Origin of the sequence: Butyrivibrio sp. NC3005, from assembly GCF_000424545.1 — a bacterium.
Classification (GTDB): Bacteria; Bacillota; Clostridia; order Lachnospirales; family Lachnospiraceae; genus Butyrivibrio.
This window is the reverse complement of the sequence record NZ_KE384208.1, coordinates 1-47,809: the sequence shown is the minus strand read 5'-3', so window position 1 is coordinate 47,809 and position 47,809 is coordinate 1. Positions and strand designations below refer to the sequence as shown.

Sequence of the window (47,809 nt, the reverse complement as noted above, 5' to 3'; positions counted from 1 at the left end):
TACCAGACCAAAATTTGTCGTTAAGAGAAATTTTGTCCTGCGAAGCAGGATTCTTGCTGATGATTATCCTAAATCTCAGCAAGAAGTCATGACTTTTTGTTACCTACTTATACATTACCCAATCTTGAATCCCTGTAGCTGTTCATTAATGGAAACTGCCGATTCAGAAACAGAGTTTGCAACTTCTTCCACATCTTGGCTTTCTACAGCAATATCGCCTGCACTCTGAGTAAGATTGTCAACTGTTGCTGTTACCTCCTGTGAACTAGCAGACTGTTCTTCTGAAATTGCTGCAACGTTTGACGCAATATCATTCACGTCTCCCATCATTCCTATCATGCTACGCATCGTATCTGCGGTTCCATTCAAATCCTTTAAGATAAGATTAAAACTTTCACCAGCTTTAGTAACGGCCTCACTACTTTGGGAAATTGTACTCATATTCATCTGAGATTTATTCGCAAGCTGTTTAATAAGACCTGTTATTTCAGCAATAATATCGCCTATTTCCTTTGCTGCTTCCTGACTGTTTTGAGCAAGTTTACCAATTTCATCTGCAACAACTGCAAAACCTTTACCGGCTTCTCCTGCTCTAGCCGCTTCAATTGATGCATTAAGAGAAAGGAGATTTGTCTGTTGTGCTATTGAATCTATCATTGATACTATATCAGTAATCTTATCAGCTGATTCGCCAACTGTTGTAACTACTTCATTCATCTGACCCATAGACTCGGTAATCTTTGTCATATTGTCTTGTACAGCTGACATATCATGCTGTCCTACATCTGCCTGATCTACAAGAGTTAGCATCGTTGTATTAGCAGAGTTTCCTTTTTCTGTTAAATCTGCCACTGCATTTGCAAGCTCAGTAGCATTTTGCGCAAGTTCTCCTACTGCTTTTGATATTCCAGACATTGTTTCCTGAATCTGTCCCATGGATACTGATTGATCATTTGCTTCTTCTGACATTTTACTAGATGCATCTTTTGATATTTTAGAATCCTCTGACAGCTTCGAAGCTTTTTCAATAATAGAGGAAATTATTCCATTCATTCTAGTTATATAATTAGTCATTTCCTTACTGATAAGTCCAATTTCATCTCCATTATCATTTGGCATTTTAGTTGTGAAATCTCCTTCAGAAATTTTCACAATGCCTTCTGCCAATAATTTTACCGGCTTCGTGATTATTGAATTTATAGCAAAAAGTATAATAAGAGAGATTATAACAATGATACCAATCATAGCCACTATAGCGATGGTCATAAACTTATTTGCTTCACCAAGAACATCTTCTCTTGCCACATATGACATAAGTGACCACTCTGTACCCTGAACATCATATTTGCTGACATAAAAAACTTTTTTCAAATCTTTATTATAAATTTCTGCCACTTTATTATCGCTATTTTGAGCATATTTTCCAACTTCAGTTATAAAATCATTGCTACTTTCAGATATAAGTTTACCATTAAGAGCTGTATCTTCATAAGAAATTACATAATCTTTTGATATGATAAGAGACTTTCCTGTCGTCATTGGTGTTAATCCATTAACCGCTTTAAGAAGATCATCCAAATAAACATCAACGCCCATTACTGCTTTGCTTCCATCAAATAAATCTACACATCTGCAAAATGTAATACACAATCCGCCTGTAGTCGAATCTATATAAGGATCTGTCGGAACAAAAGTCTGATGCTGTATTCCAGTCTTATACCATCCTCTTTCAGTCGGCTTATAACTTGCATCTTTAGTTCTTCCATCCGCATAAACATAAGAATCATCTTCAAAGCCAATGTAAATACCAGAGTTATCAACAGATTTATACTCAAGAGAAGGCTTAATATATTTGAATATCGCTTCATGGTTTTCAAACTGAACCTGCTCCAAGGTGTCTGCATATTCACCAAACTTAGCTGTAAGCATCCTAAAACCTGTTCCAAGCTCATTAGCATTAGCTCTTGTCTCAGCTTCAAGATCCATAGTAGAAACATTTGAAATAGTGTCACTGGCCTTAATTGTCAAAAAAACAATGATACTAGCGATTCCTATCGTTATTACTGGCAATACAATTTTAAGCAAAGTCTTTCCTATACTCTTTTTTAAATTGATGCTGGTACCTTTCTTCTCTTCTTTAGCCATGGTAACTCCTTTTTTAAGAAAAATAGTTTTCTAAAATAACTATTACTTACATATTGCTTATCAACTCGTTTTTGGTATTTTATGAAAATAAAAGAATATATTATGATTCATTTTGTATTTCGGTTTTTTACCATAATTATTGAAGAGTCATTATTTAAGGACAAAAAATAAGTGCAGAAGATAGAGTTTATAAAACTCTAGCAACTACACCTTTTTCATATCAATGCTTTTGGACAAAAAGAAATGCGGAAGCAATTTTTTCCGGTCCGGTGAAGCATCGCCGCCTTTCCTAAAAATCCTTCCGCTCAGCCATCAAACCTACGATAAGGTAAAGCATCGCTACCGTCTCTGATTTTGATTACTGGTTTTTTTGTCTTTCATTAACTTGATTTAATATTATCATTATTTCGTTTATATGTCAATACATTTTCGGCGAAACTTTTTATTTTTAGAATTTTCACTTTCCCGTAGCACTACTGTCTGATAATTGCGGTAGATTCTCAGGTTCCATTATCGAGGTTATTTGTGCAGCTATTTCTTTATCCATTTGTGCCAAAATTGCCCCTCTGCTATCACTAGACATCTGTTTCAAAATTCTTGCTGCAAGATTTAAATCAGGCATTACATTAAATATAGCCGCTGCTGCCTTAGGTTTCATTCCAGAATAGGTTGCGGCATATTTTTTAACTTCTTCATCATCCATTCGTCCTGCAACTACCTGTGCATAAATAGATGCTGCAGCATCGGCTGCAATCATTTCATAATAAGAAGCATATACTGAAGCATCGGGCGCTTTCTCATTATATACAATATCTTCATAAAACTTCTGACGTTGTTTCTCAAACTCGCTTTGTTCCTGCTCAAATGGTTCTAGTCTTGATACTTCAGCCTGAAGTCTCTTAATTGTAGCCTGTAATGTTGCATTATCACTTTGAGCTGTTGCAAGCTCATTTTCCATCCCCTTTATGTATTCATCATTAACGCCTTTACTGGTACTACTAGCATCAGCATTTGGTAAATCACTCTCTGATATTTCTGAAGTTTCTACAGGAAGAAGCCTATTTATATACGGAATATCCTTCAAAACAGGTGTAAGTCTCTGACCAAGACCTCCTATATCTAGTTTTATCACTATAGCCATTAAAAGAAGCCATAGCATAATAATAAGAATTACCAAAAGAAAAGTGCCAAATCCACCGCCTTTTTCACCTTCAAGCTCGTCTTGAGCCTCTTTCATTTGCTTTTGACGTGCTTTTTCTGCTTTTCTTGCAGCCTTTTGGTCTTCTTTTAACTGCTTTTGATCTGCTTTTAACTTCTTTTTGGCTTCCACAGGATCATCGGGAAGCTTGTACTCAGGCTCTTCATTTTTATTCTTCTTATCCGCCATTACGACCTCCGTGACTGTCCATTCTTTATTCGCTGTCCATATGCAAAGCTACTTCTCTGGTCCGTTTCTTTGTTTTCTGCATCTCTTTCTTCAAGCAAAAATTGTTCAAAAGCTTTTTCTTTTAGCTTTTCCTGCATCTTCCTTTCCTGCATAACAAGTGCAAGTTTCTTTCTGGCATTCTCGACAACCTTATAGGCTTTATCAACAACTTTTTTTTGTTCATTTATAAGAATATCGCATATATCGATATAATCCCTATAGGAAAGAATATCAGGTATATTAAGCACTTCTTTCTGTTGAAGAGTGCAACATATTTCCTGATACATCTTTCTTTTTTCTATCAAATTATTTAATTTATCCTGTTCAATTCTTAATTGCATCTGAGCTGCAGCAAATTCCATTTTTGCCTGTCCTTCAAGTTTTTCTTTCAGCTCCAAGATACTCTGCATTCTATATCGAAATTTCGCCATATATCATTATTCTACCCTAGCATCCTCATCAGGAGGAAACAGTTCCATTAACATACTTACTTCTTCTCCAAAAGTAAATTTCTCGTCTGTTGCCTGTAATAGATAATTGTTTACCTGTTCTATTTTATCTATTGCATAATCGATGTGTTTATTTGCGCCTTTTTTATAAGCACCTATATTAATCAAATCTTCTGATTCATTATAAGTTGCCATTACATTCTTGAATTTTCCAGCTGCCTTTTTCTGCTCTTTAGTATCAATAGCACTCATACATCTAGATATACTCTGCAAAACATCAATAGCTGGATAATGGTTTTTTTGTGCTAGTTTTCTATTTAGCACTATATGCCCATCAAGTATAGATCTAGCTGTATCTGTTATAGGTTCATTGAAATCGTCTCCATCTACTAAAACTGTATATAGACCAGTTATCGAACCTTTTCTTGATTTTCCGGCTCTTTCAAGAAGTTTTGGCATTTCTGCATAAACACTTGGAGGATAACCTCTTGAAACAGGTGGTTCTCCACTTGCAAGACCTATTTCTCTTTGTGCCATAGAAAAACGAGTCAGAGAGTCCATCATTAAAAGTACATCTTTTCCCTTATCTCTGAAATATTCAGCAATAGAAGTAGCAGTTTTAGCTGCCTTAACTCTTTCAAGCGCAGGTCTATCAGATGTTGCAACCACCACCACAGATCTTGCCATACCCTCAGGACCTAAATCTCTTTCTATAAACTCCCTAACTTCTCGTCCACGTTCGCCTATAAGCGCTATTACATTTATATCTGCCTGTGTATTTCTTGCAAACATTCCAAGAAGCGTTGATTTTCCGACACCAGAACCGGCAAAAATGCCTATTCTTTGCCCTTTTCCAACTGTAAGCAATCCATCAACTGCCTTAACCCCTAGTGGAAGGACTTCGTTTATAGGATCTCTAGACATAGGATCTGGAGGCTGATTCTCGACAGAATAGGATATTCCGTTTTCCAAAATTTTGCCTTGGCCAAAAGAAATTCCGTCTATCCGACCAAGTCCATCAAGAGTTTGCCCTAAAAGTCCATCTCCAACATTTACTCTAAGTGGACTTTCAGTATTTTCAACAATACTACCATTACCTATTCCGCTTGTATTCTCATACGGCATCAGCTGTACATAACCATCTCTAAAGCCTACAACTTCTGCCATTGTAGGTCTTCCTGCAAGTTTTACTACAGATTCATCACCTTTACCTTTAGGATAAATAAAACAAATATCTCCCATCTTGGCATCAGGACCTGCTGACTCAATAGTAAGACCGACAATATTAATTACTTTGCCTCTGGTTCGATAGTATGCTTGATTTTCCATTTTTTTGTATTTGGAAAAATCTATTGAGAAATCCATATTAATCACCTTCTGTCATAAGAAAGGAGTTTGAGTTTTCGGGATAATTCTTCTAGTTCTACACCTAGACTACAATCAAACACACCACCATCAGTTTCAATAATGCACTCATTTTCATGAAGTGTTGAATCTTCCACAATTTCCAAAACTGTATCAGGATTAGTTATTGTCTGCTTTAACATTTCTTTTGCATCAGATACAATATCAAAATCATCAGGTGCTATATGTACCAGAAAATTCCCATTTGATTCAATTCTTGCAAGCGCATTTTTTAATAAATGAAGTACTATGTTTTTATCTTCTTTAAAGGACACATTAAAAACATGCTCATAAATTTTAGTAAGAGCATCTACCATCTCAGGTTCAACAGAAGCAATCTTTTTTTCATAATTTTCTTCAAGTTCTCTTGTCTTTTCATTAAGGCTTAACGAAACTTTTTCATTTGCTTCGGAATAACCTTGAGAATATCCTTCATCATAGCCTTGTTTTCGGCCTTCTTCTATTGCATCATTTTTGACAGACTCCGCTTCTGCTCGTGCCTGCTCTACTATCTGCCTTGCCTGTTCCTGTGCATCAGATAAAATTGTATCTACCTCCTTCTGCACATTCATAGGAACATGACCTTGAGACATCGTATTCTGCGCCATTCCCTGACTTTGTCCCATCTGTCCAAAGTCATCAGGCAGTGACGTAGGCATATTCTGCGCAAAATCACCCAAATCAAGATCTGAAAGATTCATTTCCGCAGGAGCCTGCAAATCATCAAGACCAAAATCATCAGTCAGCTGACTAAGCTGCTCTGCATTTAATCCTTCAGTAAACTCGCCATCTTCTTGAAACTTAGCATTACCAAAATCATTAAAGCTTTGCTTTCGTCTATACTCATCCTCTACTGATTTTTGAATCTTCATTTCAGCAAGTTCATTATTATCAATGACGCGGGCTTCATCTTTTTTTACATTAACCCACATTCCTTTTAGCAAATTAGACAACGATCTCGTCACCTCCGCCTCTGGAAATTACAATTTCACCGGAGTCTTCAAGCTTACGTATGATGTTTACTATCTTCTGCTGCGCTTCTTCAACATCCTTCATACGAACAGGTCCCATGAAATCCATATCTTCTTTTATCATTACTGCAAGACGTTTTGAAAGGTTGTTGAAAATAGCCTGCTGCACCTGCTCATTTGCGCCTTTAAGTGCAAGTGACAAATCGCTATTATCAACTTCACGAAGCACGCGCTGAATAGAACGATCGTCCAGCATAAGAATATCTTCGAATACGAACATCTTCTTGCGGATTTCGTCTGCAAGTTCTGGCTCTTCGATTTCCAAGGTCTCCATGATATGCTTTTCAGTTGCTCTATCAACTGTATTGAGAATATCAACAACAGCATCGACACCGCCGATGATAGTGTAATCCTGATTAACAAGCGATGACAGCTTTGTTTCCAAAACTTTCTCGACATCCTTTATCGTATCAGGACTTGTTCTGTCCATTGTTGCTATTCTTTTTGCAACATCTGCCTGTCTGTCAGGAGGCAAAGCTCCTAAAATCTGCGCACTCTGACCAGATGACATATATGACAGGATAAGAGCTATTGTCTGAGGATGCTCGTCCTGAATAAATGTCAATATCTGTGACGGGTCTGTCTTTCTTATAAACTCGAAAGGCTTTACCTGAAGTGATGCTGTCAGCTTGCTGATAACATCCATCGCCTTGTCTTCGCCAAGTGCTTTCTCCAGCAATTCTTTTGCATAGTTGATACCACCCTCGGCAATATACTGCTGAGCCAGACAAACTCCATAGAAATCGTTAATAACAGCTTCTTTTATTTCTGATGTGACACTTCTGGTATTTGCGATTTCTAGAGTCAGCTCTTCAATTTCTTCTTCCTTTAAGTATTTAAATATCATCGAAGATTTTTCAGGTCCCAGTGCTATTAATAAAATAGCCGCCTTTTGAGTACCTGATAGATTTTCCAATAAACTTTTGTCGGATGCACTCATATCTGACATACCCTTCCCCTTAAAAAGTATTATCGTTTACATATAATCTTCATTCAGCCAGTTACGCAAAAGGTTGGCTGCTGCCTCAGGATTCTGTTCCACAAAGAGTTCGATAAGTTTCTTTGTTTCTGAACCTTCATCCATTTCGATATTCTCAAGTGCTTCATCTTCTTCAACTGGTTTCGATTCCAAAAGTGCCTCTACTGATAGTTCTTCTGGCTCTTCTTCTACCTGCTGCTGACGTTCCGTCTTTAGACTTCTAAGAATTACAAATGCCAGAAGTGCAAGGATTGCAAGTATTAATACTATCTGTAATATATCTGTTACGCTTATATCTGATCCAGCTTTATCAAAATATACATTCTGATCATATAAAGCTACGCTTATCTTTTCTGTAGGTATACCAGTTGCTGTTTGAACCAGATTTGTAAGTCTTGTAGTAGTAGCTGTGTTTGCATCATTTTCTGTAACATCAACTGGTGCAGAATTCGCTACCTTATACTCTTCCCAGGTCATATTCTCATGATCTGCCGCTTTATAATCTTCTTCATTAACTACAACAAAGTTGATAGCAGAAACCGCAATTGATGACTTTTCGTAATCGATTACGCCAGCCGGCGTCTCTGTTGTAGATATTTCTTCATTTGGAAGATAATCTTCAGAATTCTCTTCAACTGTTGTTGACGTTGTCTGATTATCTTGAGTAACATACGTTGTTTCGTTATTTGCATCAGTTCCTGGAGCAGCACCTTCTCCACTGTTACTTTCTGAGTTGTAAGTATCTTTATGACTTAGAACACCCTGAGTTTGATCATCTGCCCACGGAGCATACTTATGCACTGTACTTTTTTTAGTAGAAAAATCCATTACAAGGTTAGGTGCAACCTGAACTTCATCATAAAGTTTAGTGCCTAAAATAACTCCTCTTACGGAAGAAACTACAGCCTTTTCAGCCTTTCCTTTAAGTCCCAACTGACTAGATGCTGATCCAACTGCACTGGAATCTTCTCCTGAATACAGCATATTTCCTTCTGAATCAAGTATTACTATATTATCAGTTGTTTTCTTTCCAAGTGCTGCTGCAGTCGCCTTTGCAAGATATGCTGCGTTATCTTCGGTGAATTTTTCTTTATCAGCCAGTGTCAGCATTACTGTTGCAGTAGCTTCGACCTTTTGCTGAATAAGAGTTCCATTATCTTGTGGAATATGCAATTCTATCCTTGCTGTTTTAACAGCATCAAAAGTTGCTGCAAAATCGGAAGAAAGCTTTTTCTCTAAATAGGCTACGTATTTTTTGGACTTATCTGATTCTGTAGTAGAAAAAGAACCTTCTGTTACGGTATTGATATTGTAATCAGATGCCTGAATATTATTCGAACCAAGAAGCAGTCTTGCTTGTGCCTGCTCTTTTTCATCAACCTTAAATAACATCCCGTCATCAGACATAGTGTACTTTACTGAATTATCATCAAGAAGTTTCTTTATTTCTGATGCTTCAGTTGTACTCTTTGCTGTAACAAGCGTTACATAACTTGGCTGTGTAAATACGAATATAAGTATAATAAGAGCACACAATACTACAGAAATTCCTGCTATTATTATACCTTTTTGAGCTGTGGTAAATTTATTCCACCACTCTTTCACTTTATCAAAAATCTGCTTTAATCTGTCTGACATGCACGTTCCCTCCCCTCACAGGATGAACAGTCTAAAACGATCAAAAATTTCTTTTTAATAAGCTGCTACAAATGATTATCCTTAGAATTGCATCTGCATAAGTGAATTGTAAGCTGCAAGAACTTTATCTCTTACTGCTACAGTATACTGAAATGCAGTTGTGGCTTTATTAAGTGCAATTGTCAGTTCATGAGTATTATCGGTCTGCCCAAGAGCCCACCTTATCTGCTCATTCTCTGCATCAGACAAATATGCGTTAGTTGTATTAATATTATCAACTGCTTGTGATAACAATTTTGAAAAAGTATTTCCTTCTTCATTTTCATAGTTAATAACAGGATTATAGACTTTGCTGTAAAGATCTTCAGCTTTCTTTATAGCATCAGATGATATGTTTGTAATAGTTGATATATCAGCCATGAATATATACTCCTTTTATTATTAATGACTTCTAAGAAAGAAAATAAAAAACAATTTCTTTTGCAATATTACTGACTACCTAACTGCAAGCCCTGCTGAGCTATGGTTTTACTAGCCTGAAAAGCTGTTGTGTTTGCCTTATATGCGTTTGAAGCGTCTATTAAATTAGTCATCTCTGTTACAGTATTAACATTAGGATATGTAACATAGCCATCATCATCTGCATCCGGATGAGACGGATCATATACGGTATTCATAGGAGTATAATCATCTTCTGTGACTTTTGCTACTCTGACACCTTGTCCTGAATAGTTATCTAATCGGCTGTTCAAAATTTTAGAAAAAGGAGTTTGTTTTCCTTTTTCTGTAAAACAAACCACTTTACGAACATAAGGATTGCCACTAATATCTCTGGTTGTATTCGCATTAGCTATATTTTCAGAAATAATGTCCATGCGAAAACGCTGTGCTGTCATTCCACTTGCATTAATGTCAAAAGAATTGAATAATCCCATATCACTTTGCCTCCATGCTATTATATAAAAATGCTATCACATAAATTTTCTACCTAAACTCAGCCTTTCATTGCTGTCTGCATGTTCTGAAATTCAAAATTTATAGCTTTCATAATACCTTCATATTTAAGCTGGTTGGCCGCAAGATAAACCCCTTCTGTATCTGGATCAACATTATTACCATCAAGTCTGTATGAAAAAGATGCACTATCTACATAAGTTCTAGGTTTTAAATCTTTCTTCAGGGCATTTCTAACCTTAGCATCCATTGTAGTATACCTGGAATCTCCAAGAGCTCTTCGAAGTGTACCTTCAAAATCCACATCTTCTCTCTTATATCCAGGTGTAGTAGCATTAGCAATATTATTAGAAATTACTTCATCACGAATCCATGAAGCATCAGCTGCAGTCTTCATGATATTCACATAATCATATACATTCGAATTAATCATTGTCGGTCCTCCTGACACTATTAGCAAATGTAAAAGTATTGGTAAAAAAAGCACTTAACATTTGCTTTCCAACGGTATTACATGTAAATATGCACGAATATTCATTTATAATGATACTTGTTTTTTGTGTAAATTGCAAGAGAGTTGGTCGTAATAAAGAAAAAAGGACTTATTACTCACAGCAATAAGTCCTTTTATCCGCTGTACCCTTTATATCGGCAAAATACAGCGATAAATTTATATCTTTTTTATTCTTTTTCTGAATAAAAGTTACAAGAAGTCATAACTTCTTGATTTTCCTGATGAAAACAAGAACCTATAGGTTATTGTTTCTTAATATATGATAGATGAGTTTTGCTGGCTTGTAATATTTCATGAGCAGAACTGTTTATAAACGTTGGTACTTATGCGCTGTTTTTTAGCGCATTACGTACCACTACGTTTATAATCAAGCGAAAGCGTGTCTGCGACGAAATATACAAACAGTAAAACGGACTATATAGAAACAATAAAGTATAGATTTTTGTCACTGCGTTCCAAAAACTACGCAAACTGGCCATTTGAAAAGGCTTCGCCTTGGATCAGTTTGCCACTTGCCTTTTGTTCTCACGAAACTCGCAGTAAATGCGAGTTTCTGAATGAAGTTGACAAAAATCTATAACTTCTTGTAACTTTCCAAATAGAACCTTTTACTAAATTGGAATTAATTATTTGGCTTTAATATAATCTTCTTTTAATTTCTTAACTTCTGAGAACACTACGTCATTTAAAACCTTTATGTAGGTTCCTTTCATGCCAGAGCTTCTAGATTCAATGACACCTGCACTTTCAAACTTTCGAAGTGCATTTACAATAACTGATCTAGTAATTCCTACTCTATCAGCAATCTTGCTGGCAACAAGGACACCTTCCATTCCATCAAGTTCATCAAATATATGAACAATAGCTTCCATCTCTGAAAAAGAAAGTGTACCAAGTGCAGACTTTACAACCTGAAGTTTTCTATTTTCTTCAGCACTTTCTTCATTTACAGCTCTAAGCATTTCAAGGCCTACAACTGTAGTGCCATATTCGCAGAGAATAATATCATCAATTTCATATGGCTTTTCTGTTTTATAGATAAAAAGAGTACCAAGTCTTTCACTTGAAATTTCAATTGGAGTTATAATTGCCTGAAAACGTTTGCTCTCTTCTTCACTAAAACCAAGTGTGGATAAATTAACATTTTCTTTTGTTGATAAAACATTCAGAAGACGCTCGTTAAGTAATGAATCAATAAATTCTCCAATATCTCCAGTTAATAATTCCTGAATAGGAGAAACGGAATTGACCCTAGAAGTACCAAGAATCTTACCTTTCTTACTAATAACAAGAACATTTGAAGCCAATATTTCAGAAAGTACATCACAAATATCGTTAAAAACCACTTTTCCTGAATTATTTTTATGGAGTAACTGACCTATCTTTCTTGTTTTATCTAAAAGTTGTACACTGCTCATGCGACTTCTCCTTTTTGTCTGAATAGTTCGAACAATTTTATCCTATCACATTATTGTCAGTCTATCAACACTTGTTTAGCACAAAATCGTAAAATGGGTTATGTTACGATTCCTTACTTTAAGCTTACTCTAGTAATGAATTATCAAACTCAATTGTTGTCTTCACTTGGTTTGTCGCATACAAAACCACATTCCTGATCTGCACAGACAAGTTTGTTGCCCTTTTCAACCATGTAACCGCCGCACTTTTGACACTTTATTTTGGAAGGCTTCTGCCAAGACATAAAATCACATTCCGGATTATCTATACATCCGTAGTAACGTCTTCCTTTCTTGGTTTTCTTAATTACTATATCCTTTCCACACTTAGGACAAGGAACACCAATTTTCTCAAAATACGGCTTAGTGTTCTTACATTCTGGAAATCCCGGACATGCCAGAAATTTTCCATGGGGACCATATTTAATTACCATGTTGCGACCACAGCTCTCACAAATAACATCGGTTTCTTCGTCCGCAATCGTAACCTTTTCAAGCTCTTTTTCTGCTTTTTTTACGGCATCATCCAAATCCGGATAAAAATTTTCAATAATTGTCTTCCATTTAACAGTTCCCTCTGCCACTCCATCAAGAAGTGTTTCAAGGTTAGCTGTAAAATTAACATTAACTATTGAAGAAAATTCATCCTTCATGACTTTATTAACAATTTCGCCAAGTTCTGTCACATAAAGATTTTTGTTTTCTTTTGTAACATAGTGACGAGCAAGTATTGTTGTAATTGTCGGAGCATAGGTTGACGGTCTTCCTATTCCAAGCTGTTCCAAATCATGAACAAGCGAAGCTTCTGTGTAATGAGGCTTTGGCATAGTAAAATGCTGCTCTGGTTCAAACTCTTCAAAGGAAAGTTTTGTATCTTCATCAATACCCTTGGCAAGTGTTTTTTTATCTATCTGATCATCTTCGTCTGTATAAACATTCATAAAGCCATCAAAAACGATTCTTGAAGCAGATACTGTAAATCTGTGCTTTCCTGCATCAATCTTAACAGATGTTGTTTCGTAGCGTGCAGGAGCCATTCTGCTTGCCATAAATCTTCTCCAGATAAGCTGGTACAAGCGGAACTGATCTCTTGAAAGATATTCTTTAATTGCAACAGGTGTTTTAGAAACATCTGTTGGTCTTATTGCTTCGTGAGCATCCTGAATTTTTGATGCATTCTTTGATTTATTTTCGCTTTCAATAAGATACTCTTCTCCAAAGTTTTCCTTTATATAATCAGAAGCCATATCCTGTGCTACTTCAGAAATACGTGTCGAATCTGTTCTAAGGTATGTAATAAGACCTACACTTCCACTTCCCTTTATCTCAATTCCTTCATAAAGCTGTTGAGCAATTCTCATTGTTTTCTGAGTACTAAAATTAAGTGCTCTGGAAGCCTCCTGCTGAAGAGTTGATGTAGTAAATGGAAGAGGAGACTTCTTAGTTCTTTCACCTTTTTTGACAGAAACAATTTTATAGTCCGCTTTATCAAGACTTTCCATTATTTTCTCAACTTCTTCTCTGCTGCCAATTTCTTTTTTGGTATCACCTTCACCATAATAATGTGCTACAAGTGGTTTCTTCTCGCCCTCAATTTTAAGTGAAACATCAAGGCTCCAGTATTCTTTTGGGATAAATGCCTCTATTTCTGCTTCTCTATCGCAGATTATTCTTAATGCAACTGATTGTACTCTTCCTGCTGACAAGCCTCTTTTTATTTTGCTCCATAAAAGCGGGCTTATTTCATATCCAACCATTCTGTCCAATACTCTTCTAGCCTGCTGAGCATCAACAAGATTCATGTCTATCTTTCTAGGATGCTTCATTGCCTCTTTAACAGCATTTTTGGTAATCTCGTTAAATGTTACACGAGATACCTTTCCAGGGTCATCTTCAAGCTTAAGTGCTGTCATAAGATGCCAGCTTATTGCCTCGCCTTCTCGGTCAGGGTCAGTTGCAAGGTATACATGATCTGCTTTTTTGGCAAGCTTACGCAGATTAGCCAAAATGTCACCCTTTCCTCTTATTGTTATATATTTTGGTTCATAATCATGTTCTATATCTATACCCATTTGGCTCTTGGGTAAATCGCGCACATGTCCATTACTGGCTGCAACTTCATATCCGCTACCAAGAAATTTTTTTATAGATTTCACCTTTGTAGGTGACTCAACGATAAGTAATTTTTTTGATCCTGCCATGAGCTATTCTCCTTATTGACGTGTAATTGTTAGTTACCGCTCGCTCGTCTGCAGCAAGCTGCAAACCGTAACTCACATCCGTGGTTATCCGCTAGAACGCTTCCCTGCCATTCTTCTAACTGCGATCCACAATGCTTAATGGCAATCCATGCCTCGCTCAATATCGAACTATACTCTTTTTTGAAAATATGTGCAACTTTTATTATTAAAAAAAGATTTTTTTGTTAGTTTTTTTATTAAAAAGCATTTTTTGCCCCTCAAAATAGATATTGAATTCAAGAAAACAAATTGCTAAAAAAGCATAAAAACTCCACAAGTATTCTTTATATACCCATTTTTCCATAATTCTATTGACTTTTCAAGCACATGACATTACTATTAGCTTAGCATGTTTTTTTCTAACAATCATATTTAACGCTTTGTTATTTATATATGCAATTTGACTGTAACACCACCTTGGGAGGATTATTTATGCGCTCTTTTGGAGAAAACATTAAACAGGCTCGCAAAAGCCTTCACTTGTCACAACAGGAACTTGCTAATCTAACCGGTATCGCACAACGTACTATTTCATCTTATGAGACAGGTTTTAGCATTCCCCGTTCCAGCAAGATTGTAATTAAACTTGCTGAAGTTTTAAAAACGACACCTCAGGCTCTAGCTACAAATGATGACAGATTCATTCTCGATGTCAAAGATAATTTTGATACCGATGCTGCCAGAGAAGCTGATGAACTTGTTTCTGAGCTCACTGGATTATTCGCAGGTGGTACTATGAGCGAAGAAGATATGGACACATTAATGATTGCTGTTCAGGAAGCCTATATTGAAGCTAAAAAAGCCACTCTCACAAATCGAAAAAGAAAATAAAAAATATGTATCATCATGATGACCAAATAATAAGTATGGCTAAGATATTAGTAGAGGACGCCGGATCAACTGATCCTAACGTCCTTGCTGAGTATCTTGGTATTCATATAAAAGATGTTGAATTCAAATCTCAAAAAGGTGTCTATAAAATTATCTCTGGGGTTCCTTTTATTTTTATAAAAAGTGACCTTTCTGTTGTTATGCGCAAAATTGTACTTCTTCACGAAATTGGTCATGATAGACTTCATAGGGATTATGCGGATTTTTTTACAGAATCTGATCTTTTCACCAAGCAAAACAGCAGAATGGAATATGAAGCCAATCTTTTCGCTGCTGAAATATCTATAAACACAGAAGAACTTCTTGAAAATATATATGAAGGTCTCGGTATACAGTCTATTGCACAAAGTCTGTATACCGATCCCAACCTTATTGCCATCAAAGTTTCAATTCTTCATAAGCAAGGATACAATTTTAATATTCCGGAAACCAGAAATGATTTTCTAAAATAACTCAGAATACCAAACAATAGAATTAATTAGCTTTTTTCTCTTTATTATCTTCTTTTTCAACTACAACATCTGAAGTTTTTTCTTCAAGAATTTTCTTAGCAGAAACAAGCTTTACGCAAACAGTAAACAACTTGGCAGCAATTTTGATATCATCAAGTGTTGGATATGTTGGTGCAATACGTATATTGTTATCATGTGGATCCTTGTGATAAGGCCATGTAGCTCCTGCATCTGTAAGAGTAACACCTGCTTTCTTAGCATATGCTACAATTTCTTTTGCTGTATTTTCAAGGCCATCAAAGCTTATAAAATATCCACCGTTTGGTTTAGTCCATGAACCAATTCCAAGTCCTGAAAGCTCTGTATCGAAGATTTCTTCGATTGCTTCAAACTTAGGTCTAATTATCGCAGCATGCTTTCTCATATGCTGGCGAATGCCTTCCATATTTTTGAAGAATCTAACATGACGGAGCTGGTTAACTTTATCATGACCAATTGTCTGATGAGTCATTGTGCTCTTGATGTCTTTCATGTTATTAAGAGATGTAGCTATAGCCGAGATTCCGCTTCCAGGGAATGTAATTTTAGAAGTTGAAGCAAACTTATATACCATATCTGGATGTCCTGCTCTCTTACACTCCTGAAGAATCTCTATAAGATAATCCTGACGCTCATCATATAAGTGATGTACGCCATACGCATTATCCCAGAATATTCTGAAATCGTTTGCCGCAGGAGTAAGTCTTGCAAAACGGCGAACTGTTTCGTCAGAACAAGAATATCCCTGAGGATTAGAATATTTAGGAACACACCAGATTCCTTTTACTGCCGGATCATTATTGACATACTTTTCAACAACATCCATATCTGGTCCTTCTGGAGTCATAGGAACAGGAATCATCTCGAATCCGAAATACTCTGTAATTCCAAAATGTCTGTCATATCCTGGAACAGGACAAAGAAATTTAACTTTATCGAGTTTGCACCAAGGAGTATTTCCCATAATACCGTGAGAATAAGCTCTTGAAACAGTGTCAAACATAACATTAAGAGAGGAGTTACCGAAAATAATGATGTTATCTGGATCATTTTCCATCATAGCACCCATAAGTTCCTTACACTCCTGAATACCATCCAGAACACCATAGTTTCGGCAGTCTGTACCATCTTCACAAGTAAGGTCAGCCTCAGAATTAAGTGCATCCATCATTTCCATGGAAATATCAAGCTGTTCTTTACATGGCTTACCACGAGCCATGTTCAGGTTAAGCTCCATCCCCTGATATTTTTTGTAAACTTTTTTCAGCTGCTCGTATTCACTTGCAAGCTCTTCCTTAGTCATCTCGGCATAAGCTTTCATAATAAATCTCTCCTCACTGCATTTTAATATTTATTGCTACCAGCTCATATTTAAAAGTCAGCAGCATAGGTTATTGTTTTCATCAGGAAAATCAATAACCGTACCAGACCAAAATTTGTCGTCAAGACAAATTTTGTCCTGCGAAGCAGGATTCTTGCTGATGATTATCCTAAATCTCAGCAAGAAGTCATAGATTTTTGTCACTACGTTCCAAAAACTACGCAAACTGGCCATTTAAAAAGGCTTCGCCTTGGACCAGTTTGCCGCTTGACTTTTGTTCTCACGAAACTCGCAGTAAATGCGAGTTTCTGAATGAAGTTGACAAGAAGTCATACCTTTTTGCTTCATACAAAATATGTATTTCATACGAACACAAATGTTTTTTGCACAAAGACAGACTTATTTTAAATTATTTTTCCTTATGCGTCAACACTTTAATTCGTTAAATATTATTTTTGGCTATTTGTTCAAATTTTACGCTCTTATCGTAAGCATATCGTTCATACTGCCAGACCTGAATCCCTGCATATCAAGAGTCACATACGTAAATCCCGCCTTTTGAAATGAACTCATTATTTTCATCCTGACATCTTCTTCCAGAATCCTGCCAAAATCTTCTTTATAAATTTCTATTCTTGCAAGATTCCCATGCATTCTTACGCGGTATTGTTTAAAACCAAGTTCTAGCAAAACCTTTTCACAATAACCTATTTTTTCAAGTTTTTCTTTGGTGATTCTTTCACCATACATAACTCTTGATGCAAGACATGCAAAAGACGGTTTATCCCAAATTAAAATACCGTCTTTCTTTGATAATTGCCTTATCTCATCTTTTAATAATAAAGCTTTTCGTAATGGACTATATATACAAAGTTCTTCAAGTGCTTTTAATCCAGGTCTATAATCACTCATGTCACTTTGATTTGACCCTTCACAGACTATGTCAAATCCTTTTTCTTTTGCTGCCAAAAGTATTTTTTCAAACATATTCTTTTTGCAGTAATAACATCTATCCTTAGTATTTTCTGCAAATTCATCCACTTCGAAGATATCTATATTAAGTTCTATCTGCTCTATGTTATTTTCTCTGCAGAACTTTTTTGCAAATTCTTTTTCGTTTTTCGGAAAAGCGTCTGTTACAAGTGTAATCGCTAGTACATTTTTCTCCAATACTTTTTTTGCCGTATTTAGTAAAAAAGTCGAGTCTACTCCTCCTGAAAAGGCAATCGCAACTTTATGTAATTGTCTAAGTTCATCTTCAAGTCTTATATATTTATCAAAAATATCACTTTTAACCAAATCATCATTAAAAATAATGTTTTTAATTTCACTCATACAATTTTTTCACTTCCCTGAAAGATTTTCCGGTTTCACGTGCAATTCTTTCAATGTCATCATACTCAGACTTTTCCCTTACAACTCCATATCCGCAGCTTTTCTTTATTCTGACTTCACCGGTAGTTTTCCCTGATACTTCTATTTCTCTGTCTAGAACATATCTGTTACACTCAATTTCTCTCATGCCGATTGTCGTAGTGTATTTGAAAATAGATTTAACAATTTTCTCCCTGTCTTCTACAAGACACAAGACACTTAGAAGTGTTCCCAGCCTATTTTTCTTCATAAAAACAGGTGATGTATAAACTTCTCTTGCTCCATTTTCAAACAGCATAGACATAGCAAAACCAAGCTCTTCAGCAGTCATATCATCTATATTAGCCTCAAGTTTTATAATCTTGTCACTTTTTTCATCATTTACTGACTGTTCTTCTCCCAACATTGCTCTTACACAATTTGCTGATTCAAAGTCTTTCTTGCCCATTCCGTAACCAGTTTTTTCAACAATCATAACCGGCCTTTGGCCAAAATCATCAGCAAAATATTTCAAAATAGCTGCACCCGTTGGAGTACACATTTCTCCCTCTATATTTCCCTGATATGTTGGGATGTTTTCTAAAAGATACTGCGTTGCAGGTGCAGGAACAGGTAAAATTCCATGCTGACAATGTACACTTCCAAAGCCTGTTCGTATTGGAGATACGATTATTCTATCAGGTGAAATCATACTCAAAAGTAGGCACACTGCTGTAATATCAAAGATAGCATCATATTCTCCTACTTCATGAAAATGGATTTTATCTATATTTTCTCCGTGTACTGTACTTTCTGCCCTAGCTATTAAATTATAAATCTGGATTATATCATTCTGAACCTGCGGTGAAAGCTTCATTTTGTCAACAATTAGCTTAATATCTGAAACTTTAGTGTGATGATGGTGATGAGTGTGGTCATCATGATTATGGCTATGTTCATCATGATTATGGTTATGCCCATCATGATTGTGGGTATGCTCATCATGATTGTGGGTATGCTCATCATGATTGTGGGTATGCTCATCATGATTACAACTTTGCTCATGAGTATGGTCATAGACATAATTGTTCTGATTATTAATACCTTCATACTCATCTGCAGACTGTTCTTCTATGTCATTTACAAAAACCCTAAAACCGCAGCCTTCTATTCCGCATTTTTTAGTTCTATCTCTTATAACTTTTACCTTATAAGGTATCAAACTATTAAGTTTCTGAATAACATAGTCCTGTTTTTCTTTTGGTAATAAATCAAGTAACGATGCTGCAAGCATATCGCCAGCAGCCCCCATATTACACTCAATATACAAAGTTTTCATTTGCACCTCCATGCTTTGGATGATTAATAAGACTTGCCTGATACGCTGCTCCAAAGCCATTATCTATATTTACTACACTTATTCCGCTAGAACATGAATTAAGCATAGATAATAGTGCTGATAACCCTCCAAAATTTGCACCATAACCTACACTTGTCGGAACCGCAATAACAGGACAGTCAACAAGTCCGCCCACTACACTTGCAAGCGCACCTTCCATGCCTGCTATAACTATTACTACATTTGCAGACATTATTTTGTCAAGATTTGCAAAGAGTCTGTGAATCCCGGCAACTCCGACATCATATATTTCTTCAACCTCATTACCGAAAGCTTTAGCTGTAATTACAGCCTCTTTAGCAACTTTTATATCACTTGTTCCTCCGGTAACAACTGCTATTTTCCCCAGACCGTCTGCATTTGGAACTTTCCCACATATTCCTGTACTACTAATTTCATCATACTCTAGTGTCAAAGAAGTATTATTTCTCCAATATAAAGCAGCCTCTTTGGACATACGCGTAATAAGAATCGTCTCTTTGCTGAAAGCAGACATAGCCGAAGCAATTTCTAAAATCTGCTCCGGCGTTTTCGACGCTCCATAAATCACTTCAGCAATACCTTTTCTAATAGCTCTATGGTGATCAAGCTTAGCAAATCCTAAATCTTCAAAAGGTTGTTTTTTTAGTTCCAGCATAATACTATCAAGAGACAAACTTCCCTCTTTGTAATCATAAAGCATTTTTTTAAGCTTTTTTCCATCCATATTTTTCCCCATTAAACAGTTTGAATCGTTATACCATCTCTACCTGTATTCTTACTTTCATATAACGCTTTATCAGCAGTTACTATATAATCCCTAATTCTGCTGTTAGTTGCATCAGGAATACCAATACAGATACCCTGAGAGACCTTTACAACAGGCATATTATGCTTTTTTGATTCTGTTCGAAGATTTGCGCTTATTTTATTTCCAACTTCCAGAATCTCATTTTCTGTCATATTGTGAAAAGCAATAATAAATTCATCTCCGCCATATCTTCCACATACACATCTGCTATCTTTGAAATCATTAAGAACAGTTGCAACAAGATTAAGGCATCTATCTCCCATTTCATGACCATAGTTATCATTTATTTCCTTGAAATGATCAACATCCATCATTTCAACAGCAAAGTTTTGCCTGCTTTTTGAAGATTGCAAAAAGAACTTGGAAATCTGCTCATCTATTCCTCTTCTATTCAGAATACCAGTCAAATCATCTGTGCTGACACTTTCTAAAAGTCTCTTATTATCCTGACTTATATTATCCAATGAATATTTAAGATTCATTAAAAAATCAAGCGTCAAATTGGATTGTTTTCTATATTGCCTAAAGTATTCTCTATATTTTAACATTTCTTCAAGAAGCCTTGCTTTATCATTAGCCCGAAGTAAAAGCTCAACTTTTATATCTGACATTTGAAGCTGAATTTCTGGATAAGCATCTTTATCAATAGCTTTTTCCATTACTTCTAAAATGTGTTTTAAATACTCAAGTTCATTTTTTTCAAGGAGATACTCCATCAATGATTTTATATATGGAAAAAAATCTATTAAACATACACACTCATCAAAATCTTTCATAACCTTGATAAGCTGTTCTGATTCATTTGTCTTATCACATTTCGCCATCCATAGCAATCTGACAATTCTTTCGTCAAATTCAACTTCTACGGAAGAACTGTCTTTTCGTAAATCATCGATTTCATCAAGTATTTTTTTACTTTCATCATATCTTTTTAAATTCAAATAGATATTTGCAATCGTAATCTGAATAAGAAGTAGATAATAATCCCATCTTTCGATATTTTTGCATTTAAAAATCGTCTCTTTTGCCATAAGTCCATAGGCAAGAGCTGTTTCATAATTCTGACATTTACTGCATACTTCAGAATAATTCTCATATACAAGAGCCACGCTAAAAATATCTTTATGCTTTTCGCTGATTTCTAAACTGTTACCAAAACTTGTGAGTGAATTCGCTACATCTCCCTGATTGGCAAACAGTACTCCAAGTAAATTGTAACAACCGCTTATTTTATACCAGTTTCCTGTTTTCTCAAAATACTTTATGGCATTTCTGATATGCTTTACACATTTTGATAAATCACACAAAGTATATGCTGCATCTCCAATATAAAACTCAGCATACCCTATAAGCTCGTCATCTCTTTTGTTTAATGCAATTTCATCCAGTTCATAGGCTAGTTGCATTGCTTTTTCAGGTTCTTCGAAACGAAGACTTTCAAGTTCGAATAAACGTTCTTGAACAGAAGGCTCAAAATTACTAAATTTATCTCGATGTGCCACTTTATAACCCCTTATTTATCTGCTGCAAGAGCTGTATGATACGCAAGTACTGATGTTGTAACACTACCTACCCCATTAGGTACTGGTGTTATCTTGCTTACTTTATCAATTACTTCATCAGTTCTTACATCACCAACTAGTTTCTGCTTCTCATCGCTATAGTTAATACCTACATCAACAACTACTGCATTATTCATAAAAGCTTCCTTCCCCATGAATTCAGCCTTTCCTATTGCAACTACAACTATATCTCCACTCTGAACCTCATTTACAAGATCCTTTGTATAAGAATGGCATATTACTGTAGTAGCATTTTCTCCAAGAAGAAGCATTGAAACAGGCTTTCCTATAACAAGACTTCTGCCTACTATTATAACTTTTTTCCCTTCAAGATTCACATTATAGTAATGCAAAATTTCCAAAACAGATCTTGCTGTACATGGTGCAAAACCATTCTCAATCTGTGACAAATTTTTTGCACTGTAAACTGCTGCCATTGAACCTTTGGTAATTCCATCTACATCTTTTGCAGCCGGAACTGCTTCACAGGCCTCATATTCATTTAAATGCTTTGGAAGCGGTCGCATAAGAAGTATTCCATGTATATTCTCGTCATCGCCTGCTTTTTTAATTTTAGATAATAATTCTTCCTGTGTGCAGTCATTAGCAAGAATAATGTTTATAACTTTTATTCCAACTTTTTCACACCTTTTTATAGCGCTCTTTTCATAGGCAAGATCATCTTTTCTTTCTCCAACCCTTATAATAGCAAGCGTTGGAGTTATACCTTTATTTTTACATTTTTCAACTATTTTAATAGTCTTTTCATCTAATGCCTTTGCCACAGGCATTCCCAGCATTTTTTCTCCCATTATATAAGTTCCTTTCTAACTGTATCACCTATCTTTTCAGCTTTATCTGAAAATTCATCAAGAATATCCAGTACTTTTTTATTAAGTTGCAAAGCCTTCTCTTTATCAGATAAAAATCTCGTATTTACAAATACATTCAAAGCAGCTCCCTCAAGTGCAGCTTTTGCAAGATAAGCTCCGCAACCAACATCTGAAACCATAAGTTTACTTCCGATTTTCAGCTCTAGTTCCAACAAATCAATAACTTTCGCTATCTCTTTCACCATATTAAGTGGTGGCATAGCCGCATCAATTGTTGCCTTATCAAGTTTTTCCTGTCTATTTGGATAATCTTTTGGCAGCGAATAGACTTTCGATAGCGGTTCAAATGCCTTAGCATCCTCTTCCACAAGTTCCAAAAGTCTTACTCTTAACCTGTCATTTTCCTTTATTATATTTTTTATATCCTCTTCATACTCAGCATATTTTTTCTTTCCTGTTGTAAAATTAGCAGACATTGAGCATAAGGATGAAGCTAGTGCACCAACCAAAGCACAGGCTCCTCCCCCACCCGGAACAGGCACTTTATCCGCAAGATTCTTAGAAAACTCACGACAGCTTTGATCCATAATTTTTATTTCATTATCTTTTGAATTCACTATACAAGCCCCCACCTCTTTTATTTTTAGTTTTCAGTCTGACTATACCCACGGGCAAGCCCGTGGGGTTCTGATTGGCAAGCGTAGCTTGTAATCGTACATCATTTTCAGACTTTGGAGTTACAAGTGTAAATCTGTTTGAATCAGGACTTTCATTACCAAGCAGTCCAACGACCACATTAGCGGTAAATTTCTGCTTTTCAGCAAGGAAGTATAGTCAATCTCCCTGATTATTAAGTTGTTAAGCTACGTTAATTCCACTATTTAATATCTTGATTTTATATGCCTTGATCCAGGTGATTAAGGTTTTTTCTTTATTGTATTGTGCCTCAAAAGTCTTAGCACATTTGTCTTTATCTATATTTTGCGTTTTAGGTTCATAGCAATAGAGCAGGAATGATGAATACCAGTCTCTTTGTACTTCAGTGCCATCATGAAGTTTATACAATCTATCGGAGAGCTTCTTTTTTATATAGTCATCAGCCGTATGGTCATACTGTGATGCTCTGTAATTGTTTGGGACTTCAATATAAGTTCCACCTGTGGCTTTGAATTTTCTTTCCAATGTGGTCTGGAAACCACCGGGGCATCTGTTCTTTACAGACTTACCGAAACGTTTTTTCTTATTGAACTTACCTTTATCGTTTTTGGTAGTCTCTTTTGATCGTTTCATAAGCTTGCCTGCATTCTTAGGCTCAGTTACAATTATTTCTCCAAGACTTCGTAGGTGGTTAGCGTCCTCATTTATTGCAAGTTGCCTGTTAACTGCATTGATACGGCACAGCTCAGAATGTCTGACTTTCATCTTCTTATAATGATTTGAGTATTTCCAGATTTTACGACCTTTCTTAACAGTACCATCCTCATTATAATTTTGCGGGTTGGTTGCCCTTCTTGACCTGTCCATGGCACGATAGATCAGACGCTCTTTTCTTTCGGATGTCTGTATGCTGTCACCACGTTCAGAAAGGTTCTTTAGACCAACCTCAGTATCAGATGTATAGGCAACTGTCTGTGTGCCAATATCAGCACCTATCATACCTTTGCCATACTTATGGCGTGGATTGCCGTACTTATCATACTTAGGTTTTGCTTTGCCTTCAATAGTCAGATGCAGGTATACCCTGTATTTGCCTCTTATCATTTGGGGGACGAGAGTTGCATAGCATGGTCTGTATGTATCTATACAATAAGCATCCTCAAGTAAAGTATCTACAGCCTTTTTATCCATTATTTCTGGCTCGTTAAGATACGACAGAACGGCATTTACTTCATCCATTTGGAATCTATCGGCTATCTGTATCCCGAAAGCTTTCTTTCCAAGTTTGAATTGTAATCTGTTATCTTTTACAGAAATGGGTATACCACGGCTTATCTGCTTTGCTCTGATACATGGTAGCTCCCCAAATTTTGAGAAATGTATGGTCTTACCACTACCATAGAGACATTTCTCCATACCGCGCCATACATCTTCAGCTTTGGTTAAGGCAAATATAGCATCTATCCCATACTTTTTGCCTATTGGAATCATTGATTTTCTACAACAATCCCATGTGACATTATAGGATTTCTGCATTTCATTAAGCTGATCGGCAAGTATCTTACGTTTAGCAATGTTTTCCGTACTACCATACAAAGAAAGCAGTTTGCGGTATCTTTTTGTACGCATGAGCTGGTCATGGTTCCTTCTCATAAGACCAACAAGTTCATTGCCCGCTTTGCGTATCTTATCAGAAAGAGCCACGACTTTAAGCACATCGGAATAAGGCATATCAGTTTCGGCGACTATAATATGCCTGTCAGAAAGCTTATGGAATTTATTTAATATCCTCCCGTATTCATAATCAGTCATGCCTTTTTTGCTCCTCAATGTACTTAATTACTGTAGCTTCGCTTATATGCCCCACCGTTGACACAAAATATCCCTTTGACCATAAAACACCGCATCTTGCATAGAATCGTTTGAGTTGTGGAAATGCCTTAAACAGTTCTATTGCACTGATACTCTTGAGAGTCCTGACAACATCGCACGGTGCAACAGTCTGTGGGACATCTACAAATATATGTATATGGTCAGGCATTACTTCAAGGGCCTTGATACTATAGTTATAATCATCGCAGATTTTTTGAAGTATCAGTTTGAGCGTATCTTCTACATTGCCCTTTAATACTGAGGATCTAAATTTAGGACACCAGATGATATGATACTGTATCAGATATTTACAATGTGAAGCACTATGATATTGCCCCTCACTCATTGTCTTTTACTCCTAACTGATATTTTTCCTGAATGCCCCTGCGCATAAGATCAAGGAAAGTAACGGTTTCACCTTCCTCAACTGAATAGATCCGTGCAAGGTTTTCAAGTTCCTTCTTCCATTCAGCTGGGATAGAGATATTGATTTGTACATTTTCGCTTTTAGGTCGTGCCATTAGAATTTCTCCCTTTCTTAACAATGTCTTTAAGTTGCATATCCTCAATACCAACAAATTCAGCAGCACCCATACTACAAAAAAAATCATAGGCTTTGCAATCCACATATATATCATCGAAATCACTGCAGGATTCTCGAATATCTTCAAGTTCATCATCAGAAAGATTTTCACCAAAATGATTTTCAATATGTCTGCGTATTGCAGAAAACATTATATCTGATGCCATATCTAATGTATCGTAACTTATTTCATCGCCGTATGTAAGATAATTCCAACCACGACCGCTTTCATAAGTAGCTTTCTTGTTTCCGCTATATTCGTTTTCAAGAAATTCTCCTACAGTCTGTTCGAGCGAAATATATCCGTCTTCTACAAGTATTCCAGAATGATCATAAGGATCGTAGACATATTTTATCTCATAGTGAACTGGAGTGGGTGACAATTCATCTCTTATCCGACGAATCAGCCTTGCTTTTATGAATTCTTTTGATTGATCAAAGCACTCATTTACATATCCAGCAATTTCGTCTACATGAGAATTCACATACTCTACGCATTTCGAATTATCCATTTGTATTTTTCCTTTATGTTTAATACATATATTATATATTTATTCTATGTGTTTGTCAAAAATAGAAAAAGGCTTCATCCCACAGGCAAGCCTGTGGGTTTTCGCCTACGTTGCGCCAAAGTTTACTTTATAACATGTTTTTCTGGTCAGTGAACACAAAAATTCGTTTACACATTGTTGCTTTCTTACAAGAACAAAAACATACGTTTCCTTGCACAATAAATAACAAAAAACCAGATTGCTCTATCATATTTTCAAACAATCTGGTTTTTTGTCCCATTTATTATCTTGTTATCTTATAAATGTGAAGACTTCTATCCTCATCTTGCCAATAAATTATTATAATAATAGAACTTTATCTGTCTTTTCCAAAGAACAAATCAAGATCACTTTCAACATCGCTTATTGTAGCAATTCCAAAATTCTCAACAAGTACTTTTGCAACATTTTCCGAAAGGAAAGCCGGAAGTGTAGGTCCAAGATGTATATTCTTAACTCCAAGATATAGAAGTGCAAGAAGTACAATTACAGCTTTTTGTTCATACCATGCAATATTATATACAATTGGAAGTTCATTTACATCCATAAGTCCAAACACTTCTTTTAGCTTTAATGCAATTAGTGCAAGTGAGTATGAATCGTTGCACTGTCCCGCATCCAGCACTCTTGGTATTCCATCAATATCTCCAAGGCCCAGCTTATTATACTTATATTTTGCACATCCGGCAGTAAGTATAACCGTGTCTTTCGGAATTTTTCTGGCAAATTCTGTGTAATAATCACGAGACTTTTGTCTTCCATCGCACCCAGCCATTACTACGAACTTCTTTATCTTTCCACTCTTTACAGCTTCTACTATTTTATCCGATAGAGCAAACACTTGTTCATGAGCAAATCCACCCACGATACTTCCTTTTTCAATTTCAGTAGGAGGAAGGCATTTCTTTGCCATTTCTATAATTGAAGAAAAATCTTTTGTTTCACCATATTGTCCATCAATGTGTCTGCAACCTGGATAACCTGCTGCACCGGTTGTAAAAAGTCTGTCTTTATAACTTTCTGATGGAGGTACAATGCAGTTTGTTGTCATCAAAATCGGACCATTAAAACTTTCGAATTCCTCTTTTTGCTTCCACCATGCGTTACCATAATTTCCTGCAAAATTATCATACTTTTTAAAGAAAGGATAGTAATGAGCAGGAAGCATTTCAGAATGAGTATACACATCTACGCCGCTTCCCTTTGTCTGTTCAAGCAGCATTTCTAAATCCTTAAGGTCATGTCCTGAGATAAGGATACCTGGATTATTGCGAACACCTATATCAACTGTTGTTATTTCTGGATTGCCATAAGCCGTAGTATTAGCTTTATCAAGAAGTTCCATTCCCTTAACCCCGTACTTTCCTGTTTCAAGGCTAAGCGCAATGTAATCATCTACAGTCAAAGAATCATTTGTAGTAAGTGAAAGTGTCCTTTGCAAAAAAGCATCAACATCTTCATCATCTTTTAATAAAGCATTAGCATGTTTGCTATATGCAGCAAGTCCTTTAAGCCCATATGTAATCAGTTCTCTAAGTGATCTTATATCCTCATCTTTTGTTGAAAGAACACCTACAAGTGCTGCCTTGGTGAGGTACTGATCTTTTCTTCCATTCCATAATGCACAATCTGGAAGTGTATCTTTATTTTCAATTTTTTTCAAAAGCTGTTCCTTAGCATTAAGGGTTTCTTCGACTTTTGCTTCGAGATCTTCAAAATCAAAGTTTGCATTTGTTATTGTAGAAAAAAGATTTACGCTTATAAGATGGTTAACCTCTCTAGAAATCTCAACACCGTCTTCTCTTAACTTTGTTGTAACAACACTAAGTCCTTTAGTAACATAAATAAGAAGATCCTGCATTTTTGCAACTTCTGCTTTCTTTCCGCACACACCTGCCACAGTGCATCCTGTTCCTTTTGCTGTTTCCTGACATTGATAACAAAACATCTTGCAGTCCATAAATAACCTCCATTTACAACAATTTAGTTTTACATCAAACATTATTATTTCATCTACTGATTAATGTAATCGTCTATGACTTTGTCATTTACAAATTCCAAATCATAAGATTAGTATATCCAAAAGAAGCATTTTTAATGTTGCATTTGCAACACTGCCATGTTATTGTTTACTAGTAAACATTATTTTATAGGAGTACGCTGATGAAAAAGACTGATATTTGTGCAAATTTAATTCCTTATGAGCAAATACCTCTTTTTGACGGTATAAAAGAAGAAGAACTGAATCAGTTATTATATTGCATGAAGGGATATAATCATTCTTTTTCAAAGGGCGAAATAATAATCTTAGAGCAGGAAAAGGTTCAGTATATAGGCATAGTACTATCTGGAATTGTTAACATGATAAAAGAAGATATTTGGGGCAAACAAACCCTTTTGACCTATATGAATAAAGGAGAGCTTTTTGGAGAAAACTTCGCTGTACAAAAATCCTCTAATTCAGCTGTCACTTTCATTGCATCAACAAAAGTCGAAGTTTTATTTTTACCTGCTTCCAACATTATCCATGTCTGTCCGAAGAACTGTTCTTTCCACGCAAGACTTACCCAGAACATGTTTAATCTTCTAGGCCAAAAAAGTGTTAGTCTAATTAATAAAATTGAAATTTGTTCTAAGCCAACGATAAGAGAAAAAATTCTTGCTTACCTTTCTCTAATAGCTCAAAATCAGCGAAGCAGGTATATTACAGTTCCTACTAATAGAAGTCAAATGGCAGAATATCTTGGAGTTAACAGAAGCGCTATGACCAGAGAACTTTCTAAAATGCAGCAGGAAGGTATTATTGATTTTGATAAAAATACCTTTACTATAAAAAAATAAAGGAATGGAACAACAGTCAAGGAGTTACCTCTTGCCTCAATTGTTGTTCCATTCCTTTTTATGTATGTTTAGTGGTTTATATTATTATAACATCTGTTACGTTTAGTTATTTAACTTTTATCTGCTTACTTTCTTATCTCAAATATCCCTTCTCTCTTCTTAACAACTTCCAAATCATTATCTATTAATACTCCGTTCATAATAGAAAGTCTAAGGTCTTCATATATTTTTTCGTCAAGACAAGCTTCATCCAAATACAATTTATGAATATTTTGAGTTTGCTCCCATTCTAAACTATATGCAGTCTGAGAAGTAACAACATTTACTCTGTCACAAGGCATTCCATTTAATAAAAGATCATCGAAAACCTGATATGCAGCTGTCGCATCCACTTTACCTGCCTTATGTTCTTTTCCAAATTCAAAAGCAGTCTCTTTCAATAATGAAAGCCTTGTTTCATCTGCTCTTAAAATTTCAGCAAGTAAAAAAGCGTATCTTTCTTCTGCATCGTTTATTCTATTTTGAAGCCATCCATGAATATTATCCTGATCTATAAGTTCTTCAAGTGCTCGCCTATCTTCATTTACATAACGAATATACATATCACCGTTAACATCCCAGCCGTTATTCTTAGCTGTTTCAACAAGTTTTTTAATCAGATTTTCCTGAAAAAGGATTTTTTTATACAACCAAAAGTGTATTGGTCCCAAAAATGCACTCATTATTTACCTCCATTTTTTTACAAATAAAAATAGATTCCGAATTTTTTACCAAGAATAAAAAATACGGAATCTATTTTTAGTTTTATAATCAAATCACGTTAAAAACTCTTTTTAATTTTTAATTATGCCTCTGCAAGTTTCTCATTAAGTGCATCAACAATCATATCTCCATCAAGGCCATGAACCATTGCAGCCTCTGCGATAGACTCCATCTGAGATGATGGGCATCCAATGCAATGCATTCCAACATCATAAAGAAAATCTACTGCTTCAGGATATTTTGAAACAAGCTCACCGATGAGCATTTCTTTTGTAACCTTATTTTCCATTTCTATGAAACCTCCAATTGTAAAAATTTAAATATTATTCATCCGTATCTATGTTACTATAATATTCTGATTTTCACAAATGGTTTGTTGCTATTGCAACAGTTATTTCATATACATTTTTTGCTGTCGGTGGTAAGTTTTTTCATGATGTATATATTAAGTATCTATCATATTCACTTACTCTCGTTGCTCAAACTTTTTTTCATATCTGCAAAAACAGTTCTTACCAAGCATTTTTGCCTGATATAGTGAAATGTCAGCTTTTTTGTAAAGATCATGATAACCTTCTCCATCTAAAGGAAGCATAGCAAATCCAGCTGACGCGTTACAGGTTATTTCTTTTCCTTCAGACATAATACTTACAGGCTTTTCTAGAAGTTCTGAAAGGAATTCTTTCACAAAAATATCATTTTGGGCATTAACTACACCCATAAACTCATCCCCGCCTATTCGACAGACAATTCCATACATAGAAAAACAATCATTGAGTCTTCTGGCAAATTCTTTTAGCATTTCATCACCGCACAGATGACCATACTCGTCATTAATTCTCTTGAAATTATCAAGATCAAACATGATAAGTGAACATCCTTGACTATTTTCATGCATATACTCTCTTATCTTCTTCACTCCGCTATAGCGATTATAAATTCCGGTTAGAGAGTCTATCTCTGCTGCATTTTTTTCACTATCCTTCTTTTTCTTATAGCCATCAATATCATAGGTAAGGAAATAAACAATAAGCTCATCAGTATCTGGTTTTTTTACTATCTGAAAAGCACTATGAAGCCATCTTGGTTCTTTCTCTCCTGATACATAACTTCTATACTCAAGCGACTCTATTTCCTGTCCACTATGATACTTTTCAATAAGTTTTTCTCTATTATAAAATTCTGACACATTTTTAAGGTCTATGAGATCAACTGTTCGATTTATTATATCCTCAACAGCCTTATCATAATTATTTACTTCATCTTTATAGGTACGCCCTAAAACCATGTCAGTTTTTCCATAATGCATTTCAAGAATTTGATTCTGCGTAAGATTTACTTCCAAATAGTAGGAATTTTCCATAAAATCGTTATAAGATTCATATCCTAAAACATTAGACAAGGCTCTACTCGAAAGCCACAGGAAAATAGGATTATTAGGCATACCGCTTAGAGTCTCATCCATTCCCTGAAGTAATCTTATTCTGTTTATATCAACATCTGATATGCATGAAAGGTACATAACCTGATGTTCTAAATCTATCTGCATCACACTATATATCTGCCATGTATACTTGCCATTTATATCTCTTGTTCTAAAATACTCAGATACATGATGAGATGTTGTTCTAGCTATTCTTTCTTCGATATTTGTAAAATCATAAAACTTAAGAAAACGTTCCTGATCAATTGGCAAAATATTTTGCTTTGCAAATTCTTTTGCATAAGCTCTGCTATCAGCAGGAATATGCTGCATATGATAACGTGAAGTATTGATATAAATAAGTTCAATAGTATGTGAAACAGGATTAAGAAGATCCACACGATTATAGAGATAGTAAATATATCGTCTTGCCATTTCCTTGTACTTATCTTTTCTAATCTGTCCATAATGAGACAAATTCATACTTATTACAAGAAAAGCCGTCTTATTCCTATAATTTGCAATTGGTGTAACCTGAAAATTGCAATCCTGACCATTTTTTACATAATCAAGAACCTCAGGTTTTCCTGAAACCTTACTCGCCAGCAAAACATTCATGTACCTTTGACGTAGACTTCCTGGAGCGTAATTTATAAAATCCTCTGCCTTTTCAAGGCTATCTAATCCGATTGAGTCAAGGTATTTCATATAATAGTCATTTGCATTAAGATAATGAATACAGTCTTTATTAAGTTCAATAATTGCCGTTGGAATTCCATGAATAGTTTCAGCTTTCTTTTTACTGCCCATAGGATCCTGGCTAAGGAGATTTATTCTTCCAACATTATTATAATACTTTCGCATACTGGAAGACTCTCTACGATATCTAATAGAATTGAAAGATTCAAGTGGAACTGGTTTAGAATAGAAAAATCCCTGAATCTGCTCACATCCAATTTTCTTTAAATAATCAACTTCTTCTTTGTTTTCCACACCTTCAGCCACAGTCACCATTCCCAGCTTTTTAGCCATATTTAACACTGAACGAATTATGATATCAGACGCTTCATTGTTGTCAAAATCAGCAAGGAATTTCATATCTAACTTTAAGCAATCAAATTTAAATTTCTTTAATGTATTCAAAGAAGAATATCCCGAACCAAAATCATCAATCCAGACCTGATATCCAAAATCTCTAAACTTATTTATTATCTTTCCAATCCCTTCTTCATCCGAACCTAATACACTTTCTGTTATTTCAAAATGAATCGAATCATTAGAGACTCCATATTTTTTGACTATAGAATCCATATCTTCTGCTAACGTTAGGGCAAGAAAATCTTGTTTTGAGAGATTAACTGATACCTGATCCAAATTAATATCTTTGCCTTTGGAACACTTTACAATATCTCTGCAGACGCATTCTAATATTTTTAGATCAAGCTGATAAATAAGATGATATTTTTCAAGTACCGGAATGTACTCTATTGGAGAAATAATACCATGTTTTGGATCAATCCATCGTGAAAGAGCCTCATAACCGCATATTTCCTCTGTCAATGTGCGCATTATAGGCTGATACCATACAGTAATATAGTCTTTTTCTACTGCTTCTTCAAAACTCTCTATAACGAATCGTTCTTTTTGATAAAGTGTGCTAAGTCTTTCATCATAATAGCAAAACATTCCATCGTACTGATTTCGAATGCTGTCACATGCCATTTTTGCTCTATCAACAGATATGTTAGGAGGGAGCAGATTACTTTCATCTATAACATAAATACCCGCACGCATCTGCATGTGAGTATCACGTCTAAATGGTCTTAATTCTTCACAGACTTTTACAACTCTTTCTTCAATATCTTTGGTGGAAGCAAGCGAACAAAAATGATCTATACCCATATAAGCAGACAGACTATCTTCGAAAATAGCGCTGATAGTCTGACCTATTATACGAATACAATCATTTGCCGCTTCAATACCATATCTTTCGTTATAGTTTTTAAAATTCTCGATATTAAAATAGACATAGGCGAATTTACGAACATCATCACATCGTTGTAGATATTCTTCTGCCTTAATGCAAAAACTAGAATAACTTAAAAGACCCATTAGCTGATTTTCATCGTCTTGTTCGAATCTACTTCCCATAGACTAACCTCTTTGTTTTTAGGTTTCACATATGTATTAAATAAATTCAAATGCGCCCGACCACGAAAAAGAAAAAACATTATCTGAGCAAAATCAAATAATAAATTAATGTAGTCTTTATTATTATATCACAATTGCGTTATTTTTATATTACTTTTTCATAAAAAGTTGGAATGATTAAATCTTCTTGCTTACGGAATTTTATACCATCTTCAGTCATTTCATCAATAATCGCAATACTTGTTACAGACTTTCCTTCGCTTCTAAGCTTGTCTCCACCGCCCTGAAAGCCTTTTTCTATTGCAATACCAATTCCTGCAACTGTAGCACCTGCTTGATTGCAAATATCAAGAAGGCCATTCATAGCCTTGCCTACAGCAAGAAAATCGTCTACAAGAAGTACCTTGTCCTTATTGCTTAAAAACTTCTTAGAAAGAGTAACTTCATAATCTCTATCATAAGTAAAGGAATGTACGGTAGAAACATATAAATCTCCATCCAGATTCTTGCTCTTTGCTTTCTTTGCAAATACTACAGGCACTCCGAAGTACTGCGCTGTCATGCATGCTATAGCAATTCCTGATGCTTCTACAGTAAGAACGCGTGTAATATTCTGATTTTTATACTTTTCATAAAAAGTTTTGCCAATCTGATCAAGAAGTACTACATCAAGTTGGTGATTCAAAAAGCTATCAACTTTAAGTATATTACCTGCTCTTACCTGACCATCCTGTTCAATACGTTCCTCCAAGAAATTAAGTGTTTCTAACATATCTTCCTCCACCTTAACATATATACTAAACTTATTTTGTGTACGGTTTTAACGCACTAAGCAAAATATCTGTACTTGTCTTGAAATATTTGCGAAGATCAATTGATTTAGGATCAATTAAATACTGTATTGTACATCCTTCTAGCATTGATACGTACTGTGCCGGCAATATTTCCAGCATTTCCTCCGGAATATCCTGACAATATTCTTTCAAAATATCTCTAATATTAGCTCTCCAAAGTTCATATGACTCTGCAAATCTTTCTCTTGTTGCCTCATCAATTCGGCTCTGTACCCAAAAATCCATCTCAGCATGATTGTATTCTGGATACTGCTCCAAAAGATTAATTTCATTTTCAGCAAAAGCATACAACTTAGCTTCAAGACTATCTTTGGCATTTTCCATTAATTCCATTCTATTCTTAGGAAAGATTTCCAAAATACGTTTTTGAAGTGCAACAAGAATTTCTTCCTTATTCTTGTAGTAATACAAAACATTTGACTGAAGCATATCTGCTTCCTGAGCAATAAGACTTATACGAGTACCACTTATTGTATGAGATTCAATAACTCTTAGTGTAGCATCAAGAATCTTCTCATCACCTTTTTTATCTTTTTCGCTCTTTGAAGTATCTACTACAATTCTTTCAATTTCCAAATCCTTTTTTTCTTTCATTAGCGATCCTCTCTGAAATATGCACGGCCCAAACTCTTTGGCGGCTGATTCTCTGGCTTGTTACGTTTACTGGTCATAATGAGTACTATTATAGTAACGACATATGGAAGCATTTTGACAAGCTCTGAGCTGGCACGGGTCTGGCCAGGTAAATAGATATAGAGAACATATAACGCACCAAATACAAGTGAACCCCAAATAGCGTTAACCGGATTCCACAGTGCAAGTATTACAAGTGCAATTGCAAGCCATCCTCTATCTCCGAATCCATTGTTAGACCAGGTACCACCTAAATATTCCATTACAAAATATAAACCGCCTAGTCCTGCAATCATGGCTCCTAAAAGAGTTGAACCATATTTATATTTTGTTACATTTATACCCGCTGCATCTGCAACAGCAGGATCTTCACCTACTGCAATTAAATTTAAACCTTTTCTTGTTTTGGTAAGATACCATGTAGCAATAACCGCTATTATAATAGATAAATAGGTTAGAAATCCATAGGAAAATATAATTTTTCCTAAAATTGGGATTTTTTTCATAGTTTCAGGGAAAAAAGTCTGATAAAAAGAGGCTGTCTTCTTAACAGAAATCTGTCCAACACCACCTGCAATCTTAGAAATAGATCCGCCAAAAAAGTTTCCAAATCCCACACCAAAAGTTGTAAGTGCAAGGCCCACAACATTCTGATTTGAACGAAGGGATATTGTCAAAAAACTATATATAAGGCCACCTAAAAAACTTGCAGCAAGACATCCAATCAAGGCACACAAAACCCCTATTAACGCATTAGGCTCATTTCCGGCACTTATTGCGCTCTTTTCATAAAAGAAAGCTCCCATAAGTCCTGAAATACCACCCATATACATAATTCCCGGGATGCCCAGATTTAGATTTCCGGATTTTTCAGTCACTATTTCTCCGCTTGCTCCATATAAAAGCGGAACTGCCTGACCGATTGCAGCCACTATGAAAGTCAGAAGCAAATTCATAAATATCTCCTTTATTTTACATTTCTTCCATCTTAGTTTTTTCAATTCTGTAATGAATGAAAAATTCGCACCCTATAAGGAAGAAAATAAGAATACCAGTAATAATATCTGATGCATTTTCGTTTAGACCATATTGTGATGCAATCTGTATTGAGCCTTGCTGCATAAATACAAGGAAAGTTGAAACAAGTAGCATTCCCAATGGATTCATATTAGCCATCCATGCAACAATAATTGCTGTAAATCCTCTTCCACCAGCAGTACTGGTTGAAATAGTATGACTTGCGCCGCTGACTATTACCGCTCCTGCTAGACCACATATAGCACTTGAAATCATCATAGTACGAATCATTACTTTTTTTACATCAATCCCGGCATATCTTGCTGTGTTCTGGCTTTCGCCAACTACTGCAATTTCATATCCCTGTTTTGAATAGCGCATATATACCGAAATTGCAACTGTAATTACTACTACGATTACTATATTCATAAAATACTCATTGCCAAATGCTCTGGGAAACCATCCCGCTCTCGTAGCTGCGTTGATAATGCCTACAGAGTTAGAACCCGAAGGATTCTCCCAAAATACAATACAGAAAGTTACTATCTGCATTGCAACATAATTTAGCATCAATGTAAAAAGAGACTCGTTAGTGTTGTATATAGCCTTGAAGATTCCCGGCAAAAGTCCCCACAACATTCCTGCAAGCATACTACATACAATAATAAGTGTAAGAAGAAGAGGTGCCGGAATACTTTTTCCATAAATCATAAGTGCAGCAGACGCAACTGCTCCTATAAGAATCTGGCCTTCAGCTCCAAGATTCCAAAATCTCATCTTAAACGCCGGTACAAGTCCAACTGCAATAAGCAATAAAACAACTATTTCTCTTACTGTCGTCCATAATCTATGATTAGTTCCAACTGCACCATTTATAATTCCACCATAAACTGAAAGAGGATTTTCTTTTGTAATGCCTACTATAACAACAGCACTAACCAAAAGTGACAGTACTACTGCTATAAGTCTTATAAACCATGCTTTCTTTTTAGAAATCACATCTCTTTTAACAATATGACGAATGTATTTTTCTTTTTTTATATTAACTGCCTTTTCATTCATTTTGAAGATACCTTTCTTCCACCTGTCATGAGCATTCCTAGTTCTTCTTTACTGGATTTATTAGCATCAACGATTCCGCTGATTTTTCCTTCACATAACACCAGAATTCTATCACACAGTTGAAGAAGAACATCCAAGTCTTCTCCTACGCACATAACTGCTACACCTTTTTCTTTCTGCTCATTCAGCAAATTATAAATAGTATATGAAGAATTGATATCAAGACCTCTTACAGGATATGCCACCATAAGCACATTCGGTCTGGTAGCTATTTCTCTACCTACTAATATTTTCTGAACATTTCCACCAGAAAGCCTTCTGACCGGAGTATTAACATCTGGTGTTGCCACTTCCAATTTTGCCACAATATGCTCTGCTAGAAGCTTTGGTGACTTACGATCTGCAAAAAATCTCCTGCCACCTCTATAACTTCTAATCATCATGTTATCAGTAAGATTCATTGAACCAACAAGTCCCATTCCAAGTCTGTCTTCCGGAACAAAAGAAAGACTTATTTTTAGTTTCTGAATCTCTTGAACAGTTTTTTCTGAAAGTTTTTCTACAGGAGCATCGTTCGGTGGATAATAAAGAATTTCTCCAGATTCAATAGGTATAAGACCACCAATTGATTCTAAAAGCTCTTTTTGTCCATTTCCTGATATACCTGCAATACCAAGGATTTCTCCTGAGTTTGCGACAAAAGAAATATCTTTAAGTACGTCTTGTCCTTCAATGTTGCGAACATTAACACCTCTAAGTTCAATTCTCTTTTCAGGAGATTTTGGCTTACTTCTCTGAATATCCAAATCAACTTTCTCACCAACCATCATCTCGGTAAGAGATTCAACGCTTGCTTCACTTGTCTTTACTACGCCTATGCTGCTGCCTTTTCTAAGAACAGCTACTCTGTCAGAAATCTCCAAAACCTCATTAAGCTTATGAGTGATGATGATAATAGACTTTCCAGCCTCTTTCATTTTGCGAAGTACTGCGAAAAGCTTTTCTGTTTCCTGCGGTGTAAGAACTGCTGTAGGCTCATCCAAAATAAGGATATCTGCGCCACGATACAAAACTTTGACAATTTCAACAGTCTGCTTTTGAGATACAGACATGTTATAGATTTTTTCTTCTGGATTAAGGTCAAATCCATATTTTTCCACAAGATTACTTACATCTTTGTTGACTTTTTTCATATCAAGTCGTGATTTACCGGAAAGTCCCAATATAATATTCTGAGCTGCTGTCAACACATTTATAAGTTTAAAATGCTGGTGAATCATCCCTATTCCAAGCTGGAAAGCATCTTTTGGTCCTCTAATAGCAACTTCTTTTCCATCTATAAGAATCTGACCTTCATCCGGAAAATAAATACCCGAGAGCATATTCATAAGTGTAGTCTTACCACTTCCATTTTCTCCCAGGATAGATAAAATTTCACCTTTTTCTAAAGTTAAATTAACATGGTCATTTGCGATAACGCTTCCAAATCTTTTGGTTACACCTCTAAGTTCAATTGCATTTGTACTCATTAAACACCTCTGATTAAAAACAGGGCTGTCATGACAGCCCCGTTTTGTCATTACTATTATTTTAAATCTAACGCTTACTGAGCCTTTGCTGTAATATTATCGATAATGATATCGAATGCAGGAGCTGAAGCAATCTCTGACTCATGGAAATATCCATCCTTTACATAGTCAGAATACTTTGCATAATCCTTATCTTCTGCAATCTTCTCCTCAAGACTCTTTCCGCCTACCTTGAACTTGGATGTATCAAATACATGAAGAGAACCGTCTGCAAGCTGTTTCTCAACCTCAGCAACCTTATCCTTTGCATCTGCTGGAACAGTTTCTTCATTAAGTGCTGTAATAGCTACTGCCTTCTGGTTATAACCAGCTGTCCAATCTGTAGGCATCTGTGTACCCTTAATTACACTGTCAACTGCATATTTGTAATATACACCCCAGTTATTAGTAGCAGATGTAAGAGCAGACTTAGGAGCAACGCTTGTCATATCAACATTGTAACCAACGCAAGGAACACCGGCATTCTCACATGCTGTAGGAGCTCCTGTTGTATCTGCATGCTGGCTGATAAGAACGCATCCGTCAGCGATAAGCTGCGTAGCAACCTCTCCTTCTGCTGTCATGTTAGCCCAACTGTTAGTATACTGAACTTCCATTGTAGCTGTAGGACACTGGCTCTGAACACCAAGGAAGAATGATGTAAAACCAGAAATAACTTCAGCATAAGGGAAAGCTCCAACATAACCAACCTTTGCCTGATCCTTTGTAATAGAACCTTTAGCAATCATCTCATTAAGTTTCAAACCTGCCACTACTCCAGAAACATAACGAGCTTCATAAATATTATCAAAATAGTTATGGAAATTGGAAAGTCCTGAACTTGCTGCCTGATATCCTGTTGCATGACAAAACTGAATATCAGGATATTTAGCTGCAACCTGCATAAGATATGACTCATGACCAAATGATGTTGCAAATATAATGTTACATCCCTGATCTGCAAGATCTTCTGCTGCATCAGTACATGACTCATCTTCAGGAATAAGAGTTTTCTCAATTACCTGAGCATCAGTTACACCGAGCTCTTTCTGCATTTCATCGATACCAGCCATATGTGCAGCTGTATAACCTTCATTCTCATCACCGATGTAAATGACACCAATCTTAACATTCTGCGCTGTAAGACCTTCTGTCTTTGTACCCTCTGTTTTGTTGGAATCAGCCTTGTTATCTGAAGACTGACATGCACAAAGAGTAAGTGCTGTTGTTAAAGCAAGAGCGATAGACAAAAATTTTCTTTTCATAAAATCCTCCTATGATTACGGTTCACAAAACATATGCTAACTTAACGTATCTAACAGTCAGTAGCAAAATATCCTTTGCTTTTAGAAAAAGGATTCATGTTTTTGACCACCCATTCAATATAATGATTAGTGACAGGTTTGTCAACATTTTTTTGAACGCTTATTCAAAAAAATTGCGTGACTGTTTTCACAATCACGCAATAACCTTTAATTAAGCTTCTTTTCCTTCATATTCATTGCTATTTTAACAACATTTAAAGCACCATCATATATTCCTATAGATTTATTCCTTTTAATATTTTCGCACATATCTATAAGATAATTGTCATCTTCCATGAACAAATCTATCATCTGATTTATATGTGGTAAATCTCTGCATTCAAGCGTACCATCGCCTATTTCTGCAGAATGAATTGCCCCCCACATCTCATGTTTTCCCACTCGTCTTATAAAAAGTTTAGGAACAGGATAAAATGAAAGTTCAGAAGGCTTTGTGACGAGTACATCACAGCTTCTCATAAGAAGATTTGTAATGTAGACGGCTTCGAAAATATTTTTGTGCCAAAAGCCATGTATTCCATTTATTTCGTAAGAAGGATCAAGTGCTTTTCGAGCAAATTCAGTTGAATCTTCCCAATTATCCATATGTGAAGCTGCTAGTTCTTTCATTCCTTCTATTTCGCTGCATAGTTCATCCCAGACATTTTTATAATCCCCTACATTCACATACAATACTGCTCTTTTATTGCGAATCTCGGGAATTAAATGTCTTATTATGCCTGCAAACAATTCTTTCTGCGCACCAGCCCCTCCTATTGTAAGAAGAAATCTCATCGGCTTACCGTTTTTCTTTCTGTCTATTCGCTGTCCGCAGTCTTTTTCAATTCCATCAACAAGCTCATAATCAATATAGTGACCTGTATAAACAAGGTCATTTCCATTCATTGAATTGCAGACTTTTTTCCCATTCATTCCATTTAACACTCTATACCCATGGTAAGACATATGTGTCTGAATAGTATGAATGCTTCCTTCTGATAAGTGAAGCGCCATTGGCCAGTTATCAGGAATAGCATTAACCACATATTTCATTCCAGCATGTATTGCAGCCTGCGCTGGCCATACATGAGTTGCAATAACCGGAATATCTTTTGGAATATTTTTATATACAGGTGCCATAATTTCTGCATTTTTCTGATCTGCGCAATTATAGGACAGTTTTCTAAAAAGCTCGTAGTTTACAGGTTCCCAGACAAGCTTATTAAAAACCGGATTTTTAGACAGTCTTGATCCAAGTGAATACAGTTCATTCTGACCGCTTATTAGCTTAGTACAAGTTGTCTGTGGAAAAGAGTTAAGGTCAAACCAATAAGGCTTATATCCAAGATGTTGTGCACAAGATGCCATAGCCATAGATATTCTATAATGTCCAAAACCCATTCTTATATTTCCAACAATAATGCCCTTTTCCATATCAAAATCTTCGTTGCCTTTTCCTTCTGCAACTCTAATATCTGATACACCTAGACTTTTTCCAATATACGGATTGTCAATAATCTTTACCTCATAAGACTTATCTGTGTCATCTCCGTACTTTTTCATATTCTTTTTCTTTGCTTTGCAGGCTTTTTTGTAAATCTTATCAGGAATCACATTTCCGAAAATAACCTTTGCTTTATCCTTCATGAAATACCTCCCAAAATACTTGGTACACAAGTTATATAATTCATCTGTTTGTTACTTCAAAATCTATTTCTTTATTTTCAATTTCTGAATGAATGATGAGTTTGGCGTTGCCTCTGTCTCCTGTAGTTCTAACATAGCACGCTCCAACTCCGCCTCTTAATACACTCATTTTAGGCCCTATTATTTCAATTGGACCTTGCGTTTCGAAAAGAACAGGTTCCATGAGAAATGGTGTATCATTTCCATTTTCATCTCTTGCCACTATCCTGACTTCTGCTACATCAAAAGTAAGCGCCCCATCTCCATATTCTCTGAATGAATACTTAAAGAGTTTTTTATCTTCATCATTAATTTCATATATCCCGTTTTCATTCATTTTTCTTATAAAAGAAGGTTCTTCTCTAAGTTTTGTATGATCTACTTTTGTATGAAGATGAATAGTTTTTCCAGGTGCTTTAATAACAGTCTTTACTATCTTTTGGTCTTTTATAGCTTCAAAACGAAAAACAGTAGATTTTCCTCCCCAATCGCCTATATATTTGTTATACAAAATAAGCGCATCTTCAAATTTCATTCTATTTACTGCAATAAGCTTTGCTGCTTTGAGCATTGCACTTTTGGTCATGTGCCCCATTCCAAATCTGCCTGCGCAATTTAACACATCCTTAATGTCAGAAGCTTGTCTTTTTCCATATGGCTCATTTTTTTCAATCTGATTACCAATATAATCATTAATAGGCACAGGACCATGCAAAATATTTTTAAATGGAGTATCTTTTTTCATGTCATATTCATGAATAAAAATATCATTTTTGTAGAACCTGACTTTATCTGCATTAGAAAAAATCCACACGCATCCTCTAATACATTCACTATGCTCTCCGATATCCATATTTGAGCTTATTTCAAGAAAAGGTATCTCATCTTGCTGCATCGCATAACTTGCCGCTGCTTTTTTAGCATTTCTATACATATCCATTACTCCGTGATAACAGATTCTATCACCGGAGCCGAAATCTTTATGAGTGTTATAATCAAACATGCACCAACCAAATGATCCACATATATCAGTATTTCCAGCTATAGCATCCAATACTTTTATATGTCTTATTGCATGTTCAACTCTCCTGTCTTCATTATCAAAAATTTTGGTTGGAAACATATGCCCATTATATTCAGTTACAAGATACGGTTTTGAAGCATCTGACGTTACCGCACTTTTCTTTTCACATCCGTCATTTGTTCCGTTATAAGAAAAATCATTATAGGTATATACGTCTTCAAACAAATGACTCTTTTTGCTTGCTCTTACTCCGCCAGTTTGCCTGCTTATATCAAGCCTATGAGCAAGTTTATTTGTTTTTCTATAAAAATCATCACAATCTATTGATTCATTTATCCTAACTCCCCATAGAATAATAGAAGGATGATTTCTAAACTGTACTATCATTTCCTCTAAATTCTTTAATGCCTGTTCTTTCCAGGAATCATCTCCTATATACTGCCATCCTGGAAATTCCATAAACACCAATAGTCCTAGTTCATCGCACTTGTCAATAAAATCCTGTGATTGCGGATAATGCGAAGTTCTTACTGCATTACAAAATAATTCGTTTTTCAATATCTCAGCATCAAAGGTCTGCATCGATTTCGGCATTGCATATCCTACGTATGGAAAACTTTGATGCCTGTTCAATCCACGAATTTTAAACTTCCTTCCATTTAGATAAAAACCGTTATTCTTAAACATTGCACTCCTGAATGCAAATCTTATTAGCTTCTCATCGATTTTTACACCATCTATATAAATCTCTGTTTTTAAAAGGTACATAGCCGGATATGTGACATCCCACAAACATACTGGTAAAGTCCTACAATTAAAACTTCCTTCACACTTATCTTCTGATAAAACTGTATTTCCAAGTGTAACCCACTCAGAGTAATTCTCTTTTTCGTATATTTTCTCATCAGTTAATAAATCCGGATTAAAAGCAGCTTTTTCTTTACCATAAAGAGATTCTGCCAAATCTTTTGAGGTATACCGACACATAGAAAACTTTAAATTCTTGCTGTTTTTCCCCTCTAAATCTGATATTTTATAATCTATATTTAGGATTGCCTCTTGCTTACATTTCTCAGGATTATGAGCATCAAAAAAAATTTCATTTAATTTCGCACTCACAAAAATATCATCAATAAATGTCCTTGGCTTAATATCAAGTGAAACAGGTCTGTAAATTCCGCAATAGGTCATATAATCAACTACATGTCCAAAAGGCGGAACATTATCTTCTTCGGTACCTGAAACCTGAACTATTATTTCATTTTCGCATCCAAACTCTAATTCATCTGTCAATTCTACTGAAAAAGATGTATATCCATTTGAATGTTTCACAAGTTGACGCCCATTTAAATAGACTATAGCAACATGAGCTACGGCACCAAAAACAAGAAAAACCCTTGAATTCTTCCATTGATTACCTGCTATGAATTTTTTCTTATAGATACATCTATTCTGATAGACAGACTCATCAAAATAATTCAGACTTGTATTTGAAACAGTATGTGGTATGCGCACTGTTTCAAACAAGGTGCTTTTTTCTTTTGCAAAAGACCATGCATCATTAAAGGGAATATGAAGATTCATGCTATACCTCGCTCGCAGGAAACTTATTCTCATTTTTTCGTTTCCGTTTAATATCATTTTATCATTTTAAAGAGAACTTACAAGAAACTATTTTAACAAATATCGTTTCCAAAAATTGTTAAAAGTAACCGTTAACAGTTGAATATAGAAGAATTTTGGAATAAAAAAAAACCCTCGGAATAATTCCGAGGGAAAATTAATAAAAAATGATAATTAAAGCGTTGAAGAACCAACTTCCTTACCGTTAGCCACATAATAAACACGATCTTCTTCTGGCTTTACATACAACTCAAGACTTTTAAGCTCATCAATCTTATGACCTAAATCTTTAGTCCAGTACTGTCTGGCACTTTCAACCATATCATCATAAGAAATGCTCTTTCCTGCATACTGAAGTTCTACACTTGCCTGTAAATCGTCTGCCTTTTTTGCCGGTGCAGTTGCCGGGCTCTTCTTTCCAGCCATTACCTCATCCTCCTCATTGGATAAACCTTGAATTATGTAATATATTTCCGTCAACAAAACTCCCAAAATATATCACCGTCTCTTATTTTCGTAAAAGCACTGCTTACAATATAAAATTTTACGTTTTTAAGAACATAAAGTCAACCCAAATAGCGGATTTATCGTATATTTTTATAAATGTAAAAGAACAGATGCAATTTCAAAGTAGGTGATTAGAGAAATAACATCTACAATTGTCGTAATCATAGGACTAGCCATAACCGCAGGATCAAGTCCGACTTTAACAGATACCATAGGAAGAAAACATCCTACAATCTTAGAGAATACAACAACTACAATAAGTGTAAGACTTACAACAAGTGCAATCTGAATTGAAAGGTGGTCAATCAAAAGAAGCTTAACAAAATTTGCACCAGAAAGAGTAATTCCACATAAAATTGCAACTCTTAACTCTTTCCACAAAGATTTAAACAAATCTTTAAATTGAATCTCATCAAGTGAGAGACCACGAATAATAGAAACACTTGACTGTGAACCAGCATTTCCTCCTGTATCCATAAGCATAGGAATATATGCTGTAAGTAATACACATTTTGAAAGTGCATTTTCAAAGCTACTAATAATCGCTCCTGTAAAAGTTGCACTTATCATAAGAAATAACAGCCATGGCATTCTCTTTTTATATGTTTCAAAAATACCGGTCTTTAAATATGGTCGATCATTTGGAATAATAGCTGCCATCTTTTCAATATCTTCGGTAGCCTCTTCTTCCAAAATATCTACTACGTCATCGATGGTTATGATACCGACCATTCTATTTTCCGCATCTACAACCGGCATTGCTGTAAAGTCATACTTTTTCAAAGTTTTAGCGGCAACTTCCTGATCATCAAGTGTATTGATAGATATTACATTATCATTCATCACTTCACCAATAACAGCATCAGAATCAAGAAGAAGCAGATATCTAAGTGCTACTGTTCCAACCAATACTCTTTTAGAGTCAAGTACATAACAAATATTAACAGTCTCAGAATCAAGACCTATTCTACGAATTTTTTCAATTGCCTGAGCAATTGTCATATCCTGTTTCAAATCAATATACTCTACCGTCATTACAGAACCAGCAGAGTCTTCAGGATACTGAAGTAAATGATTAATCTGGGAACGAGTCTCCTGATTAGCAATAGCAAGCATCTTCTTTGCTACGTTTGCAGGCATCTCTTCCAAGAAATCAATAGCATCATCAACGTAAAGATTATTGATAATATTAGAAGCTTCAGGGTCATTTAGGGATTCAATAATAATTCTCTGGTCATCAGAGTCCAGATTAGCAAATACGTCTGCTGCCATATCTTTTGGTAGCAATCTAAACAAACAGAGAGCATCCTCTTTCTCCATCTGTCCAATAACAAGCGCAACATCTACGTATTGCATCTCACTGAGTGTCTCACGAAGTTGTGAATAGTTCCTAACTTCAACAAGGTGCTGAAGAATTTCGAAATAGTTCTTTGTTTCCATGGTAATTCTCCTTAGGATATAGTTTTAGTTTGCACACTCGGGGCGCAGGATTGTCCGAACTCTGTATATGTGTTTCCATAAAACCACCTCCTTTACCATGTATTTTGTAAAAATAATTTTCAAGCTTTATTACCATATCACATTTTTCCTAAAATGTGTCATTTTTTCACAAAAAAATCACATTTAATTTCTAAATATGTTTTCGTCTTATTTGTATAAAAAAATAATCTTTAAATATATTTCCTTGACAGTCTTCCTTTTTTTTGGATAATTATAACGAATAGTTTTATGAAGGAAAGGATAATCATGAACATATATTATGCGCCAATGGAAGGCATTACAAATGTTTACTTTAGAAAACTTCACCATGAGTTTTTCGCAGGTGTAGATGCTTATTTTACTCCATTTATAGGAATATACGCAGGACGTTGTATCAAAAAGCGCGATGAACGTGAAATTGACCGAGCTCAAAATGAAGGAATAAATCTTATTCCTCAAATTCTAACAAATCATTCTGATGATTTTTTATGGTTATATAGAAAGCTTAGAAATTTAGGATATGAAGAAGTCAATTTAAATCTAGGATGTCCATCCGGAACTGTTACTGGAAAGGGACGTGGTTCTGGATTTTTAAAACATCTTGATGAACTTGAGATTTTTTTTGATGAAATTTTTAACGAGCTTGGCGATGATGCCTCTCACATTTCTGTTAAAAGTCGTATAGGTTTTAACGATGCATCAGAAATGGAGCAAATATCAGAACTTTACTCTAAATATCCCTTTAAAGAACTGACAATTCATCCAAGAGTAAGAAAACAGTTCTATAAAGGGTATCCTGATATGGATGCCTTTAAGAAAGCTCTAGGCAAATCAAGTTGCCCTGTTTGTTACAATGGAAATATCTTTACCGTTAGTGATTACGAGAAGCTTGCAAATGACTATTCTGATGCGATTAATTCCACAAACGGACATCTTCCAAAGCTATCTTCTGTAATGCTCGGAAGAGGAATTGTATCAAATCCAGCACTTGCCAGAGAGATAAAAGGCGGAGACAAGCTTCAAATAAATGAATTCAAGGCATTCAGAAAAGAACTTGAAAATATGTACACAAAAGAATTCGACACTGAAAAGAACGTACTCTTTAAAATGAAGGAACTTTGGTCTTATATGAGTACATCATTTGAATCTTCTGATAAATACATAAAAGCAATTCTCAAATCAAAATCATTTGCAGAATACGAATCTGCAGCAAGAATGTTGGAAAACAACTGTACACTTATCTAATAACAAGAAAAAAATACAAGCAACAAACTGGTCCATGGCGTAGCCCTTTTAATGACCAGTTTGCCACTTGACTTTTGTTCTCACGAAACT

General features: G+C 35.5%; 41 protein-coding genes. 4 read left to right on the top strand and 37 right to left on the bottom strand.

What is annotated here, in order from left to right:
* Positions 1-114: 114 nt before the first annotated feature.
* The 12 genes from G634_RS0116795 to topA form a co-directional block, all read right to left on the bottom strand.
* Positions 115-2,145, bottom strand: a complete 2,031-nt coding sequence (locus G634_RS0116795; protein WP_026506240.1) for a methyl-accepting chemotaxis protein — start codon at positions 2,143-2,145, stop codon at positions 115-117.
* Between the two features lie 457 nt (positions 2,146-2,602).
* Entirely contained in the window at positions 2,603-3,532 is a 930-nt protein-coding gene (locus G634_RS19820; RefSeq protein ID WP_051234222.1) for a MotE family protein, read from the bottom strand.
* Positions 3,532-4,002, bottom strand: a complete 471-nt coding sequence (fliJ, locus tag G634_RS0116785) for a flagellar export protein FliJ (protein WP_026506239.1) — start codon at positions 4,000-4,002, stop codon at positions 3,532-3,534. Before fliJ ends, G634_RS19820 begins: the two co-directional genes overlap by 1 nt.
* 6 nt (positions 4,003-4,008) lie before the next feature.
* Positions 4,009-5,385, bottom strand: a complete 1,377-nt coding sequence (gene fliI, locus G634_RS0116780; protein ID WP_026506238.1) for a flagellar protein export ATPase FliI — start codon at positions 5,383-5,385, stop codon at positions 4,009-4,011.
* Positions 5,386-5,390: 5 nt separating this feature from the next.
* Entirely contained in the window at positions 5,391-6,377 is a 987-nt protein-coding gene (locus G634_RS0116775; protein WP_026506237.1) for a FliH/SctL family protein, read from the bottom strand.
* Positions 6,370-7,404 carry a flagellar motor switch protein FliG gene (gene fliG / locus G634_RS0116770; protein ID WP_242826838.1) on the bottom strand — a complete coding sequence of 345 codons (1,035 nt, stop codon included), beginning with the start codon at positions 7,402-7,404 and terminating at the stop codon, positions 6,370-6,372. Before fliG ends, G634_RS0116775 begins: the two co-directional genes overlap by 8 nt.
* Positions 7,405-7,431: 27 nt before the next feature.
* On the bottom strand, positions 7,432-9,072 hold the full coding sequence (fliF, locus tag G634_RS0116765; RefSeq protein WP_026506235.1) for a flagellar basal-body MS-ring/collar protein FliF: 1,641 nt from the start codon (positions 9,070-9,072) through the stop codon (positions 7,432-7,434).
* Between the two features lie 81 nt (positions 9,073-9,153).
* Complete coding sequence (gene fliE / locus G634_RS0116760; RefSeq protein ID WP_035800612.1) at positions 9,154-9,492, bottom strand: flagellar hook-basal body complex protein FliE; 339 nt, start codon at positions 9,490-9,492, stop codon at positions 9,154-9,156.
* 68 nt (positions 9,493-9,560) lie between these two features.
* The gene (flgC, locus tag G634_RS0116755) at positions 9,561-10,007 is read right to left on the bottom strand and encodes a flagellar basal body rod protein FlgC (RefSeq protein ID WP_026506233.1); all 447 of its coding nucleotides are present in this window, start codon (positions 10,005-10,007) and stop codon (positions 9,561-9,563) included.
* Positions 10,008-10,066: 59 nt separating this feature from the next.
* Positions 10,067-10,459 (bottom strand): flagellar basal body rod protein FlgB, encoded by a 393-nt coding sequence (gene flgB, locus G634_RS0116750; protein ID WP_026506232.1) that lies wholly within the window; start codon positions 10,457-10,459, stop codon positions 10,067-10,069.
* Between the two features lie 707 nt (positions 10,460-11,166).
* Positions 11,167-11,958 (bottom strand): GTP-sensing pleiotropic transcriptional regulator CodY, encoded by a 792-nt coding sequence (codY, locus tag G634_RS0116745; RefSeq protein ID WP_026506231.1) that lies wholly within the window; start codon positions 11,956-11,958, stop codon positions 11,167-11,169.
* A gap of 149 nt (positions 11,959-12,107) precedes the next feature.
* On the bottom strand, positions 12,108-14,198 hold the full coding sequence (gene topA / locus G634_RS0116740; protein ID WP_026506230.1) for a type I DNA topoisomerase: 2,091 nt from the start codon (positions 14,196-14,198) through the stop codon (positions 12,108-12,110).
* Positions 14,199-14,669: 471 nt separating this feature from the next.
* Between topA and G634_RS0116730 the strand changes: the two genes are divergently transcribed.
* Positions 14,670-15,068 carry a helix-turn-helix domain-containing protein gene (locus G634_RS0116730; RefSeq protein ID WP_026506229.1) on the top strand — a complete coding sequence of 133 codons (399 nt, stop codon included), beginning with the start codon at positions 14,670-14,672 and terminating at the stop codon, positions 15,066-15,068.
* Between the two features lie 35 nt (positions 15,069-15,103).
* The gene (locus tag G634_RS0116725; RefSeq protein ID WP_196805406.1) at positions 15,104-15,580 is read left to right on the top strand and encodes an ImmA/IrrE family metallo-endopeptidase; all 477 of its coding nucleotides are present in this window, start codon (positions 15,104-15,106) and stop codon (positions 15,578-15,580) included.
* A 22-nt stretch (positions 15,581-15,602) separates the two neighbouring features.
* On the opposite strand, the gene G634_RS19815 is transcribed toward G634_RS0116725, so the two are convergent.
* The 12 genes from G634_RS19815 to hcp all read right to left on the bottom strand — a co-directional run bounded on the left by G634_RS19815 (position 15,603) and on the right by hcp (position 28,500).
* The gene (locus G634_RS19815; protein WP_051234219.1) at positions 15,603-16,940 is read right to left on the bottom strand and encodes an aminotransferase class I/II-fold pyridoxal phosphate-dependent enzyme; all 1,338 of its coding nucleotides are present in this window, start codon (positions 16,938-16,940) and stop codon (positions 15,603-15,605) included.
* 474 nt (positions 16,941-17,414) lie between these two features.
* Positions 17,415-18,275 (bottom strand): ATP-dependent sacrificial sulfur transferase LarE, encoded by an 861-nt coding sequence (gene larE / locus G634_RS0116715; RefSeq protein ID WP_081676698.1) that lies wholly within the window; start codon positions 18,273-18,275, stop codon positions 17,415-17,417.
* Entirely contained in the window at positions 18,268-19,632 is a 1,365-nt protein-coding gene (gene larC / locus G634_RS0116710; RefSeq protein WP_026506226.1) for a nickel pincer cofactor biosynthesis protein LarC, read from the bottom strand. The genes larE and larC overlap by 8 nt, the downstream gene beginning before the upstream one ends.
* The gene (gene larB, locus G634_RS19810; RefSeq protein ID WP_035800610.1) at positions 19,613-20,398 is read right to left on the bottom strand and encodes a nickel pincer cofactor biosynthesis protein LarB; all 786 of its coding nucleotides are present in this window, start codon (positions 20,396-20,398) and stop codon (positions 19,613-19,615) included. The genes larC and larB overlap by 20 nt, the downstream gene beginning before the upstream one ends.
* A gap of 11 nt (positions 20,399-20,409) precedes the next feature.
* Entirely contained in the window at positions 20,410-21,984 is a 1,575-nt protein-coding gene (locus tag G634_RS0116700) for a GGDEF domain-containing protein (protein ID WP_026506225.1), read from the bottom strand.
* Positions 21,985-21,995: 11 nt separating this feature from the next.
* Positions 21,996-22,856, bottom strand: coding sequence for a bifunctional 5,10-methylenetetrahydrofolate dehydrogenase/5,10-methenyltetrahydrofolate cyclohydrolase (locus tag G634_RS0116695; protein WP_026506224.1), 861 nt, complete (start codon positions 22,854-22,856; stop codon positions 21,996-21,998).
* Positions 22,856-23,494, bottom strand: coding sequence for a cyclodeaminase/cyclohydrolase family protein (locus tag G634_RS0116690; RefSeq protein ID WP_196805404.1), 639 nt, complete (start codon positions 23,492-23,494; stop codon positions 22,856-22,858). The genes G634_RS0116695 and G634_RS0116690 overlap by 1 nt, the downstream gene beginning before the upstream one ends.
* A gap of 241 nt (positions 23,495-23,735) precedes the next feature.
* Entirely contained in the window at positions 23,736-25,346 is a 1,611-nt protein-coding gene (locus G634_RS0116680) for a hypothetical protein (RefSeq protein WP_026506221.1), read from the bottom strand.
* Positions 25,339-25,752, bottom strand: coding sequence for an IS200/IS605 family transposase (gene tnpA / locus G634_RS0116675; RefSeq protein ID WP_022762588.1), 414 nt, complete (start codon positions 25,750-25,752; stop codon positions 25,339-25,341). Before tnpA ends, G634_RS0116680 begins: the two co-directional genes overlap by 8 nt.
* Positions 25,745-25,927 carry a hypothetical protein gene (locus tag G634_RS0116670; RefSeq protein WP_022762587.1) on the bottom strand — a complete coding sequence of 61 codons (183 nt, stop codon included), beginning with the start codon at positions 25,925-25,927 and terminating at the stop codon, positions 25,745-25,747. The genes tnpA and G634_RS0116670 overlap by 8 nt, the downstream gene beginning before the upstream one ends.
* Positions 25,914-26,501, bottom strand: coding sequence for a hypothetical protein (locus G634_RS0116665; protein ID WP_026506220.1), 588 nt, complete (start codon positions 26,499-26,501; stop codon positions 25,914-25,916). The genes G634_RS0116670 and G634_RS0116665 overlap by 14 nt, the downstream gene beginning before the upstream one ends.
* Before the next feature lie 355 nt (positions 26,502-26,856).
* Positions 26,857-28,500, bottom strand: coding sequence for a hydroxylamine reductase (hcp, locus tag G634_RS0116660; RefSeq protein WP_026506219.1), 1,644 nt, complete (start codon positions 28,498-28,500; stop codon positions 26,857-26,859).
* Between the two features lie 203 nt (positions 28,501-28,703).
* On the opposite strand from hcp, the gene G634_RS0116655 reads away from it, so the two are divergent.
* Positions 28,704-29,381: a Crp/Fnr family transcriptional regulator gene (locus tag G634_RS0116655; protein ID WP_035800609.1), complete on the top strand. Its 678-nt coding sequence runs from the start codon at positions 28,704-28,706 to the stop codon at positions 29,379-29,381.
* Positions 29,382-29,506: 125 nt separating this feature from the next.
* On the opposite strand, the gene G634_RS0116650 is transcribed toward G634_RS0116655, so the two are convergent.
* The 13 genes from G634_RS0116650 to mgtE form a co-directional block, all read right to left on the bottom strand.
* Positions 29,507-30,103: a hypothetical protein gene (locus G634_RS0116650; protein ID WP_026506217.1), complete on the bottom strand. Its 597-nt coding sequence runs from the start codon at positions 30,101-30,103 to the stop codon at positions 29,507-29,509.
* A gap of 122 nt (positions 30,104-30,225) precedes the next feature.
* Entirely contained in the window at positions 30,226-30,432 is a 207-nt protein-coding gene (locus tag G634_RS0116645; RefSeq protein WP_026506216.1) for a DUF1858 domain-containing protein, read from the bottom strand.
* A 177-nt stretch (positions 30,433-30,609) separates the two neighbouring features.
* A complete protein-coding gene (locus G634_RS0116640; protein WP_026506215.1) occupies positions 30,610-33,717 on the bottom strand; it encodes a bifunctional diguanylate cyclase/phosphodiesterase in 3,108 nt (1,035 codons plus the stop codon).
* A 145-nt stretch (positions 33,718-33,862) separates the two neighbouring features.
* Positions 33,863-34,489 (bottom strand): xanthine phosphoribosyltransferase, encoded by a 627-nt coding sequence (locus tag G634_RS19805; protein ID WP_051234217.1) that lies wholly within the window; start codon positions 34,487-34,489, stop codon positions 33,863-33,865.
* A gap of 31 nt (positions 34,490-34,520) precedes the next feature.
* Positions 34,521-35,165 (bottom strand): TetR/AcrR family transcriptional regulator, encoded by a 645-nt coding sequence (locus tag G634_RS0116630; RefSeq protein ID WP_051234215.1) that lies wholly within the window; start codon positions 35,163-35,165, stop codon positions 34,521-34,523.
* The gene (locus tag G634_RS0116625; protein WP_026506213.1) at positions 35,165-36,160 is read right to left on the bottom strand and encodes an ABC transporter permease; all 996 of its coding nucleotides are present in this window, start codon (positions 36,158-36,160) and stop codon (positions 35,165-35,167) included. Before G634_RS0116625 ends, G634_RS0116630 begins: the two co-directional genes overlap by 1 nt.
* A gap of 16 nt (positions 36,161-36,176) precedes the next feature.
* On the bottom strand, positions 36,177-37,283 hold the full coding sequence (locus G634_RS0116620; protein WP_026506212.1) for an ABC transporter permease: 1,107 nt from the start codon (positions 37,281-37,283) through the stop codon (positions 36,177-36,179).
* On the bottom strand, positions 37,280-38,812 hold the full coding sequence (locus G634_RS0116615) for an ABC transporter ATP-binding protein (RefSeq protein WP_026506211.1): 1,533 nt from the start codon (positions 38,810-38,812) through the stop codon (positions 37,280-37,282). Before G634_RS0116615 ends, G634_RS0116620 begins: the two co-directional genes overlap by 4 nt.
* 74 nt (positions 38,813-38,886) lie before the next feature.
* Positions 38,887-40,116 (bottom strand): BMP family ABC transporter substrate-binding protein, encoded by a 1,230-nt coding sequence (locus G634_RS0116610; protein WP_026506210.1) that lies wholly within the window; start codon positions 40,114-40,116, stop codon positions 38,887-38,889.
* A gap of 207 nt (positions 40,117-40,323) precedes the next feature.
* Complete coding sequence (locus tag G634_RS0116605) at positions 40,324-41,802, bottom strand: DUF6937 domain-containing protein (RefSeq protein WP_026506209.1); 1,479 nt, start codon at positions 41,800-41,802, stop codon at positions 40,324-40,326.
* Positions 41,803-41,842: 40 nt separating this feature from the next.
* Positions 41,843-44,449 (bottom strand): glycoside hydrolase family 2 protein, encoded by a 2,607-nt coding sequence (locus G634_RS0116600; protein WP_026506208.1) that lies wholly within the window; start codon positions 44,447-44,449, stop codon positions 41,843-41,845.
* Between the two features lie 213 nt (positions 44,450-44,662).
* The gene (locus G634_RS19800) at positions 44,663-44,914 is read right to left on the bottom strand and encodes a DUF6465 family protein (RefSeq protein ID WP_051234213.1); all 252 of its coding nucleotides are present in this window, start codon (positions 44,912-44,914) and stop codon (positions 44,663-44,665) included.
* Positions 44,915-45,085: 171 nt separating this feature from the next.
* On the bottom strand, positions 45,086-46,435 hold the full coding sequence (mgtE, locus tag G634_RS0116590; protein ID WP_026506207.1) for a magnesium transporter: 1,350 nt from the start codon (positions 46,433-46,435) through the stop codon (positions 45,086-45,088).
* A gap of 306 nt (positions 46,436-46,741) precedes the next feature.
* Between mgtE and G634_RS0116585 the strand changes: the two genes are divergently transcribed.
* On the top strand, positions 46,742-47,719 hold the full coding sequence (locus G634_RS0116585) for a tRNA dihydrouridine synthase (RefSeq protein WP_026506206.1): 978 nt from the start codon (positions 46,742-46,744) through the stop codon (positions 47,717-47,719).
* Positions 47,720-47,809 lie beyond the last annotated feature (90 nt).

What these genes read in the sequence shown, in the direction of transcription:
- G634_RS0116725 (WP_196805406.1), top strand. Translation starts at nt 15,104, where the DNA reads ATGGCTAAGATATTAGTAGAGGACGCCGGATCAACTGATCCTAACGTC.
- fliG (WP_242826838.1), bottom strand. Translation starts at nt 7,404, where the DNA reads ATGTCAGATATGAGTGCATCCGACAAAAGTTTATTGGAAAATCTATCA.
- G634_RS0116655 (WP_035800609.1), top strand. Translation starts at nt 28,704, where the DNA reads ATGAAAAAGACTGATATTTGTGCAAATTTAATTCCTTATGAGCAAATA.
- G634_RS0116695 (WP_026506224.1), bottom strand. Translation starts at nt 22,856, where the DNA reads ATGGGAGAAAAAATGCTGGGAATGCCTGTGGCAAAGGCATTAGATGAA.
- mgtE (WP_026506207.1), bottom strand. Translation starts at nt 46,435, where the DNA reads ATGGAAACAAAGAACTATTTCGAAATTCTTCAGCACCTTGTTGAAGTT.
- G634_RS19820 (WP_051234222.1), bottom strand. Translation starts at nt 3,532, where the DNA reads ATGGCGGATAAGAAGAATAAAAATGAAGAGCCTGAGTACAAGCTTCCC.
- G634_RS0116610 (WP_026506210.1), bottom strand. Translation starts at nt 40,116, where the DNA reads ATGAAAAGAAAATTTTTGTCTATCGCTCTTGCTTTAACAACAGCACTT.
- fliJ (WP_026506239.1), bottom strand. Translation starts at nt 4,002, where the DNA reads ATGGCGAAATTTCGATATAGAATGCAGAGTATCTTGGAGCTGAAAGAA.
- G634_RS0116615 (WP_026506211.1), bottom strand. Translation starts at nt 38,812, where the DNA reads ATGAGTACAAATGCAATTGAACTTAGAGGTGTAACCAAAAGATTTGGA.
- larE (WP_081676698.1), bottom strand. Translation starts at nt 18,275, where the DNA reads ATGAGTGAAATTAAAAACATTATTTTTAATGATGATTTGGTTAAAAGT.
- G634_RS0116625 (WP_026506213.1), bottom strand. Translation starts at nt 36,160, where the DNA reads ATGAATTTGCTTCTGACTTTCATAGTGGCTGCAATCGGTCAGGCAGTT.
- topA (WP_026506230.1), bottom strand. Translation starts at nt 14,198, where the DNA reads ATGGCAGGATCAAAAAAATTACTTATCGTTGAGTCACCTACAAAGGTG.
- G634_RS0116600 (WP_026506208.1), bottom strand. Translation starts at nt 44,449, where the DNA reads ATGAATCTTCATATTCCCTTTAATGATGCATGGTCTTTTGCAAAAGAA.
- G634_RS19815 (WP_051234219.1), bottom strand. Translation starts at nt 16,940, where the DNA reads ATGAAAGCTTATGCCGAGATGACTAAGGAAGAGCTTGCAAGTGAATAC.
- hcp (WP_026506219.1), bottom strand. Translation starts at nt 28,500, where the DNA reads ATGGACTGCAAGATGTTTTGTTATCAATGTCAGGAAACAGCAAAAGGA.
- tnpA (WP_022762588.1), bottom strand. Translation starts at nt 25,752, where the DNA reads ATGAGTGAGGGGCAATATCATAGTGCTTCACATTGTAAATATCTGATA.
- G634_RS0116665 (WP_026506220.1), bottom strand. Translation starts at nt 26,501, where the DNA reads ATGGATAATTCGAAATGCGTAGAGTATGTGAATTCTCATGTAGACGAA.
- G634_RS19800 (WP_051234213.1), bottom strand. Translation starts at nt 44,914, where the DNA reads ATGGCTGGAAAGAAGAGCCCGGCAACTGCACCGGCAAAAAAGGCAGAC.
- G634_RS0116730 (WP_026506229.1), top strand. Translation starts at nt 14,670, where the DNA reads ATGCGCTCTTTTGGAGAAAACATTAAACAGGCTCGCAAAAGCCTTCAC.
- flgC (WP_026506233.1), bottom strand. Translation starts at nt 10,007, where the DNA reads ATGGGATTATTCAATTCTTTTGACATTAATGCAAGTGGAATGACAGCA.
- G634_RS0116650 (WP_026506217.1), bottom strand. Translation starts at nt 30,103, where the DNA reads ATGAGTGCATTTTTGGGACCAATACACTTTTGGTTGTATAAAAAAATC.
- flgB (WP_026506232.1), bottom strand. Translation starts at nt 10,459, where the DNA reads ATGATTAATTCGAATGTATATGATTATGTGAATATCATGAAGACTGCA.
- fliF (WP_026506235.1), bottom strand. Translation starts at nt 9,072, where the DNA reads ATGTCAGACAGATTAAAGCAGATTTTTGATAAAGTGAAAGAGTGGTGG.
- G634_RS0116795 (WP_026506240.1), bottom strand. Translation starts at nt 2,145, where the DNA reads ATGGCTAAAGAAGAGAAGAAAGGTACCAGCATCAATTTAAAAAAGAGT.
- G634_RS0116640 (WP_026506215.1), bottom strand. Translation starts at nt 33,717, where the DNA reads ATGGGAAGTAGATTCGAACAAGACGATGAAAATCAGCTAATGGGTCTT.
- G634_RS19805 (WP_051234217.1), bottom strand. Translation starts at nt 34,489, where the DNA reads ATGTTAGAAACACTTAATTTCTTGGAGGAACGTATTGAACAGGATGGT.
- G634_RS0116645 (WP_026506216.1), bottom strand. Translation starts at nt 30,432, where the DNA reads ATGGAAAATAAGGTTACAAAAGAAATGCTCATCGGTGAGCTTGTTTCA.
- larB (WP_035800610.1), bottom strand. Translation starts at nt 20,398, where the DNA reads ATGGATGGAAAAAAGCTTAAAAAAATGCTTTATGATTACAAAGAGGGA.
- G634_RS0116605 (WP_026506209.1), bottom strand. Translation starts at nt 41,802, where the DNA reads ATGAAGGATAAAGCAAAGGTTATTTTCGGAAATGTGATTCCTGATAAG.
- codY (WP_026506231.1), bottom strand. Translation starts at nt 11,958, where the DNA reads ATGAGCAGTGTACAACTTTTAGATAAAACAAGAAAGATAGGTCAGTTA.
- G634_RS0116670 (WP_022762587.1), bottom strand. Translation starts at nt 25,927, where the DNA reads ATGGCACGACCTAAAAGCGAAAATGTACAAATCAATATCTCTATCCCA.
- G634_RS0116620 (WP_026506212.1), bottom strand. Translation starts at nt 37,283, where the DNA reads ATGAATGAAAAGGCAGTTAATATAAAAAAAGAAAAATACATTCGTCAT.
- fliI (WP_026506238.1), bottom strand. Translation starts at nt 5,385, where the DNA reads ATGGATTTCTCAATAGATTTTTCCAAATACAAAAAAATGGAAAATCAA.
- G634_RS0116585 (WP_026506206.1), top strand. Translation starts at nt 46,742, where the DNA reads ATGAACATATATTATGCGCCAATGGAAGGCATTACAAATGTTTACTTT.
- fliE (WP_035800612.1), bottom strand. Translation starts at nt 9,492, where the DNA reads ATGGCTGATATATCAACTATTACAAACATATCATCTGATGCTATAAAG.
- G634_RS0116630 (WP_051234215.1), bottom strand. Translation starts at nt 35,165, where the DNA reads ATGAAAGAAAAAAAGGATTTGGAAATTGAAAGAATTGTAGTAGATACT.
- G634_RS0116680 (WP_026506221.1), bottom strand. Translation starts at nt 25,346, where the DNA reads ATGACTGATTATGAATACGGGAGGATATTAAATAAATTCCATAAGCTT.
- larC (WP_026506226.1), bottom strand. Translation starts at nt 19,632, where the DNA reads ATGAAAACTTTGTATATTGAGTGTAATATGGGGGCTGCTGGCGATATG.